Raw genomic sequence first — 55097 nt, 5'->3', positions numbered from 1 at the left:
CCGTGCGGGAAGGCCCGGGCGAACATCTCGGCCACCGACCCCAGGCTGCCCCCGGTCATTGCCTCGGCCAGCTCGTGCTCGTCCATCGAGAACAGCGCGTCGAATGCCTGCCCGGCGTAACCGTCCACCGCGGCCCGCAGCCCCTCCTTGCTGCCGAAGTGATGCACCACGAGCGCGGGCGACACCCCTGCCGCCGCGGCGATCTCCCGCACCGTGACGGCATCGTGCCCGCGCTCGGCGAACAGGCGCAGCGCGGCATTGCGGATGTTCGCCTTGGCCGTGAGGTCACTCTCGTCTACTGCTGAACCCATGTTCAACACATTAAACAGTTGTTCAACCACGGTCAAGACAGCCCTCAGCTCGAGCCGGTTACTCCTTGTCGCGTACGACCACGACCGGACACGTGGCGTGCTCGGTGCAGTACACGCTGGTCGAGCCGAGCAACACGGAAGCGAATCCGCCGTGCCCGCGACTTCCGACGACCAGAAGTGTCGCTGCCTTCGCCTGGTCGAGCAGGGCCGCGGCAGGATGACCGCGGAGCACGACCTGGTCGACCGTCACGTCCGGGTGCCGCGAGCAGGCGGCGTTCACCGCCTCGGCCAGCGCCTGCCCGCAGCACCGGCGAGGTCCTCGCCGTCGAGCACGGTCGGTCCGAACCCGAGGCCGGCCGGGACATCCCAAGCGATCGCGGCCTCGACGACAGCGCCAGTGGCCTCAGCTTGGCTCAACGCCCACTCCAGCGCACGACCTGACGGGGCAGACCCGTCGACACCCACCACCACGCACGGTCGATCGTTCTGCGACATCGACGACACCTCCCATCACCTACGACATCGGTCTATCGCGACGTCGCCCGGGCCGGCCAGGGCCGCCCGGCCCGCCGGTCGGGGCCGCCAGTCCGCGCACCTGCCGCACCGGGCCACCTGCCGCAATGTCGAGCTTCGACCTGACCGCCACCATCGCCTTCGGCGCCGTGATGGGTCACGCCGTGCTGGGCCACACGCCGACGCTCACCGCCGGGTTGCTCGGCACGCTGACCCTGCTCGCGCTGAAGGTAGCGTCGGCCACCTTCATACCGCGCAGTTCAGTCTCGCTGAGCTCCGGTGTGTTCGGCGTTTTGTTGCTCATCGCGTCTGTTCTCCTCGTCGGTCTCGTCGGCGATCGAACACCCGATCGTCGTGCCGGCCGCTTACCCCGCGCGGCGACCTTCACACGCCGACAATGGACCGTTCGGGGCGCCGATGCGTTGGCCGATCGGGTGTTCAGGCAAGGTTGATCGATGAAGCATGATCCTCGGTCTCGCAACTGGTCGGCGCCCCGCTCGGCATTCGCCGGATTACGGTTCCCGGCCGAGGTGATCGTGGTGGCCGTGCGCTGGTAGCTGGCTACGGGCTGTCCCACCGCGACGTGCAGGAACTGCTCGCGGAGCGCGGTGGGGTGCCGCGGGGTCGTGATCACGGCGGTGGCGCGCCGGCCGGCCGGGAGGGTGCGGGCGGTCTGGGTTGCCAGGCGGCGGTGGCGGTTTGGTGGGCCAGTTCGGCTTGTTCAGCCAGGCGCCGCTCGGCGTCGCGGACTGCTTGAGGGAGTACCCCGATGCGGTTTCCCTGCGGCCGCGGATAGCGGAGTGTCCGGCGCGGAGCTCGAGTTGGCGGTGCTTGTGCGCGACCAGCGACGGCTGGGCGAAGGCGTACTGGGTGCCGTGCGTGAGGTTGACCGCCTCTGAGCTCCAGCAGCGCTAGAACGCCAGCTCACCGGTGGTGCTGTTGCGGCGGATCAGGATGCTGTGCCGGCCGTCGCCGCAGTCGGTGTCGGTGCTGACCTCGTCGAGCCAGGCCAGTCGTAAAGCCTCGGGCATTTGGACCCCGCGCCCGCTGAGCGGCGTTGCCAGGCCGCGGCGGGCAGGTCGGCGGCGAGGTGATCGGCGCGGCGGCGCGCTTTGCCGCCGTCGCGCGGGACCAGGTGGTCGCACCAGACTGCCAGGACATAGCCGAGTCGCAGTTCCCGCCTCCGGAAAAGGAAGGTGCCGCTGTTGCCGTTGGCCTCGTCCGCGGCGACCCACCGGGCCGGCACGCAGGCCTCGACGGCTGCGGTGATCAGTTCCCAGCGCTTGGCGAACACCATCTGCTCAGCACACCCGCGGCCCGCATCCGGCTGGGGTCGTCGGTCCAGGACACCGGCAGGTAGAGGCGACGGTCGATAAGGGTGTGCCCGCGCCAGCCGGCCGAGGTCATGAACACCGCGACCTGGGCGTTCTCGAGCCGCCCCGCCGTGCCGGTGTATTGCCGTTGGACCCCGACCGTGTCGGTGCCCTTCTTCACGTCCCCGGTCTCGTCCGGGACCAGCACACCATCGGGATCACCGAGGCTCTGCACGACCAAGACTCGCACATCGTCGCGGACGGCGGCCGCGTCCCACACCGTCCGATACAGCAACCGCTGCATCGCGTCCGGGCGGGTGTCCGGCATATTCCGCGAGCTGCCAACTCGTCTTCACCTCAAGATCGGCCAACGGGCCGGTGACGAACCCCGACCCTGCGCGCCGCGTTTCCACTCGGGCAAACCGGCCCGCGAACCCACCGAGTACCTGGTCCAGAACATGCCGCCAGCCGGCAACGTTTACGCTCTGACCAGCGAGCACCGCAAGACTTGACCATTTGTCCACACATACAGACGATCACGCGGTGGCCGCCCTGCATCTACCCGCCCCGACCATGATCTCGAACGGCGGCTGCCGTACTGGAGCCGTAGGTCCCGTTTGGGCCGCGTCATGCGGCGGCCTGCTTGTCGTCCCGCATCTGCCTGCTAATCGGCGCGTCGACTGATCTCGCAACGCAACGGCGCCGCGTCGCCTATCCTGACAGCTCCGCTGTGACGAGGTTCTTCAGGAACTTGTCTTGTCCAGTACGAGCTGCCCGGCGAAGGTGGCGTTCGCGTCGGCGTCGAGTGTGGCGTGTTCCAGGGCGGCGGCGGCTGACCGGTCCAGGTAACGTTGGTACCAGGTACGGCGACGTCGCTGCTCGTGCGGTTCGGCACGATTGAGAAGGCGAACTTGTCATCGTCGATTTTCCTGATGCTCAATCCGGCCTGTGGATAGGTATCGGTGTTGGTCATCCGTCGCACGGCCAGAGCGGCTTTGCTGGTAACGGCGATCATGTGCTTCCTCCTTGTGGATGGTGTTGGCTGCTTCACAATTGCCCACCGGGCGACGAGCAATCCCATGTGATCGCGAAGTCACTGACCTTTCACGGAACTGCGAAGATCTTCATGCGATCGTCGAATAACCGCCGTGGTTGACTGATTTGTCAACGGTGTGGCCATCCGCATGAGTCATCTCCAGAATGTCGGGCGGTGTCGGCATACGGCTGGCGCGGGCCGAGTGCGACGACGCCGAGGTCGCCGCGGGCCGGCCGGTCGGCCGCATGAACGAACTGGTCCCGGACGGAGGTCCTTTGGTGAACGCTGCGGCACCGATGCTGACGCGCGAGGGCTGTCCGGCTGACGCGGCGGTCTGCAGAGCGGTGGGGGGTTGCTCAAGGACGACGAGCGCATTGCAGATCGGTTTCCGGCATCAACAAGGCGAATTCGTCACCGCCGACGCGTCTGACGCATGCGGCACCTCCACATTTGCGGGCTCGCGAACGGCGCTGGCGTTGGCGTTGGCCAGTGGGGTCACCGGATCGGTCCGGGAAGCGCTGCGTTCCTCGGTCAGTTTTGTCGCCTGCATGAACCAGAGCGACAACGGGTCGGAGGACGCAAACCGAATTCGGGCGTGATCGCCGTGCGAAAGGGTCTACGAACGCCGGTGTCGCGAGGCTGACGGGCCCAGGCTGATTGAGCCGGCCTTGAGCCAGGTAGTTGCTCTGGGACGCCGCGCGGGCCATCCGAACATGGTGGGTGGCCGACGGCAGACAGGAACGTCGACGAGAGGAGACAGCGGTGGACACGAGCAAAGATCGGCCCCCCATCGCGCAGGTCCGTAATGGTATGCACGTGGTCGACCGCGCCGGGGAGGATATAGGCGTCGTCAAGCTGGTGCGCAAGGGAGATCCGCAGCCGGTCGCCGGCGACGGTGAGGGAGCCGGCGAAGGCAAGCCGGACCTCATCGCGGGCCTCGGCGAGCAGGCCGAGCCCGAGCTGATCGGTCCGTTCGCCGACCGGATGCTACGTGCCGGCTATCTGAAGATCGACTGCTCCGGATTCTTTCCCGGTGACGCCTACACCCTCGGCGATGAGGTCGTCGTCGTGCACGGCACCACCGTTCACCTGAGCAGTACCAGGGACTCATCGGTCAAGGAAAGCTGACCGCTGGGTGCGTGGCCGCAGATCCATCCGTGGCCACGCACCCGCTCCCTCCCTCGGAAAGCCCCACGAAGTGCCGGTGCGGGCAAGGCGTCCAGGTCGCCGGCACACGCACGACCGCAGCACTGGGCGCCTGTCGGGTTCGACCGGCGCGGGCCGGTCCGTCCGGCAAGCATCCATCCGGCAGAACGCGTAACCAATTCGCTGACATCGCCCTAGATCCGGCTGGTGGCGCGCACGAGACGGCCGACCCGGTCGCCACCGGCAGGGTCTGCCAAACGGTCATGTGTATGTCATTGTTTCGCGCTGGACTCGCAGAGTGCTGCGCATACCTTGAAGCAAAGACCGGCGTCGGTGCACGTTCCAGTGGCGACGTGGAGCGCTTGGTGGATCGACACGAGAACGGGGATCGTCCCGCCGAACTCGCGCGGAACTGGCCCCCAGACGGGAGACCACGATGGCCAAACGACAGCCAACCCTGGTGAGGCTTGGTGACACGGACCAGACCCTCGCCGATCCCCACCTCGACATCCGGGGACGTACGGTCCGTGACCGCGAGGGGGGAGAGATCGGCAAGGTCGACGACCTGCTCGTCGACGCCCTGGAGAGGAAGGTCCGGATGCTGCTGGTGGAGCACGGCGGCATCCTCGGGATCGGTGCGACACCCTTCTTCGTCCCGGTGGAGGCAGTCACTCGAGTCACGGAGGACGAGGTCCACGTCGATCGGTTGGGCAAGGAGGTCGTGGAGTCGCCGCGGTACGACCCGGAGTTGGTCGATCAGGAGCCTTACCTCGCCGACGTGTACGGGTACTACGGCTACATGCCGTACTGGACGTCTGGACAAGCTGCCCCGATGCGACATGGACAGCCGTAACCGGCATCCGCCGGAGCCGTCTTCCGCATTTGGTCTGCGAACGGTGACGTCTACCGTCTCCTGACCGGTTAACGGTGCGAAGGTCGTCGTCCGTCCACCGGTCCAATTTCACGGGCTGCGGCGGTGTGCTGTCTGACCTACCGGGTGCCGGGACGCGGCAGCAGTCGGCGCCGTGGCGGTCTTCCCCGTAACGCTGACCCGGGATCGCGGGCCGCGCTCTCATCGCTGCAGTTTGTATCCGAGTCCGCGGACCGTGACCAGATGGCGAGGGGAGCCCGGGCTCTTCTCGATCTTGTGACGCAGCCGCCCGACGTGCACGTCGACGAGGCGTTCGTCGCCGATCTCGTACCCCCACACGCGCTGCAGTAGCTGCTGCCTGGACAGCACCTGCCCGGGATGCTCGGCGAGCTCGCACAGCAGGCGGAACTCCGTACGCGTTACCGCGATGGCCGCCTTGTTCAGCCGGACCTCTCCGGCCTCGGGCAGGATCTCCAGGTCCCCGAAGGTCACCACGGAGATGGCCGGCGCGGCCGTCCGGGCACGGCGACGCAACGCCCGCAGGCGTGCGGCCAGCTCCTTCACCGCGACCGGCTTGACGATGTAGTCGTCGGCGCCTGCTTCGAGGCCGGCGACGATGTCATGGGTGTCGTCCCGGGCGCTGACCACGACGATCGGTACATCGTCCTCGCGGCGGAGCTGGCGGATGCACTCGAAGCCGTCCATGCCGGGCAGCATCAGGTCGACCAGCACCGTGTCCGCGGGTTGGCTGCGCTGACTGGTCAGGCCCTCCTCGGCCGTCGCCACGGCCCGCACGGTGTAGCCCTCGTCCTCCAGGGCCATCGTCAGCGACAGGCGGATCCGGTCGTCGTCCTCGATCAGCAGCACGGAGCTCATAACCGCATGATGCCTTGCCCGATCTCCACCGGCACGCCACCCAGAGCCCCGGTGCGGTTTGTCATCCGACTGTCATGGAACTGCGGGCCGGCCACGACACGCACGACCTGACGCATCACGACATGACCGCCTGCCCGAGCATCGACACGTCGCCACTGGTGACGCTGCTCGGGGTGCACCGGCAGATGAAGCGATCCGGTCGGCAGCTCCTTCTTCGCCGGCCCAGCGCCGACGTCGAACGCCCGCGCTCCGTCGCCCGCGTCAATCATGTGTTCACGATCGAGCGACTGCCGACACCGGGACGTTGATCAGCCGCTCGGGGTCGTCCTCGGTGGTCTGCCCCCGTGCCGGCCGGGTACGCCATGACGCGTGCTGCCGTCATGGCTTGCGGCACGGTGCCGAACGTGGTGAATGCGGTGTCGAGCCGGCTCGCGTGCAGAACGTCGAGCATGAGTCCCGAGGGAGCCGCCAACAGCAGATCACCGCCCTCACGGCATGCCGTCCGGAGTGCCGCGAGCAGCGTGCTCAATCCGACCGAGTCGACGGTGCCGGCCCGGGCGAGGTCGACGATGACGCGCGGATGTGGCCGAGAGCCTCCTCGAGCACATCGCTCAAGCGGGACGCCGAATCCAGGTCCACGTCCCCGACGACCTGCACCAGTGCGGCACCGCAAAAGGTGGTGCAGCGACACGCGGTCGGCTGGCGGCGCGGCGGTCAGGGCCGCACGGTTTCTCTCATCCGGTCTGAGCGCCTGCACCAGCCAGCCTGGGATGACCGGATGGCAGTATGCCTGCGCGTCCATGACGGATCGGTGACAATGCGAGGTCGCGCTGCGGCGAGGAACCGCCGTGAAATGCTCGGTGGCCGGCTATCCCTCAGGTTCGTGCGGGGTATGCGGGCGCTCGGCCGCGTTCGACGCCCGAGGCTGAGTTCGCCCGCGGCGGAAACCCATGCAAGTTCCCTACATGAGTCCGATGGCGATCGCCTCGATGGTCTGCTCGAGGTAACTGAGGGGTGAAGATGCCGGAGGAAGGTCGGCCCCGACAACCGACGGGTCTGCGCCGGCTGCTGCTGCGTGCCCCGGTCCTGCTGTTCCGGGCCCGCACCGGCTGGCTTTTCGTCGGTCGGCTCGTGCTGGTCGAGCATGTGGGACGCCGCACCGGCGCCCGCCGGGCCGTCGTCCTGGAGGTCGTGGACCGCGACCGGACCAGCGGCGCCGTCACGGTCGCGTCCGGCTTCGGCCGGCGTGCGGACTGGTACCGCAACCTGCGCGTTCATCCCGAGGCGACGATGCGGGCGGGTCTGCGCTCGGTACCCGTCACCGCCCGGCCGGTCGACGAGGACCACGCGGTCGAAATCATGATCGCGTACGGCCGGAGGTACCCCCGCACGGCCCGTCGGGTCGCTCGGTTCATGGGCTTGACGGTTGACGGCAGCGCAGAGGGCTACGCGGCAGTCGGCCGGGCCGTACCGTTCCTCACGCTCGTGCCGCGCGCAGCGCCGCCGTCGACCCGCTGAACGAGCGGGCGCGCGAGGACGACCCGCGCGCGCGGAAACGCACCTGGGGCGTACCGGTCACCCGGACACGCCGGTTCGGCGGGCCTGCTCGGCGATCATCGCGGTGGGTTTGCCGACCAGGGCCACGGCGACCAACCGGTCGGCCAATGGCAGCCCGGCCACGGCGAGGGAGGCGCGCCGCAGCCACCGCTGGGTTCGGGTCGCGGGCAGGAACCAGCGCCGGCTCTTCCGGCCGGTGGCCTGTTTGTCGAGCACCACCGGGCGCAGCACCCGCTCGTAGCCGGCCAGTCCTGCCTCGATGGATGCGCTTTGGGCGAGGTGTTCGGCCAGTACATACGCGCCGGCCACGGCCAGGGACGCTCCCTGCCCGGCCAGCAGAGAGACCGCGTAGGCGGCGTCGCCGAGCAGCGCCACCCGGCCGCGGCTCCAGGACGGCATCTGCACCTGGGCGACGTGGTCGTAATACAACTGCTCCGGCGGAGGGCAGGCGGCCAGCGCCCGCGGCGTGATCCAGCCGAGAGCCCGGTACTGGGCGCGGAGGGCGGCGCGCGGGTCGGCCGGCAGGGTGCGGTCAGCGCTGGGATGTACGGCGAACACGGCGACCCGCCCGTCGCGCAGCGCGTAGAAGCCCATCGTGCGGTGCAGCGTGTCGGTCAGGCAGAACCGGCCCGCCACCTCGGCGTGCGCCGGCGGGTCCTCGAAGGTGAACGCCGCGGTGTGCAGCCCGAGGTACCGGACGAAGCCGGAGTCCGGCCCGAACACCAGCGCGCGCACGCCGGAATGGACGCCGTCGCAGCCCACCAGCAGGTCCGCTACCAGCGTGCTGGCGTCGTCGAGGGTCACCGTCACGCCGTCGGCGCGGTTGTCCACTGCGCTGATCGTGGTGGCGTGGCGCAGGTCGACGCCGGCGGGGAGCTGATCGCGCAGTACCCGCTCCAGGTCCGGGCGCATGATGCTGACCACCCGGCCGCCGGCGGCCTTGGCGAACGTTGCGTATCGCAGCCCGGCGCGGCGGCGCCCGGACTCGTCGCAGTAGGCCAGCTCGTCGACCTGGTAACCCAGCCGCAGGATGCCGGGAAGGACACCCATCGCCTCCGCGGCGTCGTATCCGGGGCCGAAGAAGTCAAGCATGTACCCGGCGGTGCGCGGACCCGCCGCCTTCTCGATCATGGTGACCTGGGCGCCGTGCGCGTGCAGCTGCTGGGCCAGGGCCAGACCGGCGATGCCGGCACCTGAGATGATCACTTTCATTCCGGGGCCTCCGAGGGGGACGACCGTCGACGGTCTGCCCGCCGCCCGAGCACCGCCATCGCCACCCACACCAGGCCTGCGGCCGCCTTGGTGGCCGGCCCCGGCTCATGGCGCGGCGGCGGCAGCACCACGCCTTCCGGTGGTCCGTCCTGTTCCACGGATACGCCGGGGAAGGCCGTCCTGGCGGCGGCGAGCGCCTCGGCCCGATCGAGGAACACCTCGTTGCTCGTGAGGTCGTCGCCCGGGCCGTGCCAGCACCACCGCCAGGTGTCGTCCGGGTTGCGCCACAGCCGGATGCGCTCCGCCGGGTGCCGGCTCTCCTCCGGCAACTCGTCGGAGCCGGTCAGGCCCGCGTGCAGATCCTCGCGGGTCAACTCACCCACGGTCGTTGCGGTGCCCGCCCGCAACGATCGGGCGACGACAAAGGCGGTGGCCGCGACGGCGAAAGGCAGGACAAGCACCAGGATCTGCAGCGTACGTAGGATGCCGGTCACCGGTATCCCGGTCAGCCGGGCGAGGATGTCGTCCGCCGCGGTGACCAGCAGAACCGCGAAGAACGTGAGCGCGTACGCGCCGACCGCCACCCGTCCCGGGCGGTCTCGGGGGCGTTCCAGGATCTGGTGCGAGGCCTTGTCTGCGGTGCGCCACCGTTCCAGCCACGGCCAGGCGTACAGCAGCAGGAACGTCACCGTGCCCAGCCCGACGGCCGGGAAGAACGGCGCGGGGACGAGATGGCCGGCGATGTGCACCTCGATCGGCGGGAACAGGCGTAGCGCGCCGTCGCCCCAGGCCACGTACCAGTCCGGCTGGGCGGGCGAGGTAGCCTGCGCGGGATGGAAGGGGCCGTAGATCCACACTGGGTTGATCTGGACGAGGCCACCGAGCGTGAACACCGCGGCCAGCACCCCGGTCAGCAGGCTCAGCGACCGCACCGCGTACGCCGGCCACAGCCGGGAGCCGACGACGTTGTGTTCCCGGCGGCCCGGACCGGGGAACTGCGAGTGCTTCTGCCGGATGATCATGACCAGGTGCAGCGAGATGAGGGCCAGGAAGATCGCCGGCACGATGAGCACGTGGCTGATGTACAGCCGTGGCGCGGTCTCGTCGCTGGGGAACTCGCCGCCGAAGGCGAGCATCGCGATCCATGAGCCCACGACCGGGATGGACAGCACCGTCGAGTAGATGATCCGCAGGCCGGTCCCGGACAGCAGGTCGTCGGGCATCGAGTAGCCGGTGAAGCCGTTGAGCAGCGCCAGCGTCAGCATCGTCACACCCACGACCCAGTTCAGTTCGCGCGGCCGGCGGAACGCCCCGGTGAAGAAGACCCGCAGCAGGTGCACGACGATCGCCGCGACGAACAGCAGGGCGGCCCAGTGGTGCGCCTGCCGGATGAGCAGGCCGGCTCGCACGTCGAAGCTCAGCGTGACCGTGGAGGCGAAGGCGCTGGACACGGTCGAGCCGTCGAGGGGTTGATACGCCCCGTCGTACACGGTGTCGGCGGTGCTCGGGTCGAAGAACAAGGTCAGGTAGGTGCCGGTGAGCAGCAGCGCGAGGAACGCGTAGATCGCGACCTCACCGAACATGAACGTCCAGTGGTCGGGGAAGACCTTGGCTAGGGCCGTACGCCCGGCCGACGTGGTGCCGAGCCGGGCGTCGAGGGCCCGGTAGAGCCGTCGGGTGATCATGGGTAGCTCCAGAACCCCGCGCCAGGCGGAGAGGTGAAGTCGCCGCGGGCGCGCAGGAAGCCGTCGGCGTCGGCCTCGATCGGCAGCCCGGGCAGGGGCCGTGCGGCCGGTCCGGCGATCGGCGCGGCGTCCCGGTTGAGGTCGAACGCGCTCTGATGGCACGGGCACAGCATCCGGGCGGTGGTCTGCTCGTACAGGGCGACGGGGCAGCCGGCGTGGGTGCACAGCAGCGAGTACGCGACCACGTCGCCGACCCGCCCCGCTCCGGGCTCCTTCCGTAGCCGCTCGGGATCCAGCCGCACGAGGAATGCTGGGACGTCGCCGTCACGCCTGTGGCCCTCCGGTACCACGATCTGGATGGTTCCCCGGGCGATGTCGGTGAGGCGCACCGGTGTCCCCTCGGGCGTCACGAGGCGGACGCCCGCGTCCCACGCGGTGTGCCGCAGCATGGTGACCGGATCCGGTTTGCGGAAGGACAGCAGCGACCGCAACGGGAACAGCAGCGCGACGCCGATCGAGCCGGCACCGAGCAGCAGCATGCCGACCAGGCCGCGGCGTCCCAGCGGGCTCTCCGGGCCCTCCATCGCCTCGGCGAGCAGGTCCCGGCGCCGGGGCGGGGCGACCAGTTCGGGTTTCTGCTCGACGTAACCGCCGGTGGGCAGCAGCCGGCGACCCCACGCGGCCAGCCCGTACGCCAGCCCCGCGAACGCGACGCCCAGGCTGATGCCGAGCAGTTGGGTGTTGGCTCCGAGGCTGTAGGTGACCGCGAAGCCCACGGCGCCGAGCACCGTCACGCCGAAGGCGAGCCGGATGCGGCGCACGGCGCCCTTCTCGCCGCTCATCGGTCCCCGCCGGCCGCTCACCGGGCCCGGCTCCCGAGACTGCGGGCGAGCAGCAACAGCGCGCCCAGACCGAGTACCCAGGCCACGGCGCCTTCCGGGAATGGACCGAGGCGGCCCAGGGACCATCCGCCCCGGTCGAGGTCGCCCCGGTCGTTCTGCAGCACGTCGACGTAGGCGGCGATGTCGTTCACCTGCGCGTCGGTCAGCACGGCGGGCGGGAAGGCGGGCATGAGCCCCGGTCCGACCCGTACGGCCTCGCCGATCTGCGTGGGTGTTGCCCGGAAGAGCGACGGCGCGAAGCGGCCGTTGTTCAACGTGGCGCCGACGCCCGCGGCCGAGTGGCAGGCTGAGCAGTACGTCAGGTACAGCTCGCGGCCCGATGGGGTGTGCCCGCCGCCGACCGTGGGAATCGGTGGGCCACCGCCGGGCGGGAAGGAGGCCACGTGCTGCACCAGCGCCCGAATGTCGGCTTCGGAGAACACCGGCTCCTGGTGCTCCTGGAGCTGGTGCTCGGTGCGCAGGGGCATGCGGCCGGTGCTGAGCTGGAAGTCCACGTCCGCCGGTCCGACTCCGGTCAGCACCGGACCGCGCTGGCTGCCCTCGCCCTGCTGGCCGTGGCAGCTGGCACAGCTCTGCTGATAGAGCTGCGTGCCGCGGTCCGATCCGGCGGACCGCGGCGGTGTCGGCGAGGGCGAGGGCGAGGGCGATGCCAGCGGCAGGCCAAGCACGCCAAGGCCGGCCGCGGCGGCCAGGACCCGGCGCCCTCGGCGCGGCGTGGAGGGTTCGTCGGTCACGGTGCGCCCCTCAATCCAGGGTGAACAGGTAGGCGGCGATGTCCTGAGCGTCGGTGGGCGTCACGCCGAGGTCCGGCATGGCGGTGCCCGGTTCGACAGCCTGCGGGTCCATCACCCACCGCTGCAGGTTCGGGCCGCTGTTGACGAGTTCCCCGGCGATGTACGACCGTTTGCCGAATGTGGTCAGCGGGGGCCCGACCAGCCCGTCGGCACCCTTGACGCCCGGCACGGTATGGCACGAGCCACATCCGTACGAGTCGATCAGCCGCTCGCCGCGGGCCGGGTCGCCCGCGGGCACTTCCGCGGGTGGCGCCGGCGGTACCGCCGCGCACGCCGCGGGGACCAGGAGCAGCGCGGCCGTCGCGCCCACCGGCCAGAGCAGGCGCAGCCGATGAATGATCATGCCGGTATCTCCTCTCGGCGAGGCTGTAGGTCACGCTCGCCCGGGTTGCTGCGGTCGAGGGCGACCATCCAGCGCAGGAACACGGCGACGGCGGCGACGAGCATGACGACGTCCATCGGGACCCACATGACCAGGCCGGCGAGCTGCTGATCGGCGAGCGGGTCGGGGCCGGCCAGCGTCCCGGCGGGATAGATCGGACCGGTGGCCAGCGTGAGGACGGCGCCCAGCGCGGCGGCGGGCATGCCGGTGGCGAACAGCAGCAGGAACGACGCCGGTCCGCCGAGCCTGTTCGCCTGCGGTGTCAGCACCGTGGACCAGAGCAGCCAGGCCGCGGCGAGGAACGAGACGTGCTCGATCCCGTGCACCACGGCGTTGTGCTCGACCCAGCCGTACGGACGGGGCAGATGCCACCACCACAGCACCGCCGTGTGCACGCCGGCCGCGACGAGGGCGAGGGTGAGGGGCCGGCGCAGCCACCGGCCGGGCGGTCCGGACCGCAGGCGCGCCACCGTCGTCCTGACCCGGCGGGACGCGGCGAGGGTCAGCGGCAGGCCGGCGCCGCCACAGGCGAGCAGCGGTCCCGCGCCGAGCATGAGGATCATGTGCTGCACCATGTGCCCGGCGAACGACCGCTCGGCCAGCTCGTGCATCGGGCCACGCTGGGCGAGCAGCACCACCACGAGCCCCGCGGCGAAGGCCGTGGCACGCCACCGCGACACCACGGCGCCCCGGCCGCGCCGCGCCCACAGTTCGTGCACGCCGCGGCCGTATGCGGCGCCCAGCCCCGCCAGCGCCAGCAGAGCCGCCACCTCGGTCCACGCGTCGGCGCGCCCCGCGTCGGCGTGGGCCAGGATGATGGTCGGCGCGGTCACTGACATGGCGACAGCACCAGGACGGCGGCGCCACCGGCGAGGATGATGGCAAGGAACAGGGCGTCGGCACCCAGACCGATCAGCAGGAGCATGCCGGTACGTTGCATCCGGGGACTGTCGTGATCGCGCGTCGCGGCCGTGGCCCGCCGCCAGCCCCGCCAGGCCAGTAGCAGGGCCGCGAGGGTGACCAGCGCCGGAATGACCACCCCGGCGCCGACGATGCCGCGCACCGGGACGCCGCCGACGCTGGTGTTGCCGGCCCGGCAGGTCAGCTCGTCGACGCCCCACGCGACGAACACGTGCACGGTCCAGGCTAGGGCGCCGCCCAGTACGGCGAACCACAGGAGGAAGCCGCCGGCCCGGCGGGTCTGTGTCGGCATCACAACCTCGGCGAGAGATAGAGGCACAGGAAGATGGCCACCCACACGACGTCGACGAAGTGCCAGTAGATGGCGGTCAGCCGCACCCGCTCGTGCCGCCGGTAGCCGAAACTGCCGCGCAGCGACGCGGCGAGCAGCCAGCCGACCATCAGCAACCCGACCGCCACGTGGAAGCCGTGCAGGCTCGTGGTCGTGTAGAACAGCGAGCTGTACGCGTCCGTGGTCAGCGTGTGTTTCTTGAGGTCCTCGGAGTACTCCCAGGCCTGCATGCCGAGGAAGGCCAGCCCGAGCACCAGCGTGATGGTGAGCCCGGCACGCAGCCGCCAGCGCTGTCCCTTGCGGATGCCCCGTTCGGCCCACATGACCGGCACGCTGCTGGGCAGCAGCAGCGCCGTCATGATGATGACCTTCGTGAGCTTCGGATCCTCCAGCGGTGGCGGGGGCCATTGCGGGCCGGACTGGAAGCGGATGTAGAAGTAGCTGCCCAGCAGGGCGGCGAAGATCGTCGCCTCGGTCGTGACGAACAGGACCATGCCCCACCAGCCGGTGGTCCGTCCCGAGGGCATCTCGGCCGACAGCAGCCGCGGTGACGTCGCCTTCTCGGCCACAGCCGTCATGGCGCCACCCCCGCTTCCTCCGGCGTGCGTTCGGGCGGCCACAGCCACCGTGCGAGGGCGCCGAAGATCAGCAGCGCGCCGGCTCCGGCGAGCCAGTACCAGCCGGTCCAGTACCAGGCCCAGAGCAGCCCGAGGACGACGACGAGGATGCCCACGGCGGCGGCCAACGGGAGCAGTGACTCCTCCGGCATCTCGATGGCGCCCTCCTGCCTGCCGTCCAGCTCGCTGGTGGTCATCGCCCGATGGCTGGGCAGCGGTTCATCGGTGGCCAGCGCGCGGGTGGTGCGCTCGTCCCACATGGGGTGCAGGCTGTGCACCTGCGGTACGGCGGCGAAGTTGTACGGCCGTGGCGGCGAGGAGGTCCCCCACTCGAGGGTGTCGCCCTGCCACGGATCGTCCGGCGCGGGAGCACCGCGGCGTACGGCGTGGACGACGCCGATGAGCACCAGCAGCAGTCCGACTGCGAGGATGTACGCGCCGATGGTGGAGATGAGATTCCAGATGTCCCAGCCGAGGCCGCCCGGGTAGGTGTAGATGCGCCGGGGCATGCCCAGCAGCCCGGAGACGTGCATCGGCATGAACGTCGTGTTGAAGCCGACGAAGACCAGCCAGAACGCCCAGCGGCTCAGCTTCTCGGCGTACATCCGGCCGGTGAACTTGGGCAGCCAGAAGTAGATGCCGGCGAGCATCGGGAACACCGCGCCGCCGAAGAGCACGTAGTGGAAGTGCGCCACCACGAAGTAGGAGTCGGTCACCTGCTGGTCGAAGGCGGTGATGGCGAACATGACGCCGGTGAAGCCGCCGAGCACGAACGTCACAATGAACCCGACGATGAACAGGAACGGCGTGCGCACCACGATCCGGCCGCGCAGCATCGTGAAGAGCCAGGCGAAGATCTGGATGCCGGAGGGGATGGTGATCAGCGTGCTGGCCGCGCTGAAGAAGCTGTAGGACAGCTGCGGCAGCCCGGTGGCGAACATGTGGTGCACCCACACGCCGAAGCTGATGATCGAGATGGTGACGATCGCCAGGACCATCAGCGGGTACGCGACGACGCCGCGCCGGCAGAACGCGGGCAGCACCGCCGAGACGATGCCCAGCGCCGGCATCACGATGATGTACACGTCCGGGTGCCCGAAGATCCAGAACAGGTGCTGCCACAGCAGGGTGCTGCCGCCATGACCGGGGTCGAAGAAGTGGGCGCCGAACCGGCGGTCCAGGAACAGCATGGCGTTGGCCAGGTTCAGCGCCGGCAACGCGAAAATCACCATGAACGAGGTGCCGACGATCGCCCAGACGAACAGCGGCAGCCGGTTGAGCGACATCCCCGGAGCGCGCATCTTGACCACCGTGACGATGAAATTGATCGCGCCGGCGGTGGTCGAGACGCCGAGGAACAGCAGCCCCAGCGAGTAGACGTCGAGGTTGACGCCGGTCGAGTACGGCGTGTCGGTCAGCGGCACATAGCCGAACCAGCCGCCGTCCGGGGCGCGGCCAACGAGCTGACTGGTGAACATGACAGTCCCGGAGAACACGAAGACCCAGTAGCCGAAGGCGTTCAGGCGCGGGAACGCCATGTCGCGGGCCCCGATGAGCAGCGGCACCAGGAAGTTGCCGAAGCCGAAGAACATCGGCGTGGAGAACAGGAAGATCATCGCGGTGCCGTGCATGGTGAACAGCTGGTCGTAGGCCTCCGGCGACAGCACCGTCGCGTTCGGCCGCGCCAGCTGCGTGCGAAGGATCATGGCGTCGGTGCCGGCCAGGATGAAGAACACTCCCGCGGTCACCATGTATCGGCGGCCGATGCGCTTGTGGTCCACGGTGCTGAACCAGCTGCGCAGCGACGGCCGCTCACCCCAGTTTTTCTCGAGCTCGGCCAGGGCCTCGTCGCGAGAGGCAGAGCGCGATTGTTCCTCGGTGTCGACGGACATGCGGCTCCTACTTCAGTGATTGCAGATACGACAGCAGGTCCGGCAGATCCTGCGCGGACACCGGCTGCGGCGGCATGGCGTTGCCCGGCTTGATGGTCTGCGAGTTGACGATCCAGCCGCCCAGGTGGCCGGCGTCGTTCGGCGCGGCGCCGGCCCCGATGCTCCACCGGGAGCCGATCGTGCTCAGGTCGGGCCCGACCGAGCCGGTGGCGGTGGTTCCCTGCACGGTGTGGCAGGACGCGCAGGAGCTGCGTTCGAAGACCTCCCGGCCGCGTTGCTGGGCTGCGGTGAGCGTCGTCGTGGCCGGCCGCGCGGTTGCGGCGACCCACGTGTCAAATTCGGCGCGAGGCTCGGCGACGACCATCAGCGCCATGAAAGCGTGCTGCTTGCCGCAGTACTCCGCGCACTGCGCGCGGTACTGCCCCGGCGTGGCGGTGCGCAGCCAGGTCTGGTTGACCTTGCCCGCGATCAGGTCGGTCTTGGGCATCAGTTGCGGCACCCAGAAGCTGTGCTGCACGTCTGCCGTCCGCAACCGGACCCGGACCGGTTCGCCCACCGGGATGTGCAGCTCGTTGGCGGTCACCGCGCCGGCGGGGTGGGCGTACCGGACCTCCCACCACCACTGGTGGCCGATCACGTCGACGGTCACCGCGGGGTCCTGCCGCGGCGCGGCGAGGGCGTTGAGGTCACGCAGCCCGAGACCGTAGACGGTGACCAGGACGGCGAACGGGACGACGACACCCAGCACCGCGATGCCACCGATGGCGTCGCCGCCGCGAATCTTCGCCCGGGGCCGGCGTCGCCACCACAGAGCCCATCCGAGCAGCAGCATGACCTCGGCGAAGACGGCCATCGCGATCCAGAACATCAGCCACCACAGGCCCTCGACGCGCTGGGCGCCGTCGCCGGATGCCTGCAGGGTGGACTGCTGGTGGTGCGCGCAGCCGCCGAGGGTCAGCATGCAGCCGACGGCCGCCAGGCGCCACGGCGTACGGATCCCGCGCCGCGATGGGTCACGCCGCATCCGGTCCTCCTCTCGCCGCGGGGTGCGCCCTTGCCCTGCACCGCCGACGCTCAAAACGGCTGATCGAGAAAAGTTCGGCCGCCAGGTTTTCGCGCGGCGCGACCGTTTGAGGCGCCGCGGCCGGGGCAAGGGCGCGCCCCGGAGATTCGCGGAGGAGCAACCATGCCGAACAACTTGCCGACACCGCTGCTCGACGGCCGCCGGGCGGCACGGGACCGGCGCAACCTCGGCTGGGCGGCGCTGGGGCTGGGCGTGGCGGGCGCGCTGGCCGGCCTGACCGTCGCCCCGGCCGACGCCGTACAGGGCCAGGCGCAGCGGCTGATGTATCTGCACGTGCCCACGGCGTGGACGGCCTACCTGGCGTTCTTCGCCGTCCTGGTCAGCAGCGGGGCGTACCTGGTCTGGTCGGACCCGCGCTGGGACCGGGCCGCCCGCGCCGCCGCCGAAATCGGTCTGGCCGCCACCGCCGTCACCTTCGCAGCGGGAACCATCTGGGGCAGGGCGACCTGGGGGGTCTGGTGGGCGTGGGATCCCCGCATCGTCAGCACGATCGTGCTGTTCCTCGTCTACGCCGCCCAGCTGACCCTGCGCTGGTCGGAACCGGATCCGCACCGCGGCGCCCGGCACGCGGCCTGGCTGGGCGCGGCCGGCTTCGTCACCGTCCCGGTGGTGCACTTCTCGGTGGTCTGGTGGCGGTCCCTGCACCAGCAGGCCACGATCGTGGCGCCGAGCGTGCACCCGCCGATGGACACCATCATGCTGGCCTCGCTGCTGGTGTGCGCCGCGGCCGCCAGCGTCGCCGCGTCCTGGTTGTTCCTGTGGCGTATCGCTGTCCTGGAAGATCGTGCGGGAGTCCGCGCCGCCGCACCACACGCGGTGCCGGCGGGCCGTCGATGAGCCCGCGACACAGCCGAGCGCTGCTGCTCCTGCTGGTGGCCGCCGGCATCGCTTTGCTGGTAACGGCCGGCCTGCAGAACACGCTGACCTTCTACCGCTCCCCCAGCGAGGTCACCCAGGGCCCCTCGGCGCACGAACGGGTCCGCCTCGGCGGGCAGATCGTCCCGGGGTCGCTGCGCACCGAGACCGGTCTCACCCGGTTCCGGATCAGCGACGGCACCACCGAGATACCGGTGGAACAGGTCGCCGATCTGCCGGGCACCCTCCGTGAGGGTGAGCAGGCCGTCGTGGAGGGCACCCTCGACGCCCATGGCGTCTTCCGCTCGGACACGGTCATGGCCAAGCACGGCAACGAGTACCGGCCCGTCGAGCCGGGCGGGCAGGACGGCCGGTGACCGGCGGAGCGGGAAACATCGTCCTGGGCGCCGGGCTCGTCGCCGCGGTCGCCACCACCCTGCTGTGGTCGCGGGTGGCACTGCTGGGCGTCCCCGCCCGGCTGGCCCGCGCGGCCACCTGGGCCACCCTCGCCATGGCGGCCGCCGCCAGCGGCCTGCTCGAGGCAGCACTCATCGGTCACGACCTCAGCGTCCGCTACGTCGCCGAGAACGGAGGCCGCGACGTACCGCTGTACTACACCGTCACCAGCCTGTGGGCGGCCCTGGACGGATCGCTGCTGCTGTGGCTGCTGATCCTGTCGGGCTGCGCCGTGGTGCTGGGCAGCCGGCGGGCTGACCCGCTGCGGCCGTACGCGATGGCAGTCGTCGGTGTCGTGACAGTCTTCTTCTTCGCCCTCACGTACTTCGCCGCGAACCCGTTCACGGAGGTGTCGCCGGTGCCCGCCGACGGCCCCGGGCCCAACCCCCTGCTGCGCGAGCACCCGGCCATGGGCGTCCACCCGCCGCTGCTGTACGCCGGCTACATCGGCATGGTGGTGCCGTTCGCGTACGGTGTCGCCGCCCTCCTCGCCGGACGCACCGACCGGCTCTCCGTGGGGCTGATGCGCCGGTGGACGCTGGCCGCCTGGGCGCTGCTCACCGCGGGGATCACGATGGGCGCGTGGTGGTCGTACGCGGTGCTGGGCTGGGGTGGCTACTGGGCCTGGGACCCGGTGGAGAACGCCTCACTGCTGCCGTGGCTCACCGCGACCGCCCTGCTGCACACCCTCGCCGCGCGACGCCGGACCGGCGCCCTGCAGTCCTGGACCGTCGCCCTGGCCTGCGGCAGCTTCCTGCTGGTGCTGATCGGCACGTTCCTGACCCGATCCGGCGCCGTGGCCAGCGTCCACGCGTTCACCGCCTCGCCGCTGGGCCCCATGCTGCTGGGCTTCGTCCTGATCAGCGTCGCCGTCGTCCTCGGGCTGCTGGTGTGGCGGTCGGACCGGCCCGAGCCGACCCGACCTGCGCCCCTGCTGGCCCGCGAGTCGGTGATGACGGGCAACGCCGTGCTGATGGTCGCCATGGCGGCGATCGTGCTCACCGGCACCCTGTTCCCCCTGCTGGTGCAGGCGGTGCAGGGCGACACCGCCACCGTGGGCCCGGGCTACTTCAACCGCTCCGCCGTACCCGTGGCGCTCCTCGTGCTGCTGCTCATGGGCGTGGCGCCATTGCTGCGGGCGGACCGCCCCGCGGACCCGCGGCGGCTCGGCCTGCCGGCGGCGGCAGGGCTCGGCGCCGCCGGCGTCGTGGGACTGCTCAGCCGGCCCGGCGTTCCGCCGCTGGCGGCCTTCGCGCTCGGCGCCTACGTCCTCACGGGACTCCTGCAGGCGGCCGTCCGGCAGCGGCCGAGCCTGCGCAGGTCGGGCTGGCTGCTGGCACACGCGGGGATCGCCGTCGTGGCGATCGGGGTCGCCGCGTCGTCGGCGTACACGGTCAGCACCGAGCGGCAGCTCACGGTCGGCGAGACGGTCATCGCCAGCGACGTGACCGCCCGGCTGGTGCAGGTAGACCGTACGGCGCGACGCGGCGAGATGAGCAGCCGGGTCCGCCTGGAACTCGGTGGCGGCGCCAACGGACGTAGCGAACCGGCGTTGCGCTACTACCCTGCGCGGGACCTCACCGTCAGCGTGCCGGCCATCCGGTCGCGCATCAGCGGCGACGTCTACACCACCGTGCTCGCCACCACACCGGACGGGACCGAGGCCACCGTACGCCTGGCCGTGAACCCGCTGGTGGGGCTGGTCTGGCTCGGCGGGGCCCTCACCGCCCTCGGCGCAGCAACGGCGGCGATACGGCTACCGTCGCGCCGGCGGGCCCGAGTGCCGGCGCCGGACGCCGCGGAGCCGGTGGGTGCGGCATGAGCCGGGGACGAATTCTGACAGCGCTGCTGGCGGCTGCGGCGGTGGTTGCCCTGGGCGTCACGCTGGCCTCCGGCGTCGGGCAGGCCTCCGGGGATCCGGCACCGACGGCGGCCGGCCCGCTCACCCAGGCGCGCACCGGAGCCGCCCCGGCCCTGACCGGGACAACGCTGACCGGCGCCCCGTTCGACCCGGCCGCGCTGCGCGGCAAGGTGGTCCTGGTCAACGTGTGGGCGTCCTGGTGCGACCCGTGCCGGCAGGAACTGCCCGTGCTGGCCGCCGCCCAGCGCCGCTGGTCGGACCGCGGCCTGAAGGTCGTCGGCATCGACATCCGCGACAACGCGGAATCGGCCCGGGCGGTGCTCGCCGACCTCGGCGTGCGGGACCTGCCCAGCATCGCCGATCCGCAGGGCACCACCGCGGTCGCCTGGGGCGCCCGCGGGGTGCCGGAGAGTTTCGTCGTCGACCGGTCCGGGCAGGTGCGCTGGTGGGCACATGGCGCGGTCGACGCCGCCTGGCTGGAGCAGCGGGTCGGTCCGCTGCTGAGCTCATGACGGCCCGCCGGCTCCTCACGCTCGCCGTGCTCGCCGTGCTCCTCGGCGCCGCCGGAACGGCCGTATGGCGCTCCGTGGGACCACGGCCCGAGACCGCCCACAGCATCGCCGAGCAGCTGCTGTGTCCGACCTGCCAGGGCGAGTCCGTGGCACAGTCGCAGTCGCCCATGGCCGCCGCCATGCGTGACACCATCGATCAGCAACTCGCTGCCGGACGTACTCCCGAGCAGGTCCGCCGGTTCTTCCTGGACCGGTACGGGCCTGGCGTGCTGGCCGAGCCCTCGTACCACGGTCTCGGTCTCCTGCTGTGGCTGCTGCCGGGGCTGGCCGTCGCCCTGGTCGTCGGGCTCGTCCTCCGCAGGCGACGGCGCCGGTCCGGCGACTCGCTCGCAGAGGCCCCCACCGAGGCACCGTCGGCGCGCGGAAGACCGGCACGCGCCTGGGACGCCGTCGCGGTCGCCGTGATAGCCCTCGTAGCCGCGGTGGCCGTCGCCAGCCCGCACCGTGGCCCCGACACGCAGCCCGCTCCGGCCGCTGACCGCGACACGTCCCTGCAGGCGCTGGCGCAGTCGCTGGAGGACCAGGGACGCTACGCCGAGGCGGCGGAGGTGTACCGCGACGTGGTGACGCTGCGGCCGGACGACCGTACGCGGCTGAAGCTGGCCTTCGCCCTGCTGCGCGCCGACCGGGCCCGGGAAGCCGCCACCACCGCCCAGCAAGCACTCCACGATTCCCCCGGGAGCACGGACGCCCTGCTGATCCTGGGCCTGGCTCAGCGCGCGTCGGGGTCACCCGCGGCGACCGCGACGCTGCGCCGGTTCCTGAAGGCCGCACCCAAGGATCCGGCCGCCGCCGAGGTCCGCCGCCTTCTCGGCGCGACCTGAGAGCCGCGAACCCGCGTACGGCCCCGGCCGACGGGTAAGAGACCGATGGACACCATCTGGAAGGAGGACGTGATGACATCGACCACCATGCCGATGCTGGAGACGTACCCGAAATCCATCAACCTGGACCGCGGCAAGCTGGCCGCTGCGATCGACGCGCTGATCGCCTGCTCCGAGGCCTGCACGGCCTGCGCCGACGCGTGTTTGAGCGAGGACTCGGTCGCGGACCTGACCAAGTGCATCCGCACGAATCTCGACTGCGCCGACGTGTGCGCGACGACCTCGCGGGTGCTGTCGCGGCACACCGGCTACGACGCCAACCTCAGCCGCGGCCTCCTCGAGGCCTGCGTCACCGCCTGCGCCACCTGCGCGGACGAATGCGAGCAGCACGCCGGGATGCACGAGCACTGCCGGATCTGCGCGGACGCGTGCCGCCGCTGTGAACAGGCGTGCCGCGAGCTCCTCGGCGCCATGACCTGACACCCCGCGGCGCACCGGGCGCCCGGCCGTCCCGGCCGGGCGCCTGCTCGGCGCAGGTCAGCAGGCGTCCGGCACGAGCATGCCGCACGCCGGGAACCGCCCACACCGGCGTCCGGCTGACTCCGGGACGGCCACCGAATCCACCATCCCTCGAGGATGACGACGCCGTTCTGCACGGTCACCGGGACGTGACGGCCCCGGATCCGGGTGTCGGCTACCAGCTCGTCGGCAACGCACTCCACCAGCTCCTGGTCGTACTCGTCCCACGCTCGGACGGACACGGGTTCATCAGCGACTCCTCGTACCGGATGGCGCGGCGTCCCGAACCGGGCCGTCACAGCGCAGAATCCTCGCAGGACGACATCGCAGCGCCTCAGCAGCCATATGACGGTTGCATGACAGAAACGCCGTCATGCCTGCCGGTGAACCATGAACGCGGTCGATTCCAGGTTCCGGACGATGTCGGTGAGGCAGGCGAAGTCGACCGGCTTGGTCGCGTACCCGTGGACGGGCAGGAGCTCCGCACGGATGATGTGCTCGGCGGCGCTCGAGTCGACGAGGACGACCACCGGCGTACCCGCCGTGTCCGGGCGTGCGCGAAGCTGCCGCAGGAACTGGCGGCCGTCGTGGCCGGGCAGGTGGAGGTCGAGTAGCACGACGTCGGGCGTACGCGCGTCCTCGTACGGCGGTTCCCGGTCCAGGTAGGCCCGTGCCTGCCGAGCGTCACGTACGGCATGCACCGGGCTGATCACCTTGTGCACATCCCAGGTCTCGCGGAGGTAGGTCTCCTCGGCTGCGTCGTCCTGGACGAGGAGGAATTCGACGGTCTGGCCGCTCACCGCACCTCCTCGGATTAGGTGCGCTGATGCACTAACTCCGATCGTAGCCCGGGAGCCGCGTGCACATGTACAGCCGGATCCGGGTGAAGAGGGCGAGCGAGGCCATGGCCGCCAGCACGGCCCGGGGCCGGGTCATCGACAGCTCACCCACCAGGCCGACCTCGGTCGCGCGCCTGCGCATCGCGTCTCCGACGAGGTCCCGCCCGGCAGGCGTCAGCGTCATCCAGGCGGCTCGCCGGTCGTCGTCGCGGTTGCGGCGGGTCACGAGCCCCTTGCGAACCAGGCGGTCGCACATGCGGGTGGCGGTCGAGGACGTCACTCCCAGCTACTGCGCCAGATCGACGATCCGCTGCTGCCCCGGGCAGACCAGTGGGACGAGCGTCCGGTACTGCGCCAGCGTGACCTCCTCGTCGAGGCCGGCGAGCGAACGCGCGGCCAGGTCGACGAACACCCGGCTGAGCGCCAGCAGCGCCGCCGTCACGTGCTGTTCGGCCTCGTCGCGCGGATCGGCGGCAGAAACGGTCATAGGCAACACTCTGGCACAGCGTGCCGGCGTCGTCCGGGACAGGCGTCCGCACCACGGTGGCATACCCGTACGCGGGTCCTCAGGAACGCCGCGACCGAGCGCCCGCGGTGAGGATCATGGCCGCGGCCACGCCGAGCAGCAGGATCACGCTGCCGGTGATCACGTTGTTGATGACGATACCGGTGGAGCTGCCGGACTGCGGGATCACCCACTGGGACACCACGACCCAGGCGCCGATGACCGCGGTCGCCCAACTGAGCCGCACCATGCGCTGGGGCATCAGGGTGAGCCCCAGCGCCACCACGGCGACCGCGATGCCGAGGATCAGGTTGCTGACCCTGACGTCAGGAGCGGACGCCGCGAAGTGGATCGTCCACGGCGAGACGGCGAGCCAGAGCCCGGCGAGCAGGACGAAGCCGTCGGTGATCACCGCCGGGCCGCCGGCGGAGGCCCTTTCGTAGCGGGCCTGCATCTCGAGGAGGTCGGGGCGCGTGGCGTCTCACCTCCGGATAAGACGGATCGGACTCCGCCGCCCCTACCCGGAATGTCGAACGTCCACCACCTGATCCGGCTGTTGTTCGGCGGCCGGCCGCGCCGCGCCGATCCGTTGCCGCTGCGGTACGACGGTGTAGCGCGGGTCCGTCGCGGATGACGTCCCGGCGTGGAAGTACCCGAGCCGGGCGAACAGGGACCCGGCCGTGAGAGCCAGGCCGCCGGCGACGTCCAGGGCCCGGCTGCAGCGCACCGCCGACGCTCCGAGCAGGACCGCGCCGGCCCGGGTGGACCAGCGTGCCGCCCGGAGGTAGCGGCCCGCGCGGCCCTGCGACAGCGGCTCGGCGACCATGCCGAGGCGCCGGTGCACCGCCCGGTCGGCGGCCTGCTCTGCAGCCGCGCCGACGATGCCGGTCAGGCGCGCGGGACCGGCCTGTCCGAGCGGCGAGATGGCCGCGATCAGCCCGCCCGAGGCGGCGAGCGCGCTGGCGCCGAACAGGTACGGCAGCTCGCGATGCGCCTCGTGCCAGACCGGTACGGCGGTGTCCGCGATCAGCGCGCCGGTGTACGTGGTCACGGCGGGCGCTAGCGCCGTGGCAGCGAGTCCGCTCGTCCGTCCGAGCGCGGCCACGACTGACGACAGCGGCGCGGGCAGACGGTGCCGTACCTCGTCGAGCGCGGCGATCGCGACCAGCGGCGCGAAGCCGGTGAGGATCCAGGTGCCCACCGACATGGGTGAGCTCGGCTTGAACACCCTCAGCATGTGCACGAAGCGCCCGGGGCGTCCGAGGTCGTGGACCAGTGCTGCCAGCGACAGCCCGGTCGCCGCCACGGCCGTGGCGCGGGCGGACCGCCGCATCGCGGCACGCCCGGTCAGGTCCGCGCCCGCGGCGAGCAGGGCCGATCCGCCGGCGATCCCACCGAGGAAGAAGTAGCCACCGATGTCCCGCGACGCCCACACCGGCGCCTTGAGCACCGACCGGCCGTAGTACGACCGGAACTCCGCGGGCGGCACCACCTCGCCGCCGCGGCCGGGACGCCGGCCACCGCGGGCGCCGATGCGGGCCTCGCGCCCGGGTGCCGTGCCGTGCGGACCGTCACGGTGCACCTCGCCGCCGCGGTCCTCCGGGGCGCTCATCGCCGGGCTCCGAGGAAGACCGCGGCTACGGTCGCCGCCACGCCGGCCGCGGCCAGGGCGGTGTGCCGCCACGTCCGCGGCAGGTCACGGGTGGTGACGACCGGGTCCGGCGGGAAGCCGTACACCTCGGGCTCATCCAGCAGGAGGAAGAAGGCCCCCGCCCCGCCCACGCCGTCGTCCGGGTCGGCGCCGTAGAGCCGCGCCTCGGGTACGCCGGCGTCGTGCAGGTCCTCGACCCGGTGCGCCGCCCTGTCCCGCAGCTCATCGAGCGGTCCGTACTGGATGGAGTCGGTCGGGCAGGCCTTGGCGCAGGCCGGCTCTTGGCCGCCGCTGAGCCGGTCGTAGCACAGGGTGCACTTCCAGACCCGGCCGTCGTCCTTGCGCTGGTCGATCACGCCGTACGGGCAGGCCGGCACGCAGTAGCCGCAGCCGTTGCAGATGTCCTCCTGCACGATGACCGTGCCGAACTCCGTGCGTATCAGCGCCCCGGTGGGGCACACGTCGAGGCAGGCGGCGTGGGTGCAGTGCTTGCACACGTCGCTGGCCATGAGCCAGCGCAGCTCCTTACGGCCGTCCGGGCCGACCGGGCCCGGCGCGTTGTCGCCGGGTCGCGGACCCGGGTGCAGACCTCCGGTGTCGGTGCCGAAGCCGGCTCCGTGCTTGTTACCCAGGCCGTCCGCGACCACCCCGGCGGTGGCGTGCGTCGAGGTGGGCCCGGTCGGCATGGCGGCGACGGCGTTGTTCTGCCGGCCGAGCGGCTTGTCCTGCTCGATGAACGCGACGTGTCGCCAGGTGTCTGCGCCCAGCATGCCGGTGTTGTCGTAGGACATGCCCAGCAGCGACAGGCCGTCGTCGGGGATGACGTTCCACTCCTTGCACGCGACCTCGCACGCCTTGCAGCCTATGCAGACGCTGGTATCGGTGAAGAAGCCCATCCGGGGCGCCGACTCCGGGTATCCCGTCGTCCCTTCCCGCAGGTCGTCGCTCATGCCGGTCCTTCCTCCGTGGTGCGGTGCGCCGTACCCGTCTCGTCGGTGACCCCGGCCCGGCGGCGGTAGCCCTCCACCAGGCGCAGGCGGTCCGGCCCACGCGGCCGCCTTCCGGGGCGGATGTCGCAGGTCAGCGCCTTTGCCTCCTGGATGTGGACGTTGGGGTCCAGGGCCATGTGGGTCAGTTCGTTCGCCCCGTCGCCGGTGCTGATGCCGTTACGGCCCCAGTGGTACGGCAGGCCTACGTGATGCACGAGCCGGTCGTGCACCCGCATCGGCAGCATGCGGTCGGTGACCAGCACGCGCGCCTCGATGGCGTTGCGGGCGGTGACGATCGTGGCCCATCCAAGGTGCTGCAGCCCGGCCTCGTCCGCCAGCTCCGGGGACACCTCGCAGAACATCTCCGGCTGCAGCTCCGACAGGTACGGCAGCCACCGGCTCATGCCCCCGGCCGTGTGGTGCTCCGTGAGCCGGTAGGTGGTCAGCGCGTACGGGAAGACCTGACTGCCCGGCTGGTCGCCGCTCGGGTGATACCGGTCCACCGGCCGTTTCGTCACCTGACGCGCCGGGTTCTGCTGCTGACCGTAGAGCAGGTTGGGCACCGGCGACTCCTGCGGCTCGTAGTGTGCCGGCAGCGGCCCGTCGGTCAACCCGGCCGGCACGTACAGCCAGCCCTTCCCGTCGGCCTGCATGATGAACGGGTCGACGCCCGACAGCGCGTCCTGCCGTTTCGCGTCCTCCGGCGGGCGGTGGCCGGGCGCCTTGGTGGGCTGGAAGTCGGGCACGTCGTGGCCGGTCCACCTGCCCTGGTCGGCGTCCCACCAGACGTACGCCTTCTTCTCGCTCCAGGGCTGGCCCTCCGGATCGGCGGAGGCGCGGTTGTAGAGCAGGCGGCGGTTGGCGGGCCACGCCCAGCCCCATTCGGGCGCCACCCAGCTCTGCTCGGTGCGCGGCTTGCGACGGGCCGCCTGGTTGATCCCGTCGGCGTACGTGCCGCAGTAGATCCAGCATCCGCACGCGGTGGAGCCGTCGTCCTTGAGCTCCTCGTACGACGACAGGCACGACCCATCGAACTTCCACCCGTTGATCTCCTGCAGCACCCCCTGCGCGCTGGGCTCGTCGTGCTGCCCGTGGGTGGAGTAGTTCCAGGTCAGATCGAGGATCGGCCGGTCGACCGCGGACTGCGAGCCCACCAGCTTGGCCCGGATGATCCGCCCGAGGTGGAACCAGAACCACAGGTCGCTGCGCGCGTCGCCGGGCGGGTCCACGGCCTTGTGGTGCCACTGCAGCATGCGCTGGGTGTTGGTGAAGCTGCCATCCTTCTCGGTGTGGGCGGCGGCGGGCAGGAAGAAAACCTCGGTGCCGATCTCCTCCGGCCGCAGCTCCCCCGACTCGACCTCCGGTCCGTCCTTCCACCACGTCGCGGACTCGATGAGCGAGAAATCCCGCACGACGAGCCAGTCCAGGTTCGCCATGCCAAGACGTTGCGCCTTGGCGTTGGCCGAACCGACCGCCGGATTCTGCCCGTTGAGGAAATAGCCCTTGCAGGTGCCGTCGAGCTGCGCCTGCACGGTCTGGTACGAGCTGTGGTCGCCGGTGATCCGCGGCAGGTAGTCGAAACAGAAGTCGTTGTCCGCGGTGGCCGCCTCACCCCAGTACGCCTTGAGCAGGCTGACGGCGTACGAGCGCATGTTGCCCCAGTAGCCGGTGTCCGAGGAGTCGTCGGCCACGTAGTCGTCGAGGCTGCCATGGGAGTCCGGGTGCGGCATCGGGAGATACCCGGGCAGCAGGTTGTACAGGGTCGGGATGTCCGTGCTGCCCTGGATGCTGGCGTGCCCGCGCAGGGCCAGGATGCCGCCGCCGGGTCGCCCGATGTTGCCCAGCAGCAGCTGCAGCACGGCAGCCGCCCGGATGTACTGCACGCCGACGGTGTGCTGGGTCCAGCCGACCGAGTACGCCCACGCCGTCGTCCGGTCCCGCGTCGAGTTGCGGGTGATCGCCTCGGCCATCTGACGGAAGATCTCCTCCGGAATCCCGCAGACGCGTGCCACCATCTGCGGGGTGTAGCGGCGGTAGTGCCGCTTGAGGACCTGGAAAACGCAGCGCGGGTGCTGCAGGGTCTCGTCCCGCTCGATGCGGTGCAGGTCCCGCAGCGATGCACCGTGGCTTCCGTGCTCGTGCCCGCGCCCGGTCACGTGCCGCTCGTGTGACATCTCCTTCGCGCCCTGCTGCCGCTTGCCGGCCGCGCTGGCCACGCTGGTGCCCTCGTACTGCCAGGAGTCGGTCCGGTAGCTGCCGGTGTCGTCCTGCCAGCCGGAGAACATCCCGTCGAGGTCCTCGGTGTCCCGGAAGTCCTCGCGCAGGATCGTCGCCGCGTTCGTGTAAGCCACCACGTACTCACGGAACTCCAGCCCGTTGCTCAGCACGTAGTTGATCAGCCCGCCGAGCAGGGCGATGTCGGTACCCGACCGGATCGGCACGTGCAGGTCGGCCAGGGCGCCGGTCCGCGTCAGCCGCGGATCGACGTGGATGAGCGTCGCCCCGCGCCCTTTCGCCTCCATGACCCATTGGAAGCCCACGGGGTGGCACTCGGCCATGTTGGAGCCCTGAAGCACGATGCAGTCGGCGTTCTGCAGGTCCTGCTGGAATGTCGTCGCGCCGCCGCGACCGAAGGAGGTCCCCAGACCGGGGACGGTGGAGGAGTGTCAAATACGGGCCTGATTCTCGATCTGTACGGCGCCCAGCGCGGTACCGAGCTTCTTGATCAGGTAGTTTTCCTCGTTGTCCAGCGTGGCCCCGCCCAGCATGGCGATGCCCATCGTGCGGCGTACCCGCCGGCCTCGCTCGTCGGTGTCGACGAAGGTGTCGCGGCGAGTGGCGATGACCCGGTCGGCGATCATGTCCATCGCCGGGCCGAGGTCGAGCTCCTCCCACTGCGTGGCGTACGGGCGACGGTAGCGGACCCTCGTCTCGCGCAGCGGGTTGGTGACCAACTGCTTCGTGGCCGCGCCCTTGGGACACAGCCGGCCCCGGCTCACCGGGGATGCCGGGTCACCCTCGATCTGCACGACCTCGTCGTCCTTGACGTAGACCAACTGGCCGCAGCCGACCGCGCAGTACGGGCACACGCTGGCGACCACGCGGTCGGCGGTGTCGGTACGCGGCCGCAGCCGGTCCGTGGCCCGCGAGCGTACGGCCCGGCCCCGCCCGGACCGGTCACCCTGACCGACCGCGGCGAGCGCCTGCCGCAGCGCCGGCCACGGCAGGAACGTCTCACGCACCCCCACCGGAAACCTCCCTGTGTCGAGGGCGCGCCCCTACCCGTCCGGGCGGGCGCCAAACGGTGTCGTTGCCGTTCAACGCGTCAGCAGCACGAGCATGCCCGCGGCCAGGACGCCGCCAGCCGCGGCGACCCCGGCCGTCGCCACAGTGACGCGCCAGCCGAAGGCGCGCCAGACCATCACCATCCCGGGCAGGCTGACCGCCGGCAGCGTGACCAGGAGCGCGCCCACACCGCCGAGGGACAAACCGGCCAGCGCCATTCCCTGAGCCACCGGGATCTCGCCGGCGGTCGGAATGACCAGCGCGGTGCCCAGCAGGGCGGCCACGACGACTAGGAGCAGGCCCGAGGCAGGACCCGGACCCAGCGGCAGCAGCCATCCCCGGAAGGCGCCGACCAGCATGACCACAACCAGGTACTCGGGCACCAGCGTCACGCCGAGACGTAGGAGGACGGCCTGGTAGCGCCGCAGCGACGGCCCCTGGTCCTCGACTTCGTCCACCACGACCGGCACGGCCGGGGACCGGCCCTCGGCGATCCGCGACACCAGCGCCGCTCCACCGACGACCACCAGCGCGCCGACCACGAGCCGGGTGGCGGTCCACTGCCACGGTGCGACCAGCAGCAAGAAGACGATCACCGCCGGGTTGAGCAGCGGATTTCCCAGCCAGTACGCGACGACGGCGGCGATGTTGGCACCCCGCCGCCGCAGTCCCACGGCCACCGGAGCCGTGCAGCAGGTGCACATCATCGACGGGGTGCCGGCCAGGCCACCGGCCAAGGCGGATTGCAGGCGCCCCGGCCGGTTGAGCAGGCGCAGCAGCCACGCCCGGGGGACCAGCGTCTGCAGGGCGGCGCTGATCAGCAAGGCGGCCAGCAGTGCCCGCCAGACCGCCCGGGCGTACGCCCCCGTGAAGCTCGTCGCGGCACCCCACGACGGGGCGTCGCCGGCACGGACACCGCCGGTTCGCAGGATGTCGGAACCCGGCCAGACACCGCTGCCAGCCAGACCGGGCACCTTGGCCCCGTACGGCACCCATTTGGCCCAGAGCAGCAACGCCGTGGCGAGCGCCGCGGCGACGATCACCGCCACCGCGAGCCTTCTCCGCACGGCTTCGGACTCGACAGCCTCTTCCATGTGCCCTCCTCGGTCCGGGACGCCCGGGGCGGCTTTCCTTAACCATGCTTTGTCAAACCTGTGCGGCACCGTGTAGCCCACGGCGGATGGGGGAAGGCACCGCCGCGTGACATCAGACGCCGTTCCCCGCCGTAGAAGCCACCCACCGCGCTACGACGCCGTCGTCATCGGCGCCGGGCACAACGGGCTGGTGGCCGCCAACCTCCTCGCCGACCAAGGCTGGAGCGTCCTGGTCCTAGAAGCCGAGGACACGCCGGGCGGGGCGGTGCGCTCCGCGGAGGTGCTCGGCGCGGGATACACCGCCGACCTGTTCAGCGCCTTCTACCCGCTCGGAGCCGCCTCCCCGGTGCTGCGCGGGCTGCAGCTGCAGGAGCACGGGCTGCAGTGGTCGCACGCGCCTGCCGTCCTGGCGCATCTGCTGCCCGACGGCCGCTCGGTGGTCCTGTCCCGCGACCTCGACGAGACCGCGGCGTCGGTCGATGCCTTCGCACGCGGCGACGGCGCAGCCTGGCGGGACCTGGTGCACCGCTGGGACAGGGTCGGCGACGCCGTGCTGGACGCGCTGTTCCAGCCGTTCCCGCCCGTACGGCCGGGGCTCGACCTGCTCCGGCGGCTCGGGGCCGCCGACGCCGCGCGCTTCGCCCGCTTCGCCACCCTGCCGGTGCGCCGGATGGGCCGCGAGCAGTTCCGCGGTGAGGGAGCGCAGCTGCTGCTGGCCGGCACGGCTCTGCATTCCGACATGTCCGCCGACGAGCCCGGCAGCGCGATCTTCGGCTGGCTCATGACGATGGTCGGCCAGCGACACGGTTTTCCCGTCCCGCGCGGTGGCTCCGGCATGCTCACCGAGGCGCTGACCCGCCGGCTGCGCGCCGCCGGCGGAGAGCTGCGATGCGGCCGGCCGGTCGAGCGGATCCTGGTGCGCCACGGCCGGGCCCACGGCGTACGGACCCGGAGCGGCGAGATCGTGCTGGCCCGCCGGGCCGTGCTGGCCGATGTGGACGTGCCCACGCTGTACCGGGAGCTCGTCGGCGAGCGTCACCTCCCCGGCCGGTTCCTGCAGGACCTGCGCCGGTTCATGTGGGACCCGTCCACCCTGAAGCTCAACTGGGCGTTGTCCGCCCCGGTGCCCTGGAAGGCCGCGGAGGTGGGCCGTGCGGGAACCGTTCACCTCGGAACCGGCCTGGACGGCCTCACCGACTACACCGGTGCGCTGACCACCGGCCGCCGCCCCGAAAGGCCGTTCGTCCTGCTGGGCCAGATGACCACAGCCGACCCGACGCGGTCGCCGAGGGGCACGGAGGTGTTGTGGGCGTACACTCATCTCCCCCGCGCCCTCGCCCGGGACGAGGCGGCCGTACGTCACCAGATCCAAACCGTGGAAGACCTCCTGGAGCACCACGCGCCGGGGTTCCGCGACCTGGTGACGCGGCGGCTGGTGGAGAGTCCGGGCGACCTGTCCGGAGCCGACGGGAACCTGGTGGGCGGCGCCATCAACGGCGGCACCACTAAGCTGTTTCAGGAACTCATCTTCCGGCCGGTGACCGGCCTCGGCCGGGCCGAGACCCCGATCCGCAGCCTCTACCTGGCCTCCGCGGGCGCACATCCCGGCGGAGGGGTGCACGGGGGGCCCGGCGGCAATGCCGCCAAGGCCGCGCTGTTGCATGCGGGGATCCGGGGTTCGGTGCGGTCCGCAGGGGTGCGGCTGGCGCTGCGCACGATGTACTCGGGCCCCGACCGCGGTGTGCTACCTCCGCCGGTGCCCTCGATGCCGGATGACTGAGCCCGAGCGGGCTGTCACGGTGCCCTGGTCCGGCGTCCGTCCCATCTTCCCGGCGTTCCGTTTTGTCGTCCCGTCGTCGTCCGGAAGGCGGCTACCGGAGTGGTCCGGCGCGCGGCTACCAGAGAGGTCCGATGCACCCCCGCGAGCGGTCGGCGGTGGACCGACGGCAGAGTCATCCGTTCCGCTGTGGCGTCCGCAGAAGGCTGACTGTCACCCTTGGGGAGCGGGGACGCGCTCGCCGTGGGGACGCAGAGCGGCCGGCACGACACCAGCCGGGTAACCCCGAGCCTGCACAGGACGTCGTACAGCTGCGGGGGCACATCGACCGCGGCGAGGCGCGCTCCGCTGGAACCGCTGGCCTGGTAGGCGTCGACCAGCGCCCGCGCGGTCGCCGCTCCCGCCGTCGCCGCCTGTCGCAGGTCCACGATGACGCGCCCCCGACGGGTGCGGACGACCGCGTCCACGAGCGCCCGGCGCAGCACCAACCCATCCACATCGCCGTGAACTGTCAGGACGGACGCGTCCCGGGTGTGGTTCATGCTGATGCCGGTGCGCGCGTACGACGGCTCGGCCGGTCGTTCCGCCCGATCGTCGAGTCCGCGGCGGAGTCGGTCCAGGATCCTGCGCAGCAGCCGAGAGACGTTCATCTGCGACATGCCGAGGGCTGCTGCTATGCGCTCCTGGGTCATCTCCGCGAAGAAGTACAGACTCAGGATGTGACGATCCCGCTCCGGTAGGTCCCGTACCAGCTCGCGCAGGACAAGTTTGTCGCACACCGACACCAGCGCAGCGTCTTCCGCGCCGACGAACTCCTGCCGTTCGGCGGCGTCGTCCTCGCCGGAGACCTTGGCGTTCAGCGAACTGACGTCGTAGACGGCGGCGGCGCCGAGCGCCTCGACGACATCATGCTCGGCGAGCCCGAGTGCCGCACCGATCTCCGCGGCGCTGGGTGCCCGCCTCAGGCGCTGGGTGAGCGCGGAGCAGGTCCGGGTCACGTCGAGGTAGCGCTCCTGCAGCCGGCGCGGCACGTGCATATCCCATCCGTGGTCCCGGAAGTGCCGCTTGAGCTCACCGGCCACGGTCGGGATGAGATAGCCGAAGAACGGCTTGCCGCGGGCCGGGTCGAAGCCGTCGACCGCCTTGACGAGCCCCAGCGCGGCTACCTGCCGCAGGTCGTCGGAGCTCTGGCCACGGTTGAGGTACCGGTACGTCAGCCGGGTCGCTAACGGCAGGTTGAGCTCGATGATGCGCGCCCGGATCCGCCGGCGTTCGTCGCCGTCGGGCGCTGCATGCTCCATCTGCCGGAACAGAGCCGCCGTTACGCGTTCGGTGTCGTCGACGGAACCGTGCCGCGTCCGCTCATCGGCGGCCGCGGGCACGGCAACAGCATGGTAAAGCGTCACGTGTCTCCTCAGAGCGACAGGAGAAGCCCGCCGGATCGCATCCGGACGAGCGAGGGAGGCGTGGGCAGACCACGAAAGGAACGACGAGCCGGCGGAAAGGCGCCCACAGGGCACGCCGCTACCACCGGCTGTCCAGGCTTGCCCGTCGGGTGCGTTCGCGGGGAACGCATGGCGCCGCTATCTCGACGCCGCGGGGGCCGAAGCTCGACGCTGGCATTCCCCCGCCCTCCGCTGCTAAACGTCGGATCGGATCGGGTTTTTCAGCCCACCGCGTCCCAGTCGCGGCCGTCCGCGAGCACCAGCCGGTGAAGGGTACGCCGACGTTCGGCCGTGGCGTGCGTTCCAGCCCGGAATGACGCCTCCTCCACCGTCGGTACGCCGGAAGCGGTCAGAGCCTCAAGGTCCGGCAGCGGCGGCACCGGGGGGTCGTGGGGTGTCGCCGAGGTCATCGCGACCGTGGACACGTACCGCTCCACGGCGGCCTGCACGGGCCAGGTGACGCTGTCATCCGGCCGGGCGCCGGGTTCGACGGCGGTGCGGAGGAGCAGCATCGCGTCGTCGAGCCTAGCCACGGCGATCGGAGAGGAGGTCGTCGCGTTCCGGCTATGGAAGTAGTGCAGCGCCGGATACGCCAGGTGTTGTTCGGCCACGACTGACAGCTGCTCGGTCACAGACACCAGATGCTGGACGAAGGCAGAGCTGAAGGTGGCGCCGGTCCACCCGCCGTGCACGATGCCCGCCGCGCTGGTGCCGAGCGCATGGATGCGCACGGCCACCGCCCGGCGGTTCACGACCGCGGCGACCACCGAGATAAGGTACGTGATGGCCAAGGTGACCAGGAAGAGGCCGGAGAATCCGGATACCGCGGTGAGGAACCGCCACGGCTGCCCGGCGGCCACGTAGTCGCCCACGCCGAGCGTGAAGATCGTGAACCCGGCGTAGTACACGATCTCCGCCCAGTCGGCCGCGACTCCCGTCCTGGCGTCCACCACGGCGCCGTGCCCGCCCAGCAGGATCAGTGACCAGCCGGCCCACAGCAGGGCGACCCAGATCACGACGGTGGTCACTAGGATCGCCGCGCCGGCACCACCCAGCAGCTTCGGCGCCCTTCCACCGCCGAACAGCCGCAGCAGCAGGCGCCACAGCAGTCCCATGAGCCGCCGGGTGAGGGGCCCACCGCCCGCCCCTACCACCAGCGTGGTGGCGAAGGCGTCCGCGAACGTGAGGACGATGACCAAGGTACCGGCGGTCCGACTCAGGGCGTGCACGTTCGTGTCCCCGCTCCCGTTAGCGGGAAAGCGTGCCGAGCGTGACCGGGATGTCGGTGACCGTCCCGTTCCGGTTCACCTTCAGGACGGCCTTCTCGCCCGGCTTCGCCTTTCGCAGGGCGGCGTAGATGTCACCGACGGTGCGCACCGTGGAATCCTCGAATCTGACGATCACGTCACGGGCCCGGATTCCGGCGGTGGCCGCCGGGCTGTTCGGCTGGACCTGCCGCACCAGGGCGCCGCTGGTGACCTTCATGCCGAGCGCCTGGGCGATCTGCGGGGTCACGGTGGTCAGCACCACCCCGAGGTAGGGGTGCGAGACCTTGCCGTCCTTCAGCAGCTGCTCGGTCACGTCGACTACCGTGCTCGCCGGGATGGCGAAGCCGAGGGAGACCGCTCCGGCCGATGGCGGGATGTACGCCTCGTTGATCCCGACCAGCCGCCCCTGGGCGTCGACGAGCGCACCGCCGGAGTTGCCGGGCGAGATCGGCGCATCGGTCTGGACCAGGTCGACCAGCGGGCGGCCCCCTGCGCCGGAGCCGGGGATCTGCCGGCTGACACCGGAGATGATGCCCTGGGTGACGGTGTTCTCGAAGCCGAGCGGACTGCCGAGCGCCAAGGCCGTCTCACCCTGCCGTGGGAGCTCCTGCCGCACCGTGACGGCGGGCAGCCCAGTGCGGCCGACCTTCAACACGGCGAGGTCGGTGAGGTCGTCCGAGCCGGTGACCTGGCCCGGCAGCTGCGTACCGTCAGCGAACGACACCTGTACCCGGGTCGCCGGGCCGACCACGTGAGCGTTGGTGACGATCACCCCGTCGGCGCGGTAGATGACACCACTGCCGAGGCCCTCATCGGTGTGGATCGTGACGACCGAGGGCTCCACCACCGACACCATGTCGACGATGCCACGGTCCGCCGCCTCGGCCGCCGATGCCGAGGGCGCCGCCGCGGGCGACGGTACGTCGTCGGTGCAGCCGCCGGACACGGCCACGGTCATCGCCGCGATGATCGCCGCGGCCGCGGCACGCCTGGTTCTCATCGGTCTCCTCCTAGGGGTTCGGTCGCTGCGGCGATGCGTCCGCCGCGTTGCCGACCTGCCCGGTGAGGGACCGCGACCGGGTGCGCTCCTATGACGATCTCGTGACAGTCCTGCGTCGGTGCGGACTCCCGGCGAGCCGGCGGCCGCTTTGCACGGCCAGGCGCGCTGCGTACCCGGCGACCGGCACCGCCCTGGCCACCCCGGGCATGCCGTAGCGGATCACCAGGAGCGGTGTGAGGTATCCGAGGGCCAGCGCCGCCAGCAGTCGGTGCCACGACATCCGGGCCAGCGCCTGGACGATCCGCCGCCGCCGGTCCGCCCCGGTCACCCGGCGTCCCGTCGGGTGTGCTGGGCGGAGGAGTCCGCCGACGTACGCGTCGAGGTGCCGCTCAGCAGCCGCGCCGAGTTCACCAGGCCGACCAGGCTGAACGCCTGCGGGGTGTTCCCGAGCTGACGTCCGGACCCCGGGTCGTACTCCTCGGACAGCATCCCGACGTCGTTGCGCAGCCCGAGCAGGCGTTCGAACATCCGCTCGGCGTCGTCGCGGCGGCCGACCGCGTGCAAGGCGTCCGCCAGCCAGAACGTGCAGGCCAGGAACGCGCCTTCGGTGCCCGGCAGCCCGTCGACGCCCTCGTGGTCGGGCCGGTAGCGCAGCACGAAGCCGTCCTGGCACAGCTCCCGCCGCACCGCCTCGACGGTGCCGGCCACCCGCGCGTCGGCGCCCGGCAGGAACCCGACCCGCGGGATGAGCAGCAGCGATGCGTCCAGGGCCGCCGATCCGTACGACTGGGTAAAGGTGCCACGGTCGCTGTCGAAGCCCTTGGCGCAGACCTCGGCGTGGATCTTGTCGCGCGCCGCACGCCAGGCCTCCACCGGGCCGTCGAGGCGGTGGTGTTCCACGGCGGTCACGGCACGGTCGAACCCGGCCCAGGCCATGACCTTGGAATGCACGAATTGCCGCCGGCCGCCGCGCACCTCCCACAGACCGTTGTCCGGCTGTCGCCAGGCGCCCTCGAGGTAGTCGAGCAGCGCTTTCTGCAGGTCCCAGCCGGCGTCGGTGGCGGCGATGCCGGCCTCGCGCGCCAGGTGCAAGCCGTCGAGCACCTCCCCGTAGACATCCAGCTGCAGCTGCGCGGCCGCGGCGTTGCCCACCCTGACCGGGCTGGAGTTCTCGTACCCGCTCAGCCAGTCCAGCGTGTACTCGGGGAGGCGGCGTGCGCCGTCGAGGCCGTACATGATCTGCAGATCGGCGGGGTCGCCGGCGACGGCCCGCAGCAGCCATTCCCGCCATGCCCTGGCCTCGGCGACGTAGCCGGTGCCCAGCAGCGCCTGCAGGGTGAACGTGGCGTCGCGCAGCCAGCAGTAGCGGTAGTCCCAGTTGCGCGGGCCGCCGATCTGCTCGGGCAGCGAGGTGGTCGCCGCGGCGACGATGCCGCCGGTCGGGGCGTACGTCAGCGCCTTCAGCAGAATCAGCGACCGGCGCACCGCCTCGGGCCAGCGGCCGTCGTAGTCGCAGCGGGCGATCCAGTCGTGCCAGTACCGCCGGGTCTCGGTGAGCGCCCGGAACGGATCGACCGGTTCGGGCCGCGGCAGGTGCGAGACCTGGTGGCTCAGGACGAACGGCACCTTCTCCCCCGCCCGTACGGTGAAGTCGGCGACCGTGGTGCGGTCCCGGCCGTGCACCGGCGCGTCGGTGCGCAGCCACACGGCATCCGGGCCGGCGACCGCTTCGAGGTCGTGGCCCTGCCGGCGTACCCACGGCACCACCCGGCCGTAGTCGAAGCGCAGGACGAGGTCCATGTGCATGGGCACCTCACCGGACACGCCCTCCGCGATCCGCACCACGTCGGCGGCCTCGCCGCGGGGTGGCATGAAGTCGAGCAGCCGCACGACACCGTCGGGGGTCCGCCACTCGGTCTCCAGCACCAGGGTGTCGTCGTGGTATCGGCGATCGGTCGCGGCAGCGGCGCCGGCCGGTGCGATGCGCCAGTGTCCGGCCGAGTCGTCGCCGAGCAGCGCCGCGAAGCAGGCGGTGGAGTCGAACCGGGGCAGGCACAGCCAGTCGATGGAGCCGTCTCGGCCGACCAGCGCGGCGGACTGCAGATCCCCGATGAGCGCGTAGTCCTCGATGCGTCCGGGCATGCCGCGCTCCTCAGCCGGCCAGGTCCAGGACGACTTTGATGTCGTCGGACCGGGCCTGCAGGGCTTCCTGGAAGCGGGCCAGCGGCACCCGGCGGGTGATCAGCCGCGACAGCCATTCGAGGTCCGCCTCTGCGAGGGCGTCGGCCGCCGTGGCGTAGTGGCTCAGGTTGGCGTTCACGGACCCGACGGCGACGTCGTTCTCCAGCACCATCTCGCGGTTCGTAGCGCCGACGTCCACGGAGATCTTGCGACCGGCCGGGGAGACCCCCGTGAGGCAGACGATCCCGTACGACGCCGTGCCCGCCATCGCGTCGAACACCAGGCTGGATACCCCGGTGGCCTCGATGATCACGTCCGGTTGGACCCGCTGGGCCACCTCCGCCATGCCGTCGCTGTGGTAGTGCGCGCCCAGCACCTTGACGGCGTCGGGCTTCGGCCCGTCGGCGGCCAGGTCCAGGACGTGCACCTCCAGCCCGCGCTGCACGCCCAGCAGGGCCGCGAGCAGCCCGATGGGCCCGGCGCCGGTGACCAGGACGCGGCTCGGCTGGTACCACGCGCGGGCGCCAACCCGGTCCACCTGCTCCCAGGCCTTGGCGACCACCGTGGTGGGTTCCATCAGGACACCCACGCGTTCGAGCCGGGGGTCGAGCTTCACCGCGTAGCCGGTCTCCACGGCCCACAGCTCGCTGCCGTACCCGTCGATCTCTTTGATGCCGCGCTCGGTGTACCGGCCGTTGCGGCACATGTCGAACTGGTCGTGGGCACATGCCCCGCACGGCACGGGATCGGGCCTGCGCACCACGCCCACGACGAGGTCACCGGCGGTGAAGCCGCTGCCGGAGGGGGCGGTGCGGACCCGGCCGAGCGACTCGTGGCCGAGCACGAGGCGGTCGCGGCCGGGCGGCGCCCAGCCGTACTCACCGGCGACGATCTCCCGGTCGGTGCCGCAGATGCCCAGGGCCAGCCCCTCGACCAGCATCTCCCGCGGACCGGCCTCGGGGTCGGGCACGTCACGGACCTCGGCGGAGCCGGAGGCCAGTGGTTCCACGGTCAGCGCACGCATGTGACTCTCCTCAGCGGGACGGGTGGACGAGTTCGGGGGCGTCACTGTCCAGCGGCACGGCCGGCCCCGGCACCAGGCCGAGTTGGACCGCCGGGCGTGACCCGACGGCGGTGAACAACCAGTCAGCGGCGGTACGCACACGGTTGGCCGGCAGCGCGGTGAGGTGGTATCCGCGGGTGACCAGGCGGGCAGCCGGTCCGGACAGCGGCAGGTGCAACGGGTTGGCCGCCGCCTGCCAGCTGCCCAGATCCACCACGAACCCGAGGTCGCGATGGCGGTACGGCCGGCGCCGCCCGGATCCATAGGAGGCCGCGATGTTGTGCGCGGCGAGCCGGCCCTGGCGCAGGGCGTGCTGGGCGGTCATCGGTGTCGGCCGGTCCGGATGGGCGGGGTCGGGTACGGCGGCGGCGTCGCCGCAGGCCAGGATCTCCGGGTGCCCGGGTACGGCCAGGTACTCGTCGACCTCCAGCCGGCCCTTGGTCATGGGGAGTCCGGTGCTCTGCGCCAGCGGGTCCGGTCGCACGCCGACGCACCACACCAGGGTGTGCGATTCCACAAACCGTCCGTCGGTGAGCTTGACCCCGGTGCCGGTGGCCACGGCGACCGACGTGCCCATCTCGACCTCGACGCCACGCCCGGTCAGGACGTGCTCGGCCGTGGCGGACAGTTTCTCGTCCATGCCGGGCAGGACGTGGTCGGCGGTGTCCAGCAGCATCCACCGCGCCCGGGTGCCCGCCAGCCGTGGATGCCGGCTGAGCACGTCGTGGGTCAGCAGCTGCATCTGCGCGGCGACCTCCGTACCGGTGTAGCCTGCCCCGACCACGACGAAGGTCAGCCGGGCGGTCCGCTCGGCCGGGTCGGTGGCCGCATCCGCCAGCTCGATCTGGCGGATCACGTGGTCGCGCAGGTGCAGCGCCTCCGGGATGCCGCGGAAGCCGTGAGCGTGGTCGGCGACGCCCGGGATGGGCAGGAGCTTGTTGACGCTGCCGGCGGCCAGCACGAGGCGGTGGTATCCCAGCGCTCCGCGTTCGCCCTCCGGTCCCGTGAACCACACGGTACGGGCGTCGACGTCCACGCCGTCGGCCTGGCCGAGGACCAGCCGTACGCCGGGCAGGGTGTCGCTCAGCGGCACGGTCACCCGGCGCGGGTCGAGGACACCGCCGGCCACCTCCGGCAGGAGCGGCAGGTAGAGGAAGTAGTCCGTGGGGTTGAGCAGCACCACCTCGGCGGCGCCGCGGGAGCGTCGTAGCAGTGTCCTGGCGGCCTCGTACCCGGCGAAGCCGGCCCCGACGATCACTATGCGCGCTCGCGCCATCCCGTGCCCCGATCATCCGTAGCGTGCGGTCCCGGCCCGCCTACCCGACGGCGGTATCCGGAAACGGTGCACGGGCGGCTTCGCCGTCCACCGTCACCGTCACCTGTTCGATGGCCGGATGGCGGAGCAGCTGGGAGCGCAGCTGGGCGATGCGGCGGACCAAGTGCGCGGCGGGCTCCCGGCAGGTCGCCTGGGCCGGGGTGATCCAGGCGTTCACCAGGAGACTGGCCGGTCCCACGTACACGGCGTGCAGCTCACGCACCTCACCCACCCAGTCCGCCCGGCTGAGCTGCGCGCGGATCGGCTCCAGCACGTCCGGCGGCGCCGACTCGTCCAGCAGCAGGGTCTTGGAGCGGCGCGCAAGCAGGAACGCCACGACGATGAGCAGGACGCCGATGCCCATGCTCCCCACCGCGTCCCAGCCGGTCGCCGCGTGCAGCAGCAGCGCCGCCAGGGCCAGAACCAAACCGATCAGCGCCGCGGTGTCCTCCAGGAACACGGTCGTGGCGCTCGGGTCGGAGGCGCGCCGGAGGTGCTCGACCAGGGATCGCTGCCTTTGCTGCGACTCCGCCCGCAGCTGTTTGCGCGCGGTGTGCCATGAGTAGCTCTCGAAACCGAAGGCGACCACCACGACGGCGATGCCGACCCACAGCGACTCCAGCGGCTCGGGCATCAACAGGCTGCGCACGCCCTCGCCGATCGACAGGGTTCCGCCGACCAGGAAGATGCCGAGCGCCGCCAGGAACGTCCAGAAGTACCGCTCCTGGCCGTATCCGAAGGGATGCCGGGCGTCCGGCTCTTTCGCCGAGCGGCGCAGCCGACGAACAGGAGCACCTCGTTGCCGGTGTCCGCGGTGGAGTGAGCCGCTTCCGCCCACAGCGACGCGGACCCGGTCAGCAGGGCGGCGACGACTTTGGCCAAGGCGATCGCGAGGTTGGCGAAAACCGCCACGATCACCGTACGGGTGCTGCCGCCCTCATTGTTCTCCTCAGCCACGGCGATGGCGTACCCGGTGCGCCCGGATCACACACGCTCAACCGGCCTGGGACAGCGAGAACGCCACCAGGAACCCGATGACCGTGATCAGGCCGATGAGCAGGTGCGCCTTCTCGAAGGCCTCCGGGATCATGGTGTCGGCGATCATCGCGAGGATCGCCCCGCCCGCGAGCGCGGTGGTGGCGGCGAGGACGGCGGCGGGCGCGCCGCCCAGCAGGGTGAAGCCCGCCACGGCGGCGAGGCCGCTGATCACGGCGATGCCGGTCCACAGCCCGAACACGTACGCCTTCGACCGCCCGGCGTGGCGCATGCCGGCTGCGCTGGACAGACCCTCGGGCACGTTGCTGATGAAGACGGCGACGACCGTCACGACACTGATCGCGCCACCGCCCAGCAGGCTGGTGCCGATCACGATCGACTCCGGTACGCCGTCGAGCAGCGCGCCGAGCGCCAGGGCGAGGCCCGACCCTCCCTGCTCGTCCTCGGAAGGCTGCTGCTCACCGGACCGCTTACGGTGCCGGGCGCCCCGCCGGGCGAGCAGGACGTTGCAACCGGTGTAGATCACGGCGCCGCCGACCGCGCCGAGGGCGGTGGCGGCCAGTCCCGCCTGCTCGTGCGCCTCCGCGATGAGCTCGAAGGCCACGGCCGACAGCAGGACTCCGGCGCCGAACGCCATCACCGAGGCGATGATCTTCTGGGGTACGCGCGCCAGGTAGCCGACCGCCGCGCCCACCATCAGGGCGGACCCGGCCAGGAGGCCCCAGCCACCCGCTTGCAACCATCCAGGCATGCGGCCCGCCTTGCCCCGCGTCCCGGGGCGCAAACGCCGCCGGCTGATCGCGGCCCCTGCGCTCGAACGCTTCACGGCGCGGGGGTCAGCGCCGGGATCGCCGGCCGCGTAAAAGCCGGACCACGGGGGTATGGCGGGCCGGAAGGACGAATCCACGGCCGGCGTACCGCCCGATGGCCCTTACCAGACCGGCACCTGGAGGTCCGCAGCGATGTCGCCCCGCATCCCCTCCCGCATCCGGCGCAGAGTCTTCACCGACTGGCTGCGAACCGAGATCTGGCCCCTGCCGGTGATGGCCGTGGCGGCGGCGACCGGGCTGGCGGTGCTGATGCCCCGGCTCGACGCCCGCCTGCTCGACGATCTGTCACCCACGCTGGCGACCGTCCTGTTCTCCGGCGGCCCGGAGGCCGCTCGCAGCGTGCTGCAGACCGTGGCGGGTTCGCTGATCACGGTCACCTCATTGACCTTCTCGTTGACGGTCGTGACCCTGCAGCTGGCGAGCGGGCAGTACTCGCCACGCCTGTTGCGGACCTTCGCGCAGGACCGCTTCGTGCATGCGGCGTTGGCGATTCTGCTCGGCACCTTCGCGTACGCCCTCACCGTGCTGCGGACGGTGCGGGGCGGCGACGACGACATCGCCGCGTTCGTGCCGCGCCTGTCCGTGACCGTCGCGTACGCACTCACCGTGGTCAGCGTCCTGACGGTGGTCGGATTCCTCGCGCACCTCGCTCAGAAGATCCGGGTGGAGTCCATGCTGCGGGACGTGCACAGCGAGGGCAGGCGCACCATCCGGCACACCATGTCGCCGCCCGGGCCGATCCGGCGCACGCAGACACCGGCCGGGCCCGGCGTCGTTCTCTGCGCCGGGCGGTCCGGCTTCCTCGCGTCTGCCGACGAGGACCAGCTGCTGCGCGCCGCCGACGCCGCGGACGTCGTGATCAGCATCGACCGGCTGCCCGGCGCCTCGGTGGTGGCCGGGACACCGGTCGGCAAGGCGTGGCACCTCGACGGCTCACCCGTCGACGACTCCAGCCGAGAGGCTCTGCAGGGAAAGGTCGACGCTGCCCTGCAGATGTCGTTCGAACGCACCGCCGCGCAGGACGTCGCCTTCGGGCTGCGCCAGATCACCGATGTCGCCGTCAAGGCGCTGTCGCCGTCGGTCAACGACCCGACCACCGCGGTCCACGCCCTCGGGCACGCGTCGGCCCTGCTGTGCGAGGCAGCGCGCCACGACTGCGAAGCCCGGCAGGTGCCGGACGGCGCCGGCCGGACCAGGGTGATCCTCGCCCGTCCCAGCTTCGCGTCGCTGCTGGACCTGGCGGTCGTCCAGCCCCGCCGCTACGGCGCCGGTGAGCCGGAGGTTCTCGGCCGAATCCTGCGCCTGCTGCGGGAGGTCGCGTGGGCCGGACGCGGCGGCGACCAGGACGCGTTGCTCGACCAGCTGGCGCGTACCCGTGCCGTGGCCGCCCGGCAGGACCTGGATGAGGTGGAGCGCTCGCGCCTGGAGCGGGACGCCGACCTCGTCGAGACCGCGGTCCAGGGCGACTGGCCCCACGGCGCATGAGACGTCGACACGGGCCGGGCCGCCCGTGACCCGGGCGGTTCACGGTGCTTTCCTCCTCACGCCTGCGGCTTGTGCTGATTGCGATCCGTTCGATTGATCGCCGCGACCAGGGGTAGCACCCGTCCCTCCGGACATCGAAGGAGGGACACGACAGTGCGCCTGGGTCTGAGGTGGGACGACGCCGCGACGGTGATCGTCTCGACCGTCTGTCTCTACCTGGCGTTCCTGCTCATGGTGCGGGTGGTCGGGCAGCGCACGTTCGCGACCATGTCGAGCTTCGACATGGCCACCACCGTCGCATTCGGTGCTGTCATGGGCCGGGCGGTCCTCGGGTACACGCCGACCTTGAGCGGGGGACTGCTCGGCATGGTGACGCTGCTGGCCATGCAGGCGATCTTCGGCCTGCTCCGGCGGAGCCGCCGGGTCAACCGGACGCTCCTGAGCCCGCCGGTCCTGCTCATGGCCGACGGCACGGTTCTGCACGACAATCTGCGCAGCGCCCACGTCGTCGAGGACGAACTGCGACAGAAGCTGCGGCTGTCGGGGATTCACCGGTACGAGGATGTCGCCGCCGTCATCCTGGAACGCACCGGGGCGGTCAGCGTGCTGCGCCGGGGCGAGACCGTCGCGCCGGAAATGATCAGTGACGTCCGCGGCCGGGAGCTGCTCGCGGCCCACAACGTCGAGTCGTGACGTTCGCCGGTGAGCTCCCGCCGGTCGGCTCCTCGGCCGGCGGGAGCGGTGGTCACGACTCGGATCCGCGCTGCAGGGCGGCGTGCCAGTGCGGTGCCTCCGCCGCCGTGTCGAAGCGGCGGGCGACGAGCACGTCCGTGGAGGAGTGCAGGACGATCGACACCACGATCGTCACCGCCACGAGGTGAACGATCGGATCCGCCAGCCCGATGCCGGAGTTGAGGACCAGTAGGCCGTACACGACCGACGCGAAGCCCTTGGGCCCGAACCACATCGCCGCCGCCTGCTCCCCCATGTCGAGGTCCGAGCCCAGGAACGACACCCACAGGGCGATCGGGCGGGCCAGGAAGATGGCGACGAACGCGAACACCCAGCCCTGCCACGAAACCTCGCCGAGGAAGCCGACCGAGAGCACGGCGCCGAACACCAGCAGCGCGGCCAATTTGAGCAGCTCGGCGATGTTCTCCCCGAACTGCTCGAACGCCTGCCGCTGGCCCGGGCCGCATGTGGCCACCGTGACGCCGGCAACGAACCCGGCGAGGAACAGATTGGCGTGCGAGACCTGCGCCAAGGCGAGCACGAGCAGCCCGATCGCCAGACCGTTGAGCGGCTCGTACGCCGGTGAGGCCCCGAAGAACCGCGCCCTACTCAGCAGGATCGCCACCATCGGCACGACGACCCCGATCGCAAGCCGACCGGCGACCTCCAGAGCGATCCGCCCGAGATGCAGATCGTGCGACCTGGCGGCCACGGCCAGGAACACGATCACGAACGGCAGGGCGAGCCCGTCGTTGACACCCGATTCGACGTTGAGCAGGTGCCGCAGCCGTCCCGGCACCTGCTCATTGCCGACCAGCGCCGACGCGAACACCGGATCGGTGGGACTCAGGATCGCGGCGAGCAGCAACGACTCGGGCCACGGCAGCCCTACCAGCCAGTGCGCCACCGCCGCCATGATCGCCAGGGTCAGCGGCAGACCCCAGCCGAGCGCCCGGCCGGGCAGCTGCCACGCCGACCGGAGATCGGACCAGCCGACCCGCATGCCGTCGGTGAACAACACGGCGAAGAGCGCGAGCTCGGCCAGCGTCCCGACGGTCGACGTGTCCGCGTGCAGGTCGATCACTCCGATGCTGTCCTCGCCGAGGACGAACCCGGCCACCAGGAACAACACCGCCGTGGACAGGATCGTGCGCTTCGCCCGTGCGGACACCAGGACGGCCAGCAGCAGCACCATGGCGAAGGCCAGCAACAGCACTCTTCCCGCTCCTTCGACGACAGTGGGCGTTTACCGGGACAACCGGACCGGCCAGCGCTGCCCGACCGGTCCGGCGGAATCGGATGTCAGCGCTCGGCCCGTGCCGGGACATGATCGTCGGCACCGGCGTCCCGCTGGATCTCCTCCAGCGTGCGCCCCTTCGTCTCGGGTACCCACCGGGCGAAGAAGAGCACGGCGGCCACGGCCATGGCGGCGTAGAGCACGAAGATGCCTTGGCGCGTGATCGCTCCGGCGAGGGTCAGGAACGTGGCGGAGACCGCGAAGTTGGCCAACCAGTTGGTCACGGTGGTGACGCTCATCGACTTGCTGCGCAGCCGCTGCGGGAAGATCTCACTGATCATGAGCCAGAAGACCGGCCCGAGCCCGACGGCGTACCCGGCGATGAACACCAGCAGCGAGACCAGCGCCAGCCAGGGAGCGCCGTCCTGCAGGACGGGGAAGGCGAAGTACGCCGCCAGGCCGAGCAGGGCGGCCCCCGCGACGGCGGTTCCCGTGATGAGCAGCGGGCGGCGTCCCACCTTGTCGAGCAGCAGGATCGCGACGACGGTGAAGACCACGTTGGTCAGTCCCACGGTGAGCGTCTGGGTGATCGCGTTGCCCGCGCCGAGCCCGGTCTGCTGCAGGATCGTCGGCGCGTAGTAGATGACGGTGTTCACCCCGACGATTTGCTGGAAGATCGCCAGCCCCAGACCCACGACGAGCAGCTTGCGGACCGGTGGCCGGAGCAGGTCACGCGTCGATGTTCGGCGGGCCTCCCGCGAGCTCGTCCGGATCTGGTCGAGTTCCTCGTCCGGATCGGTGTCCGTACCGGCGCGCAGTCGCTCCAGCGCCTTGCGGGCGTTGTCGTCCTGGCCCTGCTCGACCAGCCAGCGTGGGGTGCGCGGCACGGTGAGCATCCCGATCGCCAGAGCGGCGCCGGGGATGACCGCGACGCCGAGCATCCAGCGCCAGTCGCCGGGAACGTCCTTGAAGGCGTAGTTGACCAGGTAGGCCGTCGCGATGCCGGTGGTGACGGCGAGTTGGTTGAAGGAGGTGAGGCCTCCGCGCGCCTTGGGCGGCGCCACCTCGGAGATGTACATCGGGCTGACGAACGAGGCGGTGCCGACCGAGAAGCCCAGGAGGGCCCGGAACCCGATGAGCATCGGTATGTTCATGGCGAAGGCGCACCCGAGGGCGCCGATCACGTACACCGACCCGGAAATGATCTTCGTCCACTTGCGGCCGATCCGGTCGGCCAGCCAGCCCGACAGCAGGGCGCCGGCGGCGGCTCCCAGCAGTAGCACCGAGACGATGGCCTCCTGCTCGAAGGAGCCGGCGTCGAAGTCCTCCTTGATGTACAGCAGCGCGCCGGAGATCACCCCGGTGTCGTAGCCGAACAGGAAGCCACCGATCGCGGCGATGGCGGCCACGCGCGTCACCACACCGTTGGCCCTGAGCTCCCGCAGGAAGTCCAGCATGATTGCCTCCCCTCACCGATCTCCCGGACCGCGACGACGGGAGCCGTCGGCAGGGTATGGGAGCCGTCCCTCAGGCCGACCGCCAGCGTTCCGCGTCGGCGTCCCGGAAGTTGAGCCCGTTGCCCGGCGAGCTCCGGTTCACCGCGACGGCGCCACCCGCGGCACCGGCCGCGCCGTCGAAGAGCATGCCCTCGATCCGTACGTGGTCGTGGAACCACTCAAGGTGCCGCAGGTTCGGTGTCGCCGCCGCCACCGCCAGGTGCTGGTGGGGTGCGCAATGCCCGGACACCTCGAGGCCGTGGGCGGCGGCCACGGCGGCGGCCCGCTGGAAGCCGGTGATGCCTGCGCAGCGTGTGACGTCAGCCTGCAGGCAGTCGACGGACGGCGCCAGGCGCTCGAAGTAGTCGAGGTCCCAGCCGTACTCCCCGGCCGCTACGTCGGCTCGGACGGCGTCGCGCACTTGCGCGAGCCCGGGCAGGTCGTCGGAGCTGACCGGTTCCTCATACCAGCGCACGTCGAGGTCGGCGGCCGCCTGCATGACGCGGATCGCCTGTTTGCGCCGGTAACCGCCGTTGGCGTCGACGAACAGCTCCGCCTCGCCGATGGTCTTGCGGGCAGCGGCCATGCGGGCCAGGTCCCGGGGTACGTCGGTGCCCCACGATTCGCCGATCTTGATCTTCACCCGGGGGATGCCCTGCTCGTGCACCCAGTGCGAGAGCTGGGCGTGCTGTTGCTCGGCGTCGTACGTGGTGAATCCGCCGCTGCCGTAGACGGGCACCTTGGGGCGGGCGGTGCCCAGCAGCCGCGCCAGCGGCATCTCGTGGCAGCGTGCTTTCAGGTCCCACAGGGCGTTGTCGGCAGCCGACAGGGCCAGGGCGCCGATGCCGCGGGTGCCGGCGTTGCGCAGGCGCCGGTGCATCGCCGTCCACGCCGCCGGCACGTCGTCTGGATCGGTGTCCACGACCACCTCCGCCAGCATCCCGGTGATGACCTGCACCGTCGCGGGCGGCCCGTAGGTCCAACCCAGACCCGTCTGCCCGGTGCCGGCGGCCCGGACGAGCACCAGGGTGGTGCTCGTCCAGGCGAGGGTGCCGTCGCCTTCGGGGGCGTCGGTAGGAATCGTGTACGCCTCGGCGGTCAGCGCAACCATCGCCGGATCCCGTATCCCAGCCCAGCCACGGCCGTCGCGGCGACCGTGGCGCTGGTCAGCCATCGCACCGGGCGCCCGGGCGCCGGAGGGCGGTCCGCCCATCTCTGTTCCGGCACGCCGCGACCGTCGTCGCCATCCAGCCCGGCCGCTAGCAACTCGGCTAGGTGCACGCCGCGCCGCCCCCCGGAATCGCTCTGCTGGACCTGCGTACGGCAGCTGAATCCGTCCGCCAAGATCACATCGCCCGGGTCGGCGTCGCGCACCGCCGGCAGCAGCACCCGTTCCGCGCATGCCTCCGAGACCTCGTAGTGCCCCTGCTCGAAGCCGAAGTTCCCGGCGAGGCCGCAGCATCCGGAGTCCAGGACATCGGCCCGGACACCGGCCGCCGCCAGCAGCTTCGTGTCCGCGTCGTAGCCCATGACCGCGTGATGGTGGCAGTGGGTCTGGATGTGGGCGGTGCGCCGCACCTGCGGCGGCTCCCAGCCCGGCGTGTGCCGGGTGAGAAGCTCGGCCAGGGTCACGGTCTGCCGGCGCAGCCGTTCCACGTCCTGGTCGTGCGGGAACAGCTCCTCGGCGTCGCTGCGGAACACCCCGGTGCAGCTGGGCTCCAGGCCCAGGATCAGGTGCCCCGCGCGCAGGTGGGGCCGCAGGATTTCGACGGTACGCAGCAGCACCCGCTTTGCCGTTTCGAGCTGCCCGGTGGAGATCCAGGTGAGCCCGCAGCAAACCTTCTGATCGGGGACGACGACCCGCCAGCCGGCGTCCTCGACGACCTGCACGGCGGCCCGTGCGATGCTCGGGTCGAAATGGTTGGTGAAGGTGTCCGGCCACAGCACCACTTCACCGCGCTCCCCGGAACCGCGCGGAGTGTGCCCGGCGAACCACTGCTGGAAGGTCTCGGCCGCGAAGACCGGCACCTCCCGGCGGGTGTCGACCCCGGCGACCTTCTTCGCCAGCCAGGCGAGTCCCGGCGCATGCGACAGCGCGTTGACCAGCCGCGGCGCCGTCGCCGTCACCACCGCGGCGGCCACCGGAAGCCAGCCCATCGAATAGTGCGCCAGCGGACGCACGCGCCCTGCGTAGTGATGGGCCATGAACTCAGCCTTGTACGTGGCCATGTCCACGTTCACCGGGCAGTCCGCCTTGCAGCCCTTGCAGGCCAGGCACAGGTCGAGGGCGTCCTTGACCGCGTCGGAGCGCCAGCCGTCGCCGATCGCCCCGCCCCGGGCGGTGCCGTCGAGCATCTCGAACAGCATCCGGGCCCGGCCCCGGGTCGAATGTTCCTCCTCCTTCGTGGCCATGTACGACGGGCACATGACCCCGCCCTCGTGACGCCGGCACTTGCCGACGCCGACGCACCGCAGCACGGCGCGGCCGAAGCTGCCCTCGTCGTTCGGGTACTGGAAGTGCGTCGCCACGTCCCCGTGGTTGTAATCCACGCCCAGGCGCAGCTGACCGTCGAGCGGGTTGGGCGCGGTGACCTTGCCAGGGTTCATCCGGTCGTCCGGATCGAAGATCGCCTTGAACTGCCCGAACGCGGTGACCAACTCCTCGCCGAACATCACCGGCAGCAGCTCCGCACGGGCCTGGCCGTCCCCGTGCTCGCCGGACAGCGAGCCGCCGTAGCGGGCCACGAGCTCGGCCGCCCGGTGCATGAAGGACCGGAACTGGGCGATACCGTCGCTGGCGGTGAGGTCGAACGGGATCCGGCAGTGGACGCAGCCCTGACCGAAGTGGCCGTACAACGACGTCTGGTCGTAGCCGTACTCGCCGAACAGCTCCTGGAGGTCGCGCAGGTAGTCGCCGAGGTCGTCCGGGTCGACCGCCGAGTCCTCCCAGCCCGGCCAGGTGTCGGGCAGCCCCGGCACCCGGGCGGTCGCGCCCAGCCCGGACTCACGCACCTCCCAGAGCTGTTTCTCGTGCCGCTCGTCCTCGAAGAACACCACCCGGTCAGCGTCGCGGTCCAGTCCCAGGGACTCCAGCACCCGGTCGCTGGCGGCATCGACCTCGTCTTGAGTGTCGCCGCCCATCTGCACCATCAGGTACGCCCGCCCCTCGGGCAGCAACTCCAGGGCGTCCGGGTGGAGATGCTTGACCCGTTCGAAGTGGATCAGGTTGTGCTCGAGGCCCTCGAGGGCGATCGGCCGGTGGGGCAGGATTCGGGGAACCGCGTCGCCCGAGGCGCCGACGTCGGGAAAACCGATCATGACCAGATCGCGGACCTTGACGATCGGCACGAGCTTGAGGCGCGCGCGCAGCACGGTGACGCAGGTGCCCTCGGTGCCGACCAGCGCCTGCGCCACGTGGAAGTTCTTCTCCGGTAGCAGGCTGTCGAGGTTGTAGCCGGACACCCGGCGCGGGATGTCGGGGTACCGGGTCCGGATCTGCGCCAGGTACCGGTCCCGGAGGGCTCGCAGCTGACGGTAGATCTGGGCCGGGCGGCCGCCGCCGGCGACGATCTGCTGGTACTCGTCGTCGGGCGTCTCGCCCACCCACATGCGGGTGCCGTCGTAGAGCAGCACCTCCAGCTCCACGATGTTGTCGACCACCTTGCCCGTGCGCTGTGCCGTCGCCCCGCACGAGTTGTTGCCGACCATGCCGCCCAGCGTGCAGTGGTTGTGGGTGGCCGGCTCCGGACCGAACTCGAGGCCGGTGGGCTTGAGCCGATCGTTGAGCAGGTCAAGGACGATGCCCGGTTCCACCAGGCAGGTGCGGCCCTCGGCGTCGACGTCGAGCAGGCGGTGACAGTACTTCGACCAGTCGATGATCACGGCGACGTTGGTGCACTCACCGGCCAGGCTCGTGCCACCGCCGCGCGAGGTGATCGGGGCGCCGTGGCGGCGGCACACCGCGACGGCGGCCACGCCGGCCTCGACCGTGCGGGGTACCACCACGCCGAGGGGCACCTGCCGGTAGTTGGAGGCGTCGGTGGAGTAGACCGCGCGGGACCCGGCGTCGAAGCGGACCTCGCCGTCCACCTCTGCCGCCAGGTCCCGGGCCAGCGCGGCGACGTCGATCTCGCGGCCCCGGGGAACGCGGACGACGGGCGCGGGAAGCTTGACCGTGGTCATGCCCGGAGCTCGTTGATCTTGTCACGGACCACGGTAGCCATCGTCGCCATCTTGTGCGGCTGGCCCCGCAGGAAGGCCTCGGTGAAGTGCTTGGCCTGCTCGTACTTCACCTTGCCCGGCATCGGCGGCTCGTTGGGGTTGACGTCCACGTCGACCAGCGCCGGCCCCGGATGTGCCAAGGCCTCCGCGATGGCACTGCGGACGTCACCGGGCTTGTTGATCTTGGCGCCGTACGCCCCGCAGCCACGGGCCCAGGTGGAGAAGTCCGCCTCGGGCTGCTGGTGCCGGACCGCGTACTCGGGATAACCGAGAACGATCTGCTCCCAGAGGATCTGCCCGTACGAGTTGTTGTTGTTGACGACCACCTTGATCGGCAGTTGGTGGCGCACGGCGGTCAGGAATTCCGCCATGAGCATCGCGAACCCGCCGTCACCGACGTACGCGATGATCTGTCGTCCGGGGAAGGCGTGCTGCATCGCGATCGAGTACGGCAGCCCCGGCGCCATCGTGGCGAGGTTGCCGGACAGGTAGAACTGCCGGTCGCCGCGGATCGTCCAGTGGCGCGCGGACCACGTCGCGATCGTGCCCGAGTCACAGGTGAGGATGGCGTCGTCAGCGGCGAGGTCGTCGAGCACGCCCATGACGTACTGCGGCGCGATCGGGTCCCGGCTCTCGTCCTCGAGCGCGGCCATGTCGGCACGCCAGGAGTCCATCTCCTTGCGGTACTTCGCCAGGAAAGATCCGTCCCCGCCGGTCAGCATCGGCAGCAGACCCCGCAGCGCCTTCGTGGCGTCCGCGGTGACGGGCGCGTCGACGGGCATGCGCAGGCCGATCAACGTGGGGTCGGAGTCGATCTGCACGACCTTGACCTTGCCGGGCTCCGGCAGGTACTTCCCGTACGGGAACGACGTGCCGACCATGAACAGCGTGTCGCACTCCTCCATGGCCTCCTCGCTCGGCTTCGTGCCGAGCAGGCCCAGGCCCCCGGTGGTGACCGGGTGATCGTCCGGGACCACCACCTTGCCGGGCAGGGTTTTGACCACCGGGGCGCCCAGCTTCTCGGCCACCGCGATCACCTCGTCGCGGGCGCGCTTGGCGCCGACACCGACGAGGATCACGGGCCGCTCGGCGGCGTTGAGGACGTCGGCGGCCGCGCGGAGCTCCTGCTCCCCCGGCGGGAGTTGCGGCCGGTCGAGCGCCGGCATGCTGGCGGGCGGCCGGCCCGGGCCGACGTGACGGTACGGGTCCTCGCCGATCTCGGCCACCTGGATGTCGGTGGGGAACGTCAGGTGCGACACGGTCTGTTTGATCAGGGCGTTGCGGATGGCCAGGTCCACGACCGCCGGCACCTGCTGCGGGTTCGTGATCATGAGGTTGTACTCAGCGACGTCCTGGTAGAGCCGGTCGAGGTGCACCTCCTGCTGGTATCGGCTGCCCAGCACCGATGTCTCCTGCATGCCGGTGATGGCCAGCACCGGCGCGTGGTCGAGCTTCGCGTCGTACAGGCCGTTGAGCAGGTGGATGGCGCCCGGACCGGACGTCGCGGCACACACTCCGAGCCGACCGGTGGCCTTGGCGTAACCGGTCGCCATGAACGCGGCCGCCTCCTCGTGGTGCACGAGGACGAACTTCAGCCTGTCGGAGTGCCGCCGGAAGCCCTCCATGAGCCCGTTGATGCCGTCGCCGGGCAGCCCGAAAACGGTGTCCACCCCCCAGGCGATCAGGCGCTTCGCCAGGCTCTCTCCCACGATCTCGGGCATGGGTAACCCCTTCCGTTACGACGGTCGACATCCGGTACGACGACCGGCCGGCGGCGCCCCTACCCGCGTGCGCACCCGGCAAACGACTGTCGTGAAAGCCCTCGCCGCCTCACCGCTCGGCGAGAACCCGGACCGCCTGATCGGCCAGACTCGCGTCGACGAGCACGTCGAAATGTGACGCAGTCAGGGTCGGCCCGGTGGAGAAGGACCGTCGCCCACCGGTGGCGGCATAGCCGACCAGGGCGATGGTGGCGCCCAGCATGGCGCCGAGTGCGGCGGCGTTGAGGATCAGCCACCACGTCGACACCGACGCCGTCACCAGATCGAAGAGTCCGAGGAGCCACCCCGTCAGGGCGCCGATGATCAGGCCGGACACCGCTCCCCGTGCCGTCACCTCCCCGGTCGACAACCGCCCGGTGCCCCGGTCGGCGAAGGCGAGACCGCGTCCCACGATGCTCGTCCGGCCCGCCGGGATCCCGGCCTCGGCGAGGGCCCGAACGGTGCGCTCCGCCTCGTCGTGATCCTCGTGCACCGCGATCGCCCGCTGGGCCACTCCCACCTGGGCTGCGCTGTCTGCAGGTTGATGGTCGTGGATCGTCATCGTCGCCTCCCTCATCGGTACGGTCCGGCGGCCCTACCCGCAAGCCCAGCCGTGGAATCGCCGCATCCCGTACATGCGCCGCCGTCGGAACCGGGTCAACGGGCGGTTGGAGCGCCGCATCCAGGGCAATGCCGGTCGCCCGAGGCGCTCAATGGGTGGCGCCCTCGTCGGAAAGGGGTTGCGCCATGGCGGCACACGCGGGGCAGAAGGCCCAGAAGACCGGTGACTTCCACTGCGCCACGTGCGACGCCAAGGTCCACGTGGAGCAGGGCCACACCATCCCTCGCTGCCCCAACGGACACAGCGACTATGAGACCCGCACGAACGAGCCGGGCAACAAGTCGTGAAGATTCTGTTCGCCTGTTTGCTGGCCTTCATCCTCATCGCTCTGATCCTCTTCATCACCGTCGGGGTCCTGCACCGTTGAGCGACGGCGTGCGCGGGCGACACCGCCGGTCCCTCGCGGCACCGCCGTGGACCACCGATCCGCGATTCCGGTTGATCGATCCGGGTAGCAACGCCCCTCTCGAGCCACCTGGCAACGATGTCAACGGTAGGAGGAGCGATGCGGATCTCACGGCGGGTCGCGGCGGCAGCCGCGGCCATGGCGGTGGTGCTGCCGCTGTCGGCATGCGGCGGCAACGACGACAGCGGCGGCAATAACACCGTCGAAGTGTTCACCTGGTGGGCCGACGGTGGCGAGAAAGCGGGGCTGGACGCGCTCGTCGGTGTCTTCGGGCAGCAGTGCCCCGGCCAGACGTTCCGCAACGGCGCGGTCGCCGGCGGAGCCGGCTCGAACGCGAAGCAGGTGCTCGCCTCCCGGCTGCAGACCGGCG

Annotated in this window: 56 protein-coding genes and 1 pseudogene (2 of these 57 cut by a window edge); 17 read left to right on the top strand and 40 right to left on the bottom strand. The window is 71.1% G+C overall.

Going from position 1 to position 55097, the window contains the following annotated elements; genetic code table 11:
* The 3 genes in view from AB0F10_RS02475 to AB0F10_RS02465 are tightly spaced (at most 28 nt apart) and all read right to left on the bottom strand, a layout consistent with a single transcriptional unit that may run on beyond the window.
* Nucleotides 1–341 carry the 5' portion of a TetR family transcriptional regulator gene (locus AB0F10_RS02475; RefSeq protein WP_360620031.1) on the bottom strand. Its footprint begins 328 nt before the window's first position, so 341 of the gene's 669 nt are visible here — the first part of the coding sequence; it begins with the start codon at nt 339–341; the stop codon falls past the left edge of the window.
* A 28-nt stretch (nt 342–369) separates the two neighbouring features.
* Nucleotides 370–561, bottom strand: a complete 192-nt coding sequence (locus AB0F10_RS02470; protein WP_360620023.1) for a universal stress protein — start codon at nt 559–561, stop codon at nt 370–372.
* 26 nt (nt 562–587) lie between these two features.
* Complete coding sequence (locus tag AB0F10_RS02465; RefSeq protein ID WP_360620022.1) at nt 588–806, bottom strand: universal stress protein; 219 nt, start codon at nt 804–806, stop codon at nt 588–590.
* A gap of 125 nt (nt 807–931) precedes the next feature.
* On the opposite strand from AB0F10_RS02465, the gene AB0F10_RS02460 reads away from it, so the two are divergent.
* Nucleotides 932–1276: a hypothetical protein gene (locus tag AB0F10_RS02460; protein WP_360620021.1), complete on the top strand. Its 345-nt coding sequence runs from the start codon at nt 932–934 to the stop codon at nt 1274–1276.
* A gap of 817 nt (nt 1277–2093) precedes the next feature.
* Here AB0F10_RS02460 and AB0F10_RS02455 read toward each other — a convergent pair.
* A complete protein-coding gene (locus tag AB0F10_RS02455; RefSeq protein WP_360620020.1) occupies nt 2094–2465 on the bottom strand; it encodes a transposase in 372 nt (123 codons plus the stop codon).
* Between the two features lie 336 nt (nt 2466–2801).
* Complete coding sequence (locus AB0F10_RS02450; RefSeq protein WP_360620019.1) at nt 2802–3152, bottom strand: hypothetical protein; 351 nt, start codon at nt 3150–3152, stop codon at nt 2802–2804.
* A 185-nt stretch (nt 3153–3337) separates the two neighbouring features.
* Between AB0F10_RS02450 and AB0F10_RS02445 the strand changes: the two genes are divergently transcribed.
* The 3 genes from AB0F10_RS02445 (at nt 3338) to AB0F10_RS02435 (ending at nt 5172) form a co-directional block, all read left to right on the top strand.
* Nucleotides 3338–3772: a hypothetical protein gene (locus AB0F10_RS02445; RefSeq protein ID WP_360620018.1), complete on the top strand. Its 435-nt coding sequence runs from the start codon at nt 3338–3340 to the stop codon at nt 3770–3772.
* Nucleotides 3773–3935: 163 nt separating this feature from the next.
* Nucleotides 3936–4301 carry a hypothetical protein gene (locus tag AB0F10_RS02440; RefSeq protein ID WP_360620017.1) on the top strand — a complete coding sequence of 122 codons (366 nt, stop codon included), beginning with the start codon at nt 3936–3938 and terminating at the stop codon, nt 4299–4301.
* A 454-nt stretch (nt 4302–4755) separates the two neighbouring features.
* On the top strand, nt 4756–5172 hold the full coding sequence (locus tag AB0F10_RS02435) for a PRC-barrel domain-containing protein (protein WP_360620016.1): 417 nt from the start codon (nt 4756–4758) through the stop codon (nt 5170–5172).
* Between the two features lie 219 nt (nt 5173–5391).
* On the opposite strand, the gene AB0F10_RS02430 is transcribed toward AB0F10_RS02435, so the two are convergent.
* The gene (locus AB0F10_RS02430) at nt 5392–6066 is read right to left on the bottom strand and encodes a response regulator transcription factor (protein WP_360620015.1); all 675 of its coding nucleotides are present in this window, start codon (nt 6064–6066) and stop codon (nt 5392–5394) included.
* 74 nt (nt 6067–6140) lie between these two features.
* On the opposite strand from AB0F10_RS02430, the gene AB0F10_RS02425 reads away from it, so the two are divergent.
* The gene (locus tag AB0F10_RS02425; protein ID WP_360620014.1) at nt 6141–6374 is read left to right on the top strand and encodes an STAS domain-containing protein; all 234 of its coding nucleotides are present in this window, start codon (nt 6141–6143) and stop codon (nt 6372–6374) included.
* Here the strand turns inward: AB0F10_RS02425 and AB0F10_RS02420 are convergent.
* The gene (locus AB0F10_RS02420; RefSeq protein WP_360620013.1) at nt 6332–6868 is read right to left on the bottom strand and encodes an STAS domain-containing protein; all 537 of its coding nucleotides are present in this window, start codon (nt 6866–6868) and stop codon (nt 6332–6334) included. The two genes, AB0F10_RS02425 and AB0F10_RS02420, sit on opposite strands and share 43 nt — an antisense overlap.
* Before the next feature lie 218 nt (nt 6869–7086).
* Here AB0F10_RS02420 and AB0F10_RS02415 point away from each other — a divergent pair, with 218 nt between their 5' ends.
* The gene (locus AB0F10_RS02415) at nt 7087–7584 is read left to right on the top strand and encodes a nitroreductase family deazaflavin-dependent oxidoreductase (RefSeq protein ID WP_360620012.1); all 498 of its coding nucleotides are present in this window, start codon (nt 7087–7089) and stop codon (nt 7582–7584) included.
* 57 nt (nt 7585–7641) lie between these two features.
* Here AB0F10_RS02415 and AB0F10_RS02410 read toward each other — a convergent pair whose 3' ends face one another.
* Genes AB0F10_RS02410 through coxB form a run of 10 tightly spaced genes read right to left on the bottom strand, consistent with a single transcriptional unit; the run spans nt 7642 to nt 17383 of the window.
* The gene (locus tag AB0F10_RS02410) at nt 7642–8829 is read right to left on the bottom strand and encodes an FAD-dependent monooxygenase (protein WP_360620011.1); all 1188 of its coding nucleotides are present in this window, start codon (nt 8827–8829) and stop codon (nt 7642–7644) included.
* Nucleotides 8830–8831: 2 nt separating this feature from the next.
* Nucleotides 8832–10520, bottom strand: a complete 1689-nt coding sequence (locus AB0F10_RS02405) for a ubiquinol-cytochrome c reductase cytochrome b subunit (protein WP_360620010.1) — start codon at nt 10518–10520, stop codon at nt 8832–8834.
* Complete coding sequence (locus AB0F10_RS02400; RefSeq protein WP_360620009.1) at nt 10517–11362, bottom strand: Rieske 2Fe-2S domain-containing protein; 846 nt, start codon at nt 11360–11362, stop codon at nt 10517–10519. The genes AB0F10_RS02405 and AB0F10_RS02400 overlap by 4 nt, the downstream gene beginning before the upstream one ends.
* A gap of 17 nt (nt 11363–11379) precedes the next feature.
* Nucleotides 11380–12156: a c-type cytochrome gene (locus AB0F10_RS02395; RefSeq protein ID WP_360620008.1), complete on the bottom strand. Its 777-nt coding sequence runs from the start codon at nt 12154–12156 to the stop codon at nt 11380–11382.
* 10 nt (nt 12157–12166) lie between these two features.
* Nucleotides 12167–12559: a c-type cytochrome gene (locus AB0F10_RS02390; RefSeq protein WP_360620007.1), complete on the bottom strand. Its 393-nt coding sequence runs from the start codon at nt 12557–12559 to the stop codon at nt 12167–12169.
* On the bottom strand, nt 12556–13437 hold the full coding sequence (locus AB0F10_RS02385) for a cytochrome c oxidase assembly protein (RefSeq protein ID WP_360620006.1): 882 nt from the start codon (nt 13435–13437) through the stop codon (nt 12556–12558). The genes AB0F10_RS02390 and AB0F10_RS02385 overlap by 4 nt, the downstream gene beginning before the upstream one ends.
* A complete protein-coding gene (locus AB0F10_RS02380) occupies nt 13428–13811 on the bottom strand; it encodes a hypothetical protein (RefSeq protein ID WP_360620005.1) in 384 nt (127 codons plus the stop codon). The genes AB0F10_RS02385 and AB0F10_RS02380 overlap by 10 nt, the downstream gene beginning before the upstream one ends.
* Complete coding sequence (locus tag AB0F10_RS02375; RefSeq protein ID WP_360620004.1) at nt 13811–14428, bottom strand: cytochrome c oxidase subunit 3; 618 nt, start codon at nt 14426–14428, stop codon at nt 13811–13813. The genes AB0F10_RS02380 and AB0F10_RS02375 overlap by 1 nt, the downstream gene beginning before the upstream one ends.
* Nucleotides 14425–16359, bottom strand: coding sequence for a cytochrome c oxidase subunit I (gene ctaD / locus AB0F10_RS02370; protein ID WP_360620003.1), 1935 nt, complete (start codon nt 16357–16359; stop codon nt 14425–14427). Before ctaD ends, AB0F10_RS02375 begins: the two co-directional genes overlap by 4 nt.
* Before the next feature lie 7 nt (nt 16360–16366).
* On the bottom strand, nt 16367–17383 hold the full coding sequence (gene coxB, locus AB0F10_RS02365) for a cytochrome c oxidase subunit II (protein ID WP_360620002.1): 1017 nt from the start codon (nt 17381–17383) through the stop codon (nt 16367–16369).
* Between the two features lie 162 nt (nt 17384–17545).
* Between coxB and ccsA the strand changes: the two genes are divergently transcribed.
* From ccsA to AB0F10_RS02335, 6 genes are all read left to right on the top strand, one after another.
* Nucleotides 17546–18280 carry a cytochrome c biogenesis protein CcsA gene (gene ccsA / locus AB0F10_RS02360; protein WP_360620001.1) on the top strand — a complete coding sequence of 245 codons (735 nt, stop codon included), beginning with the start codon at nt 17546–17548 and terminating at the stop codon, nt 18278–18280.
* Nucleotides 18277–18675: a cytochrome c maturation protein CcmE gene (locus tag AB0F10_RS02355; protein WP_360620000.1), complete on the top strand. Its 399-nt coding sequence runs from the start codon at nt 18277–18279 to the stop codon at nt 18673–18675. Before ccsA ends, AB0F10_RS02355 begins: the two co-directional genes overlap by 4 nt.
* On the top strand, nt 18672–20576 hold the full coding sequence (locus AB0F10_RS02350) for a cytochrome c-type biogenesis CcmF C-terminal domain-containing protein (protein WP_360619999.1): 1905 nt from the start codon (nt 18672–18674) through the stop codon (nt 20574–20576). Before AB0F10_RS02355 ends, AB0F10_RS02350 begins: the two co-directional genes overlap by 4 nt.
* Entirely contained in the window at nt 20573–21127 is a 555-nt protein-coding gene (locus tag AB0F10_RS02345; protein ID WP_360619998.1) for a TlpA disulfide reductase family protein, read from the top strand. The genes AB0F10_RS02350 and AB0F10_RS02345 overlap by 4 nt, the downstream gene beginning before the upstream one ends.
* On the top strand, nt 21124–22011 hold the full coding sequence (locus AB0F10_RS02340; protein ID WP_360619997.1) for a cytochrome c-type biogenesis protein CcmH: 888 nt from the start codon (nt 21124–21126) through the stop codon (nt 22009–22011). Before AB0F10_RS02345 ends, AB0F10_RS02340 begins: the two co-directional genes overlap by 4 nt.
* 72 nt (nt 22012–22083) lie before the next feature.
* Nucleotides 22084–22491, top strand: coding sequence for a four-helix bundle copper-binding protein (locus tag AB0F10_RS02335; protein WP_360619996.1), 408 nt, complete (start codon nt 22084–22086; stop codon nt 22489–22491).
* A gap of 410 nt (nt 22492–22901) precedes the next feature.
* On the opposite strand, the gene AB0F10_RS02330 is transcribed toward AB0F10_RS02335, so the two are convergent.
* The 8 genes from AB0F10_RS02330 to AB0F10_RS02295 form a co-directional block, all read right to left on the bottom strand.
* Nucleotides 22902–23330, bottom strand: a complete 429-nt coding sequence (locus tag AB0F10_RS02330) for a response regulator (protein WP_360619995.1) — start codon at nt 23328–23330, stop codon at nt 22902–22904.
* A 31-nt stretch (nt 23331–23361) separates the two neighbouring features.
* Nucleotides 23362–23649: a MarR family transcriptional regulator gene (locus tag AB0F10_RS02325; protein WP_360619994.1), complete on the bottom strand. Its 288-nt coding sequence runs from the start codon at nt 23647–23649 to the stop codon at nt 23362–23364.
* Between the two features lie 6 nt (nt 23650–23655).
* Entirely contained in the window at nt 23656–23856 is a 201-nt protein-coding gene (locus tag AB0F10_RS02320; RefSeq protein ID WP_360619993.1) for a hypothetical protein, read from the bottom strand.
* 79 nt (nt 23857–23935) lie between these two features.
* Nucleotides 23936–24328: an SPW repeat protein gene (locus tag AB0F10_RS02315; RefSeq protein ID WP_360619992.1), complete on the bottom strand. Its 393-nt coding sequence runs from the start codon at nt 24326–24328 to the stop codon at nt 23936–23938.
* Between the two features lie 63 nt (nt 24329–24391).
* On the bottom strand, nt 24392–25486 hold the full coding sequence (gene nrfD / locus AB0F10_RS02310) for an NrfD/PsrC family molybdoenzyme membrane anchor subunit (protein ID WP_360619991.1): 1095 nt from the start codon (nt 25484–25486) through the stop codon (nt 24392–24394).
* Nucleotides 25483–26475 (bottom strand): 4Fe-4S dicluster domain-containing protein, encoded by a 993-nt coding sequence (locus tag AB0F10_RS02305; RefSeq protein WP_360619990.1) that lies wholly within the window; start codon nt 26473–26475, stop codon nt 25483–25485. The genes nrfD and AB0F10_RS02305 overlap by 4 nt, the downstream gene beginning before the upstream one ends.
* Complete coding sequence (gene fdh, locus AB0F10_RS02300; RefSeq protein WP_360620030.1) at nt 26472–29741, bottom strand: formate dehydrogenase; 3270 nt, start codon at nt 29739–29741, stop codon at nt 26472–26474. Before fdh ends, AB0F10_RS02305 begins: the two co-directional genes overlap by 4 nt.
* Nucleotides 29742–29831: 90 nt before the next feature.
* Nucleotides 29832–30893, bottom strand: a complete 1062-nt coding sequence (locus AB0F10_RS02295) for a permease (RefSeq protein WP_360619989.1) — start codon at nt 30891–30893, stop codon at nt 29832–29834.
* 106 nt (nt 30894–30999) lie between these two features.
* Between AB0F10_RS02295 and AB0F10_RS02290 the strand changes: the two genes are divergently transcribed.
* A complete protein-coding gene (locus tag AB0F10_RS02290; RefSeq protein ID WP_360619988.1) occupies nt 31000–32673 on the top strand; it encodes an NAD(P)/FAD-dependent oxidoreductase in 1674 nt (557 codons plus the stop codon).
* A 14-nt stretch (nt 32674–32687) separates the two neighbouring features.
* Here the strand turns inward: AB0F10_RS02290 and AB0F10_RS02285 are convergent, their stop codons facing one another.
* From AB0F10_RS02285 to AB0F10_RS02245, 9 genes and pseudogenes are all read right to left on the bottom strand, one after another.
* Nucleotides 32688–33971, bottom strand: coding sequence for a SigB/SigF/SigG family RNA polymerase sigma factor (locus AB0F10_RS02285; protein WP_360619987.1), 1284 nt, complete (start codon nt 33969–33971; stop codon nt 32688–32690).
* 365 nt (nt 33972–34336) lie between these two features.
* Nucleotides 34337–35314 carry an ion channel gene (locus AB0F10_RS02280; protein ID WP_360619986.1) on the bottom strand — a complete coding sequence of 326 codons (978 nt, stop codon included), beginning with the start codon at nt 35312–35314 and terminating at the stop codon, nt 34337–34339.
* A gap of 49 nt (nt 35315–35363) precedes the next feature.
* The gene (locus tag AB0F10_RS02275) at nt 35364–36383 is read right to left on the bottom strand and encodes a trypsin-like peptidase domain-containing protein (protein WP_360619985.1); all 1020 of its coding nucleotides are present in this window, start codon (nt 36381–36383) and stop codon (nt 35364–35366) included.
* Nucleotides 36384–36471: 88 nt separating this feature from the next.
* Nucleotides 36472–36711, bottom strand: a complete 240-nt coding sequence (locus AB0F10_RS02270) for a hypothetical protein (protein WP_360619984.1) — start codon at nt 36709–36711, stop codon at nt 36472–36474.
* Nucleotides 36708–38525 (bottom strand): glycoside hydrolase family 15 protein, encoded by a 1818-nt coding sequence (locus tag AB0F10_RS02265; RefSeq protein WP_360619983.1) that lies wholly within the window; start codon nt 38523–38525, stop codon nt 36708–36710. Before AB0F10_RS02265 ends, AB0F10_RS02270 begins: the two co-directional genes overlap by 4 nt.
* 10 nt (nt 38526–38535) lie before the next feature.
* Entirely contained in the window at nt 38536–39588 is a 1053-nt protein-coding gene (locus AB0F10_RS02260; RefSeq protein WP_360619982.1) for a glucose 1-dehydrogenase, read from the bottom strand.
* Between the two features lie 10 nt (nt 39589–39598).
* Nucleotides 39599–40903 (bottom strand): NAD(P)/FAD-dependent oxidoreductase, encoded by a 1305-nt coding sequence (locus AB0F10_RS02255; protein WP_360619981.1) that lies wholly within the window; start codon nt 40901–40903, stop codon nt 39599–39601.
* Between the two features lie 40 nt (nt 40904–40943).
* Nucleotides 40944–41854: pseudogene (locus AB0F10_RS02250) on the bottom strand (cation diffusion facilitator family transporter).
* Between the two features lie 82 nt (nt 41855–41936).
* Nucleotides 41937–42689, bottom strand: a complete 753-nt coding sequence (locus AB0F10_RS02245; protein ID WP_360619980.1) for a ZIP family zinc transporter — start codon at nt 42687–42689, stop codon at nt 41937–41939.
* Nucleotides 42690–42900: 211 nt separating this feature from the next.
* Here AB0F10_RS02245 and AB0F10_RS02240 point away from each other — a divergent pair, with 211 nt between their 5' ends.
* Both AB0F10_RS02240 and AB0F10_RS02235 read left to right on the top strand, forming a co-directional pair.
* Nucleotides 42901–44253: a DUF2254 domain-containing protein gene (locus AB0F10_RS02240; RefSeq protein WP_360619979.1), complete on the top strand. Its 1353-nt coding sequence runs from the start codon at nt 42901–42903 to the stop codon at nt 44251–44253.
* 153 nt (nt 44254–44406) lie between these two features.
* Nucleotides 44407–44946: a YetF domain-containing protein gene (locus tag AB0F10_RS02235; protein ID WP_360619978.1), complete on the top strand. Its 540-nt coding sequence runs from the start codon at nt 44407–44409 to the stop codon at nt 44944–44946.
* Nucleotides 44947–44998: 52 nt separating this feature from the next.
* Here the strand turns inward: AB0F10_RS02235 and AB0F10_RS02230 are convergent, their stop codons facing one another.
* The 6 genes from AB0F10_RS02230 to AB0F10_RS02205 all read right to left on the bottom strand — a co-directional run bounded on the left by AB0F10_RS02230 (nt 44999) and on the right by AB0F10_RS02205 (nt 54261).
* Complete coding sequence (locus AB0F10_RS02230) at nt 44999–46180, bottom strand: cation:proton antiporter (RefSeq protein ID WP_360620029.1); 1182 nt, start codon at nt 46178–46180, stop codon at nt 44999–45001.
* Between the two features lie 107 nt (nt 46181–46287).
* A complete protein-coding gene (locus tag AB0F10_RS02225; protein ID WP_360619977.1) occupies nt 46288–47679 on the bottom strand; it encodes a sugar porter family MFS transporter in 1392 nt (463 codons plus the stop codon).
* 70 nt (nt 47680–47749) lie between these two features.
* On the bottom strand, nt 47750–48829 hold the full coding sequence (locus AB0F10_RS02220; RefSeq protein ID WP_360619976.1) for an enolase C-terminal domain-like protein: 1080 nt from the start codon (nt 48827–48829) through the stop codon (nt 47750–47752).
* Complete coding sequence (locus tag AB0F10_RS02215) at nt 48817–51900, bottom strand: FAD-linked oxidase C-terminal domain-containing protein (RefSeq protein WP_360619975.1); 3084 nt, start codon at nt 51898–51900, stop codon at nt 48817–48819. Before AB0F10_RS02215 ends, AB0F10_RS02220 begins: the two co-directional genes overlap by 13 nt.
* A complete protein-coding gene (locus tag AB0F10_RS02210) occupies nt 51897–53660 on the bottom strand; it encodes a thiamine pyrophosphate-dependent enzyme (protein WP_360619974.1) in 1764 nt (587 codons plus the stop codon). Before AB0F10_RS02210 ends, AB0F10_RS02215 begins: the two co-directional genes overlap by 4 nt.
* 109 nt (nt 53661–53769) lie before the next feature.
* The gene (locus tag AB0F10_RS02205; protein ID WP_360619973.1) at nt 53770–54261 is read right to left on the bottom strand and encodes a general stress protein; all 492 of its coding nucleotides are present in this window, start codon (nt 54259–54261) and stop codon (nt 53770–53772) included.
* Between the two features lie 185 nt (nt 54262–54446).
* On the opposite strand from AB0F10_RS02205, the gene AB0F10_RS02200 reads away from it, so the two are divergent.
* The gene (locus AB0F10_RS02200; RefSeq protein ID WP_360619972.1) at nt 54447–54608 is read left to right on the top strand and encodes a hypothetical protein; all 162 of its coding nucleotides are present in this window, start codon (nt 54447–54449) and stop codon (nt 54606–54608) included.
* Between the two features lie 218 nt (nt 54609–54826).
* On the top strand, nt 54827–55097 hold the 5' portion of the coding sequence (locus AB0F10_RS02195; RefSeq protein WP_360619971.1) for an ABC transporter substrate-binding protein. Its footprint extends 989 nt past the window's final position; the window shows 271 of its 1260 coding nt (coding positions 1–271); the start codon lies at nt 54827–54829; the stop codon falls past the right edge of the window.

Source organism: Actinoplanes sp. NPDC026623 (assembly GCF_040638275.1).
Lineage (GTDB): Bacteria > Actinomycetota > Actinomycetes > Mycobacteriales > Micromonosporaceae > Actinoplanes.
This window is presented reverse-complemented; position numbering and strand designations above follow the sequence as displayed.

Bases quoted from the DNA above. Each gene is read 5' to 3' on its own strand.
- AB0F10_RS02375 (WP_360620004.1), bottom strand. From the start codon at position 14,428: ATGACGGCTGTGGCCGAGAAGGCGACGTCACCGCGGCTGCTGTCGGCC.
- AB0F10_RS02355 (WP_360620000.1), top strand. From the start codon at position 18,277: ATGAGCCCGCGACACAGCCGAGCGCTGCTGCTCCTGCTGGTGGCCGCC.
- AB0F10_RS02315 (WP_360619992.1), bottom strand. From the start codon at position 24,328: ATGCAGGCCCGCTACGAAAGGGCCTCCGCCGGCGGCCCGGCGGTGATC.
- AB0F10_RS02275 (WP_360619985.1), bottom strand. From the start codon at position 36,383: ATGAGAACCAGGCGTGCCGCGGCCGCGGCGATCATCGCGGCGATGACC.
- AB0F10_RS02230 (WP_360620029.1), bottom strand. From the start codon at position 46,180: ATGGTGCTGCTGCTGGCCGTCCTGGTGTCCGCACGGGCGAAGCGCACG.
- AB0F10_RS02335 (WP_360619996.1), top strand. From the start codon at position 22,084: ATGACATCGACCACCATGCCGATGCTGGAGACGTACCCGAAATCCATC.
- AB0F10_RS02285 (WP_360619987.1), bottom strand. From the start codon at position 33,971: ATGGAGCATGCAGCGCCCGACGGCGACGAACGCCGGCGGATCCGGGCG.
- AB0F10_RS02390 (WP_360620007.1), bottom strand. From the start codon at position 12,559: ATGATCATTCATCGGCTGCGCCTGCTCTGGCCGGTGGGCGCGACGGCC.
- AB0F10_RS02430 (WP_360620015.1), bottom strand. From the start codon at position 6,066: ATGAGCTCCGTGCTGCTGATCGAGGACGACGACCGGATCCGCCTGTCG.
- AB0F10_RS02450 (WP_360620019.1), bottom strand. From the start codon at position 3,152: ATGATCGCCGTTACCAGCAAAGCCGCTCTGGCCGTGCGACGGATGACC.
- AB0F10_RS02260 (WP_360619982.1), bottom strand. From the start codon at position 39,588: ATGCGTGCGCTGACCGTGGAACCACTGGCCTCCGGCTCCGCCGAGGTC.
- AB0F10_RS02215 (WP_360619975.1), bottom strand. From the start codon at position 51,900: ATGACCACGGTCAAGCTTCCCGCGCCCGTCGTCCGCGTTCCCCGGGGC.
- AB0F10_RS02405 (WP_360620010.1), bottom strand. From the start codon at position 10,520: ATGATCACCCGACGGCTCTACCGGGCCCTCGACGCCCGGCTCGGCACC.
- AB0F10_RS02205 (WP_360619973.1), bottom strand. From the start codon at position 54,261: ATGACGATCCACGACCATCAACCTGCAGACAGCGCAGCCCAGGTGGGA.
- AB0F10_RS02295 (WP_360619989.1), bottom strand. From the start codon at position 30,893: ATGGAAGAGGCTGTCGAGTCCGAAGCCGTGCGGAGAAGGCTCGCGGTG.
- AB0F10_RS02265 (WP_360619983.1), bottom strand. From the start codon at position 38,525: ATGCCCGGACGCATCGAGGACTACGCGCTCATCGGGGATCTGCAGTCC.
- AB0F10_RS02435 (WP_360620016.1), top strand. From the start codon at position 4,756: ATGGCCAAACGACAGCCAACCCTGGTGAGGCTTGGTGACACGGACCAG.
- AB0F10_RS02225 (WP_360619977.1), bottom strand. From the start codon at position 47,679: ATGCTGGACTTCCTGCGGGAGCTCAGGGCCAACGGTGTGGTGACGCGC.
- ctaD (WP_360620003.1), bottom strand. From the start codon at position 16,359: ATGTCCGTCGACACCGAGGAACAATCGCGCTCTGCCTCTCGCGACGAG.
- AB0F10_RS02210 (WP_360619974.1), bottom strand. From the start codon at position 53,660: ATGCCCGAGATCGTGGGAGAGAGCCTGGCGAAGCGCCTGATCGCCTGG.
- AB0F10_RS02420 (WP_360620013.1), bottom strand. From the start codon at position 6,868: ATGGACGCGCAGGCATACTGCCATCCGGTCATCCCAGGCTGGCTGGTG.
- AB0F10_RS02255 (WP_360619981.1), bottom strand. From the start codon at position 40,903: ATGGCGCGAGCGCGCATAGTGATCGTCGGGGCCGGCTTCGCCGGGTAC.
- AB0F10_RS02220 (WP_360619976.1), bottom strand. From the start codon at position 48,829: ATGGTTGCGCTGACCGCCGAGGCGTACACGATTCCTACCGACGCCCCC.
- AB0F10_RS02245 (WP_360619980.1), bottom strand. From the start codon at position 42,689: ATGCCTGGATGGTTGCAAGCGGGTGGCTGGGGCCTCCTGGCCGGGTCC.
- AB0F10_RS02400 (WP_360620009.1), bottom strand. From the start codon at position 11,362: ATGAGCGGCGAGAAGGGCGCCGTGCGCCGCATCCGGCTCGCCTTCGGC.
- AB0F10_RS02385 (WP_360620006.1), bottom strand. From the start codon at position 13,437: ATGTCAGTGACCGCGCCGACCATCATCCTGGCCCACGCCGACGCGGGG.
- AB0F10_RS02465 (WP_360620022.1), bottom strand. From the start codon at position 806: ATGTCGCAGAACGATCGACCGTGCGTGGTGGTGGGTGTCGACGGGTCT.
- AB0F10_RS02425 (WP_360620014.1), top strand. From the start codon at position 6,141: ATGGAACTGCGGGCCGGCCACGACACGCACGACCTGACGCATCACGAC.
- AB0F10_RS02200 (WP_360619972.1), top strand. From the start codon at position 54,447: ATGGCGGCACACGCGGGGCAGAAGGCCCAGAAGACCGGTGACTTCCAC.
- AB0F10_RS02345 (WP_360619998.1), top strand. From the start codon at position 20,573: ATGAGCCGGGGACGAATTCTGACAGCGCTGCTGGCGGCTGCGGCGGTG.
- AB0F10_RS02305 (WP_360619990.1), bottom strand. From the start codon at position 26,475: ATGAGCGACGACCTGCGGGAAGGGACGACGGGATACCCGGAGTCGGCG.
- nrfD (WP_360619991.1), bottom strand. From the start codon at position 25,486: ATGAGCGCCCCGGAGGACCGCGGCGGCGAGGTGCACCGTGACGGTCCG.
- coxB (WP_360620002.1), bottom strand. From the start codon at position 17,383: ATGCGGCGTGACCCATCGCGGCGCGGGATCCGTACGCCGTGGCGCCTG.
- AB0F10_RS02455 (WP_360620020.1), bottom strand. From the start codon at position 2,465: ATGCCGGACACCCGCCCGGACGCGATGCAGCGGTTGCTGTATCGGACG.
- AB0F10_RS02445 (WP_360620018.1), top strand. From the start codon at position 3,338: ATGTCGGGCGGTGTCGGCATACGGCTGGCGCGGGCCGAGTGCGACGAC.
- ccsA (WP_360620001.1), top strand. From the start codon at position 17,546: ATGCCGAACAACTTGCCGACACCGCTGCTCGACGGCCGCCGGGCGGCA.
- AB0F10_RS02380 (WP_360620005.1), bottom strand. From the start codon at position 13,811: ATGCCGACACAGACCCGCCGGGCCGGCGGCTTCCTCCTGTGGTTCGCC.
- AB0F10_RS02320 (WP_360619993.1), bottom strand. From the start codon at position 23,856: ATGACCGTTTCTGCCGCCGATCCGCGCGACGAGGCCGAACAGCACGTG.
- AB0F10_RS02240 (WP_360619979.1), top strand. From the start codon at position 42,901: ATGTCGCCCCGCATCCCCTCCCGCATCCGGCGCAGAGTCTTCACCGAC.
- AB0F10_RS02340 (WP_360619997.1), top strand. From the start codon at position 21,124: ATGACGGCCCGCCGGCTCCTCACGCTCGCCGTGCTCGCCGTGCTCCTC.
- AB0F10_RS02460 (WP_360620021.1), top strand. From the start codon at position 932: ATGTCGAGCTTCGACCTGACCGCCACCATCGCCTTCGGCGCCGTGATG.
- AB0F10_RS02415 (WP_360620012.1), top strand. From the start codon at position 7,087: ATGCCGGAGGAAGGTCGGCCCCGACAACCGACGGGTCTGCGCCGGCTG.